Origin of the sequence: Kitasatospora sp. NPDC056273 (assembly GCF_042268845.1) — a bacterium.
GTDB lineage: Bacteria > Actinomycetota > Actinomycetes > Streptomycetales > Streptomycetaceae > Kitasatospora.
The window spans coordinates 1-53,596 of the sequence record NZ_JBHJSJ010000060.1; the positions used below are offsets into that span (position 1 = coordinate 1).

Genomic DNA, 53,596 nt, shown 5'->3' on the forward strand with positions numbered 1-53,596 from the left:
GGGGCCTGGGCGGCTGGGGGGTGGGCGTTATGGGCGGGGCGGGGGGGGGGGGGCGCCCCCCCCCCCCCCGGAACGTTTCTGCTGGCTTTGCGCCGCTCCTCCTCCCACCACCCCCCTTCTACTTTCCATGCCCCCACGTTGATTGGTGGAAGGAGGAGAGCGCGGGGGTCAGGTGGGCGGGGCCCGCGGGGCGCCCGGGGTCCGCTCCGGGTGGGCGTGGGGTGCGGGGCCGTGCCCGTCGGCCCCACCGGTTCCGCCGGCGCCGCCGGGCCCGCCGTGGGCGCGGGGGTGGCGGGCCGCGTGGGCGGGTTGGGGGTGGACGGCCGCGCCGAGGGTGGCCGGGGAGTCGCCCGTCACCGCGATGTCCCCCTCCCGGTCGGTGCGCAGAACGGTGGCGCCGAGTGCGCGCAGGTGGTCGACCGTCTTCGGGGACGGGTGGCCGTACGGGTTGCCCTCACCGCAGGAGACGAGGGCCAGCCGGGGCCGCAGCGCACCGGCCAAGTCCCAGTCCTGGTGGGCCGATCCGTGGTGCGCCACCTTCACGACGTCGACCTTCCCCAGCCGGCCCAGCAGGGCCGACTGGGCCTGCGGTTCGAGATCTCCGAGCAGTGCCATCCGTAGTCCTCCTGTCAGTGACACCATCAATGCGACGCTTGCGTTGTTCGGTCCGGGCGCCTCGGCAGCCGCACCGGGGACGGGCCACACCACGTCCCAGGCCAGCTCCGCTCCGACGGAGCGCCGTTCACCACGACCCGCTCTCAGCAACGGGAGGCCGGCCCCTGCGGCCCAGCCCGTCACCCGGGCCGCCTCGCCCGGCGGGTCGTCCAGCGTGGTGCCCTCGACGGCACCGACCCGGCGGCCCCGCAACACCCCCGGCACGCCCTCGACGTGGTCGGCATGGAAATGCGTCAGCAGGAGTAAGGGGACGGTCGTCACGCCGAGGTCGCGCAGGCATCTGTCGGCGGCGTTCGGGTCCGGCCCGGCGTCGATCACCACCGCGCTGTCCGGCTCCCCCGTCGCCAGGGCCAGCATGTCCCCCTGCCCGATGTCGCACATCACCAGTCGCCACCCCGGCGGCGGCCAGCCGGTGGCGATCCGGATGAGCTGCGGCGGGCGGAGCAGCACGGCCAGCAGGACCATCATCAGCACTGCCGTCACCAGCGCCCGCGCCCAGCGCCGCCGGGCGGGCACCGGCACCGGACTGCCCGGCTCCCGCCGTCGGGGCAGCAGGAGCGGCGCCGCCCAGCAGGCCGCCAGGACGGCCAGCGCGACCGTCGCCGTCCCGAACCACCCGCCGGGCCAGGTCAGTTGGCCACCTGGCACCTCGGCGCCGCGCCGTGCGACCAGGGCCAGCCAGCCAGCCGGCAGCCCGGCCGGTTCCGCGAGCAGGCGGGCCAGGGCCGGAAGGAGCGGCTGAAGGGCGAGCACCCCGAAGCCGAGCAGCGTCGCCGGAGCCACCGCCAGCTCGGCCAGCAGGTTGCAGGGGATGCCGACCAGGCTGATGTGCCCGGACAACACCACCGTCACCGGCGCGCACAACGCCTGGGCGGCCGCCGTCGCCGCGAACGCGCCCGCCAGGTGGTGCGGCCAGCGGCGGGCCCGCAGGGCTTCGGCCCAGTGCGGCCCGAGGACGAGCAGCCCGGCGGTGGCGAGCACGGAGAGCAGGAAGCCGAACGAGCGCGCCAGGAACGGGTCCAGCAGGACCAGCACCAGGACGGCCCCGGCGAGCGCGGGCACGGCCTTGCGGGGACGGCCGGTGGCCAGGGCCAGCATGCCGATCAGTCCCGTCCCGGCCGCCCGAAGCACGCTGGGCTCGGGCCGGCAGACGGTGACGAAGGCCAGCGTCAGAGCCGTGCCGAGCAGCGCGCCGGTGCGAAGTGACAGCCCCAGCACCGCGGCCAGCCCGCGCCGTTCCGGGGTGCCGGCCTGCCCGGGCGCTCCCAGCAGCGCACCGAGGACGATCGCCAGGTTGGCCCCGCTGACCGCCACCAGGTGGACCAGGTCGGTGGCCCGGAAGGCGTCGTCGAGGTCGTCGGGCAGTCGCGAGGTGTCGCCGACGACCAGCCCCGGGAGCAGCCCGCGCGCGTCCGCGGGCAGTCCGTCGGTGGCCGTGCGGAGGCCCTCACGGAGGCGCCCGGCGATCCGCTGCGGCAGGCTCGGCGGCGCCAGCTGCCGGGGCGCCCCGTGGACGACCAGCAGCGCGGCGGACTCGGTGTCGTGCCCCTCCCCCACCAGCCGTACCTCGGCCTCCACGGCCAGCCGCTGGGACGGGAGCAGCCGCTGCCAGGGCTCGCCCTCCGCCCCTCGGGCCATGACGGTCACCGGCGTACGCGTGCGGGTGCTCCGCCCGTCCGGGAGCGGGGTGACACGGTCGGCCACCGCGTCCACGGTGAGGAGCGTCTGCCCGCCGACGGTGCCGCCCCGGGAGGTGTGGACCTTCGGGTCCCCCGCGACGGTCAGCTCCACCTCCACCACCGGGGCGGGCTCGCCCGGCGCTCGCGGACCGGCGGCCGCGGAGGCACGGGCGAGCTCCGGCAGCGGCCCCCGGTGGAGGGCGGCGGTGTGCAGCGGGGTGGCGACCGCGGCCGCCGCCCCGGTGAGCAGGACGGCGGCCAGCGTCGCCGAGGCCCCGCGCCGGCGCAGGACCCCCGGCCGGGTGAGCAGCAGGACGGCCGCGACCGCGGCGATGCCCGCCGCGGTGAGGACGAGGGCCGCGTACCCCGGCTCCAAGCGCAGGAGTGCCGCCGTGACCGCCCAGGCCGAGACGGCGGGCAGCAGCAGCCGGAAGTCGGCGCCCGGGGAACGGGACGCAACGGCCGGACCGACCGGCGTGGTGGCGACGGACATGGCGGCACCTCCCTTCGAAGGCCGGGCATGCGGGCGGGGAAAGTGGACAGGGGGAACGGGCAGGGACCGCGGCAGGACAGGGCGTCAGAGGGTGAGCAGCGGACGGAGCTCCGCGTACGTACGGGCGCCGATGCCGCTGACCTGCCGGAGTTGGTCGAGGGAGCGGAAGGAGCCGTGCGAGGTGCGGTAGGCGAGGATGCGCTGGGCGAGGGTGGGGCCGACACCGGGAAGGCTGTCGAGCTGTTCGAGCGTCGCGCGGTTGAGGCTGACGGGCGGCCGGGGCACGGTGAGGCCCGGAGGGCCGCTCCCGCTTCCGACCGCCGGGCCGGGGGCGGGCGCCTGCTCGCCGACCAGGATCTGCTCACCGTCCGTCAGGATGCGGGCCAGGTTGAGGTTCCTGGTGTCCGTCTCCGGCAACGGACCGCCCGCCGCCCGCAGGGCGTCGGCTACCCGGGAGCCGCCGGGCAGGGTGTGCAGGCCCGGGAGGTGGACCCGGCCGCCGATGTCCACCACGACAGCCGGCCCGGTGCCGGACACGGCCTCGGCACCGGCACCGGGCCCGGCCCTGGAAGGAGCGGAGTCGGCGGGGACGGACGGCTCCGCCCCCGACGGTGCCGCGACCGCCGCGAGCGCGGGTACGGCGACCGCCTCCGGCCGGGCCAGCCAGAAGTGCTGCACGGCGTAACCGACCGCGAACAGCAGCAGGATGGCCAATCCGGCCACCGCGCGCCGATCGAGTGCCAGCACCGAGGCGAACGAGGGGATTGAGGAGGATGCGGAGAACCGCGAACGCGCCCCGGCCTCCGGCGGACCCATGTCGGCGTCGCCCGGATCCGACGCAACACCCGCATCCGGCGGGACCGGCGTCGCATCCGACAGCACCGGCACCGCCATCGCAACCGGCGACGGCGGCGGGACCGGCCCCGAGGGACCCCCTCCGACACCGCCCTCCGGCTCGTCATCCATCGGCAGCAGCGCGGCCATCCGCAGCCGCACCGTCTCGTTGATCGCATGGCGCTTCGCCGCGCCCAGGCCCATGGTCGTCATGCCGAGGACGGTAGGAGTCCTCCGGCGAACGTGCGGAAATTAACGAAACCCTGTGGATAACCCGGGGGTTGTGGATAAAAAGCGTCACTCACAAGAGTGGGTAGGACCGCCTGAGGTTGACCGAGCGGCCAGCGAACCACCCACCGGACCACCCACCCAGCGAACCGCCCAACGAACCACCCACCGGACCGCCACCCCGCCACCCCCTCAGCGCGGCGCGACCACCACCGCCAGCAGCCCCGGCCCGACGTGCGCCCCGATCACCGCCCCCACCTCGCCCACGTACAGCTCCCGCAGCCCCGGCACCCGGGCCCGCAGCCGCTCCGCGAGCGGTTCGGCCCGCTCCTCGGCCGCCAGGTGGTGCACGGTGATGTCGACGTCCAGCTCCCCCGACCGCTCGACCGCGATCTCCTCCAGCCGCGCGATCGCCCGCGACGCCGTCCGCACCTTCTCCAGCGGCTCGATCCGCCCGCCGTCCAGGTGCAGCAGCGGTTTGACCGCCAGGGCCGACCCGAGCAGCGCCCGCGCCGCCCCGATCCGTCCGCCCCGGCGCAGGTGTTCCAGGGTGTCGACGTAGAAGAACCCGCTGGTCCCGGCCGCCCGCCGGCCGGCCGCCTCGGCCGCCTCGGCCAGGCCCTGCCCGGCCGCGATCGCCTCGGCCGCCGCCAGCACCCCGTACCCGAGCGCCATCCCGACCAGTCGGCTGTCCACCACCCGCACCGGTACGGGCGCCTCGGCGGCGGCCAGCCGGGCGGCCTCGACGGTGCCGGACAGTTCGCCGGAGATGTGCACCGAGACGATGCCCTTCGCCCCGGCCTCGGCGGCCGCCCGGTAGGCGGCGGCGAAGGTCTCCGGGTTCGGCCGGGAGGTGGTCACCCGCTGCTTGCCGCGCAGCGCCTCGGCGACGTCCTTCGGGGAGATCTCGACGCCCTCGCTCAGCACCGAGTCGCCGACAGCGACGCTCAGCGGGACCACCGTGATCCCGTACCGGTCGAGGGCGTCCTGCGGCAGATAGGCCGTGGAATCGGTGACAAGTGCGAGGTCGGAGGGCATGAGCCGGAGGTTACCCCCCGTCGCTCCGGGAGGACAGCGCCCGGTCCGGGCCCCCTCGGGAGGCCCCGTGACGCGCGACCGGATCAGCCCGCCCAGGGTCCCGTGACGCCCGACCGGCTCAGCCCGCCGAGGGCCCCGTCGAGGGCTTGCGCAGCCGCTGCGCCAGCTTGGCCAGCGGATCGGCGAGCCCGAGCAGCTCCTCCGCGCTCGGCCGCCCCTTCCCGTCGGTCAGCCCGGCCCGAGCCGCACCCCCGGCCCGCGCCGCACCCCCGGTCGCCCCCGCGGAACCACCAGAGCCCGCAGCAGCACCACCGACCCCCGCGGACCCACCGGCCCCCGAAGCTCCACCCGCCCCCGCGGAACCGGCAGCCCCCGAAGCACCCCCCGCGACATCCCAGTGCCGCAGCGCCCCCGCCTCGCTCTCGCACTCCTGGCTCAGCCGGCTCAGCTCGTCGTCCGCGAACCGGTGCATCCGGTCCTGCGCCGCCCAGCGCATGGTCTCCGCCGAGTGCGTGATCCGCTCCGCCCGCTCGCGCAGCTCCGGCAGCTTGGCGGCGATCCGCGCGGTGTCCGGCTCGCGCTCCAGCATCCGCAGCTCGCCGTCGAGTTCGGCGGCGTGCGTGTCGAGCCGGTCGAGCAGGGCGAGCGACTCGCCGAGCTGGCTGTCCTGTGCGAGGCCGCCCTCCAGTACCTGCCGGGTGCCGTCGAGCGAGGTCCGCAGGCCCAGCCGGACGGTGGCGATCTGCGCGGGCGGGCCGACCCTGGTGTACGTCTTCGCCTTGAGGGTGGCGGTCTCCACGGCGCGCCGGGCGTTGGCCTCGTGCTTCTCGATCTTCGCGCCGACGGCCTTGGCGGCCTTGACCGTGCCGATCACGGCCAGGACCATCGCCGCGACCCCGAAGAGCAGGACCAGCCCGATCATCACGCCGAACACGTCCATCGCGCGCCACCTTCCGCCGTCGTTCCGGCCCCCACCGGGCCCAACGCGGGCCGCATTGCCGAGGGTTCCACGGTAGCCGCCGGAACCCGCCCGGGGGCAGCCGAGAGGGCCCCGGCGGACGGAGATCAGGGTCAGATCCGGGATCTCCCCGAGGGCCCCCGACCACCCTGGAAGCCCCCCGCAAGCGCCCCGCAAGACGCCCAGCCGGCACCGAACCCGAAAACGCCGACTCCCCGAAAGCACCGGCCCCCGAGAACGCCGACTCCCCGGAAGCGCCGACCCCCCGAGACGCCCCGAAAACGCCGGACGGGCGCCCCGAAGGACGCCCGCCCGACCGCTCACGCGACCGCTCCCGCGATCACCCCGCGGTCACTTCCGCACCAAGAACACTCAGCCGGTGACGATGTTCACCAGCTTCGGCGCCCGCGCGATCACCTTCCGCACCTCGGCCCCGCCGATCGCCGCGACGACCGCCGGCTCCGCCAGCGCCAGCGCCTCCAGCTCGGCGTCCGAGATGCCCGGCGCGACCTCCAGCCGCGCCTTGACCTTGCCCTTGATCTGGACCACGCAGGTCACCGTCTCGTCCACCACGTACGCCGGGTCGGCGACCGGGTAGTCGGTGTGCGCCAGCGACTCGCCGTGGCCCAGTCGGCGCCACAGCTCCTCGGCGACGTGCGGGGCCAGCGGCGCGACCATCAGCACCAGCTGCTCGGCCACCGCCCGCGGCGTGGAGCCGCGCTTGACCAGGTAGTTGTTCAGCTCGATGGCCTTGGCGACGGCCGTGTTGAAGCGCAGCCCGGCCATGTCCCCGCGGATGCCGTCGATGGCCTTGTGCAGGGCGCGCAGCGTCGCCTCGTCCGGCTCCTCCTCGGTGACGACCAGTTCGCCGGTGGTCTCCGAGACGACGTTGCGCCACAGGCGCTGCAGGAAGCGGTACGAGCCGACGACGGCGCGGGTGTCCCACGGGCGGGAGACGTCCAGCGGGCCCATCGACATCTCGTACAGGCGCAGCGTGTCGGCGCCGTACTCGTCGGCGATGTCGTCCGGGGCGACGGCGTTCTTCAGGGACTTGCCCATCTTCCCGGCCTCGCGCTTGACCGGCTCGCCGTCCCAGAAGTACTGGCCGTCGCGCTCCTCGACCTCGGCGGCGGGCACCGGGAAGCCGCGCTCGTCGCGGTAGACGTCGGCGGTGATCATGCCCTGGTTGAACAGCTTGTGGAACGGCTCGACGGACGAGACGTGGCCCAGGTCGTGCAGCACCTTGTGCCAGAAGCGCGCGTACAGCAGGTGCAGCACGGCGTGCTCGGCGCCGCCGACGTACAGGTCGGCGCCGCCGGCGGGCTTGGTCTCCGTCGGGCCCAGCCAGTACTTCTCGTTGGCCGGGTCGACGACCGCCTCGGAGTTGGACGGGTCGACGTAGCGCAGCTCGTACCAGCAGGAGCCGGCCCAGTTGGGCATGGTGTTGGTCTCGCGGCGGTACTTCCTGACGCCGTCGCCCAGGTCCAGTTCGACGTTGACCCAGGCCTCGTTGCGCGACAGCGGGGTCTCCGGCGAGGAGGCGGCGTCGTACGCGTCGTAGGTGCGCGGCGAGTAGTCGTCGACCTCGGGGACCTCGACCGGCAGCATCGACTCGGGCAGCGCGTGCATCACGCCGTCCTCGTCGTAGACGATCGGGAAGGGCTCGCCCCAGTACCGCTGGCGGCTGAACAGCCAGTCGCGCAGGCGGTAGTTGACGGTGCCCTCGCCGATGCCGCGCTCGGCCAGCCAGGCGGTGACGGCGGCCTTGGCCTCGACGACGCTCAGCCCGTCCAGGGACAGCGACACGTCGCCCTCGGTGCGGGCGGAGTTGACGATGACGGAGTCGTAGGTGTCGAACGCGTCGTCCCACTCGGCCGGGTCCTGGCCCCGCCCGTCGGTGGGCTCGACGACGCAGCGCATCGGCAGCGCGAAGGCGCGGGCGAAGGCGAAGTCGCGGTGGTCGTGGGCGGGGACGGCCATGATGGCGCCGGTGCCGTAGCCCATCAGCACGTAGTCGGCGATGAACACCGGGACGGACTCGCCGCTGACCGGGTTGACGGCGTGGGCGCCGGTGAAGACACCGGTCTTGACCTTGGCCTCGACCTGCCGCTCGACGTCCGACTTGGCGGCGGCCGTGGCGCGGTAGGCGGCGACGGCCTCGGCGGGGGTGGCGGCACCGCCGGTCCACTCGGCGGGCACGCCCTCGGGCCAGGCGGCGGGGACGATCGAGTCGACCAGGGCGTGCTCGGGGGCCAGCACCATGTAGGTGGCGCCGAACAGGGTGTCGGGCCGGGTGGTGAAGACGGTGATCTTCTGGTCGCCGGGGGCCGCGAAGTCGACCCGGGCGCCCTCGGAGCGCCCGATCCAGTTGCGCTGCTGCAGCTTGATGGCCTCGGGCCAGTCCAGCAGGTCCAGGTCCTCGATCAGCCGGTCCGAGTACGCGGTGATGCGCATCATCCACTGGCGCAGGTTGGACTTGAACACCGGGAAGTTGCCGCGCTCGGAGCGGCCGTCCGCGGTGACCTCCTCGTTGGCCAGGACGGTGCCCAGGCCCGGGCACCAGTTGACCGGCACCTCCTTGGCGTAGGCCAGGCGGTACTCGCCCAGCACCTCGTCGCGCTCGGCGACGGTCAGCCCGGCCCAGGCGCGCCCGTCCGGCAGCTCACGCGCGCCGGACTCGAAGTCGGCGACCAGCTCGGCGATCGGGCGGGCCTTGCGGGCGTCCGCGTCGTACCAGGAGTTGAAGATCTGCAGGAAGATCCACTGGGTCCAGCGGTAGTAGTCCGGGTCGATCGTGGAGATCGAGCGGCGCGGGTCGTGGCCCAGGCCCAGCCGGCGCAGCTGCTGGCGCATGTTGGCGATGTTGGCCTCGGTGGAGACCCGCGGGTGGGTGCCGGTCTGCACCGCGTACTGCTCGGCGGGCAGGCCGAAGGCGTCGTAGCCCAGCGTGTGCAGCACGTTGTGGCCGGTCATCCGCTGGTAGCGGGCGAAGACGTCGGTGGCGATGTAGCCCAGCGGGTGGCCGACGTGCAGGCCCGCGCCCGAGGGGTACGGGAACATGTCCATGATGAAGCTGTGCGGCTTCGCGGCGACGTCGCCGGCCGCCGGGTCGGCCAGGGCACCGGTGGGGTTGGGGGCGTGGAAGGTGCCCTCCTTCTCCCAGATGTCCTGCCAGCGGGACTCGATCTCGGCCGCCAGCGCAGCGCTGTACCGGAACGGCTCGGTCGCGGTCTCGGCCGCGCCGGACGCAGGGGTCGTCTCGCTCATGGTCCTTCAAGCTCCATCGGTGTCGGTTGGCGAACCGCGCGGGCGGCCGGCCCGTGGACCCGGCCCGGGACGGGATCGGGGGGCGGAAAACAAAAAATCCCCTCGCAGGAGGGGACGCCACGCCGACTCCGGCACCGCCCGAAGGCTCAGCCGGTCCTGGTCAGCGCGGCCGGCTAAGGAGCAGGCGCACGGTTCGCATGGGCTCAGGGTACCGCAAGCGGGTCGACGGGCTGCGGGGTATACCGCCGGGACGGCGGCACGGAGCCGCCCAGGGCCGCACGGGGCTCCGCAGGACCACGCGGAGCCGCACGAGCCCCGCAGAGCCACGCAGGACCGCAGGACCGCAGGAGGCCGTACGGCACCGACCCGGCCCCGCCCTACCGAGCCGCCACCCGCCCCGCCGCGTCGAACTCCCGCAGCGCCTTCGCCACCCGCTCGGACTGCATCCCCGCCGCGAGCGAGCGCGCCAGCGAGGCGGTGCGGGCCGCCTCCCGCTGGTCGCCGAGCCGGCGGTGGGCCTCGGCGAGGCGCACCATCAGCAGCGTCTTGGTGCGGGCCCGTCCCGGTCCGAGGCCGGCCACCGCCTCGGCGAGCAGCACCTTGGCCAGCCGGTGCTGGCCGAGCGCCAGCCGCCCCTCCCCCACCATCCCGGAGAGGGCGGCCCGGACCTCCTCGGTGCCGGGCAGGCCGTCCAGTTCGGCGAAGGCCCGGGCGGCGGCGGCCTCGGCCCGTTCGGCCTCGCCCCGGCGGCCGTACGCGCCGGCGAGCCGGCCGTACTGGCGGGCCCGGGCGACGGGGCTGAGCGCGGCGCCGTGGGTGTCCAGGGCGGTCACCAGCGCGGAGACGGCGTCCAGCCCGCGCCCGCCGGTGCCCTGGGTGGCGAGCACGACCAGCGCGCCGAGCACCGCGACGCCGAGCCGGGGGTCGCCGCTGACGTGGGCGGCGCGCAGCGCGGCGACGAAGGCCCGCTGGGCGGCGGCGTCGTGGCCGAGGTCGTACGCGGCCCAGCCGGCCAGCCGGGCGAGTCTGCTGGCCGTGCCGTAGAGCTCGCGGCCGAGCCGTTCGTCGTACGCGCCGAGTTCCAGCAGCTTGGCCAGCATGGCGAGTTCGGCCCGGACGGGGCCGAGGACGAGGCCGCCGCCGCAGGCCCGTTCGAGCTTCTGCTTGCTGCGGTAGGACAGGCCGAGTTCACCGGCCAGTCCGGGTTCGACGCGCAGCGCGCCCTCGCCGCCGCCGACGGGCGGCGGCGGGGAGTCCAGGCGGGCGGCGGCCTGGTCGAGGTCGGCGCCGCGGAACAGGTCGGTGAGGCGCACCGGGCCGGCGTCGGTGGCGGCCTCGCGCAGCGCGGTCTGGGCGGTGTCGGCGGTCCACGGGTCGGTGAGCAGCCGGGGCGAGAGGATCTTGGCGCCGCGGTGGCCGCCCATCCGGCCCCAGAGCTGTTCGTAGGTGACGGCGATGCCGAGGGTGCGGCTGAGCACCTCGCAGACCGCCTGGTCGTGCGGGCTGCGCGGGACCATGCCGCGGTCGCGCCACTTGTACGGGGCGGTGGAGCTGATGGCGAGGCCCGGCGGCAGGGCGAGGCTCACCTCGCGGGCGAGCCGTTCCGGACTCCATCCGAGCTGGTGGAGTATCCGGGCCAGTTCCTCGTTCCGCCTTCGCTCCAGATCGGCCATGGCACGACGGTAGCGGGATTCCGGCCGCCGGGACCGGCGGCGCGGGCAGAACGGCGAAGAGCCGCCCCCCGTTTCCGGGAGGCGGCTCTCGACTGCTGTGGAGCTATGGGGAATTGAACCCCAGACCTCTTGCATGCCATGCAAGCGCTCTACCAACTGAGCTATAGCCCCTTGACCTGCGTTGTCACCGTGGTTCCCGGTTGTTTCCGGCCGTTTCCCTCGGCGACATCGACTACTTTACACGCTCCGGGGCGTGCTCCTGAAATCCGTTTCCCGAGGTCCGCACCACGCGCCCCGGGAGCCCGCCTCCCGCACTCCGGGCGTACGGCGCCCCACCCCCGGCGCCCGCACCTGACGCACGCTCCCAGCGCGCACTCCCGACGCACGCGCCCCGCCAACGCCCCGCCACCGCACCACCCGCCGACCGCGCACCCACCAGGAGAACCGCGAAGCCGCACCACCCGCCGACCGCGCGCCCGCCAGGAGAACCGCGAGGCCGGGCCCGAAACGCCGGAAGGCCGCCACCCCTTGGGTGACGGCCTTCCGAACTACTGTGGAGCTATGGGGAATTGAACCCCAGACCTCTTGCATGCCATGCAAGCGCTCTACCAACTGAGCTATAGCCCCGCGACACGGGCGACCCTGGCTGACCACGACCGCCGATGCGGAGTGGAGCTATGGGGAATTGAACCCCAGACCTCTTGCATGCCATGCAAGCGCTCTACCAACTGAGCTATAGCCCCGCACTCACCGGATCTCCCGCTTCCCTTCCGGGCCGCGTTCCTTCCCTGCGAACGAGGAAGACTCTAGCTGGTCAGGGCCGGAACTGCGAAATCCGCTCCCTCCGGACCCCCGCCGAGGGCCCCGTGAGGGCCCCCGGCACCCGGTGCCGCCCGAGCCGGTACGGCTCGGCTCAGGTGTCGTCGCCGATGACCGGCTGCGGGAGGGTGCCCGCGTTGTGCTCCAGCAGGCGCCAGCCGCGCGTGCCCTGGCCGAGCACCGACCAGCAGCAGTTGGACAGTCCGCCGAAGCGCTCCCACTGGTCCGGCTCCATGTCGAGCAGCCGCCCGAGCATGGTGCGGATCGTCCCGCCGTGGCTGACCACCACCAGCGTGCCGTCCTCGGGGAGCTTGCCGACGGCGTCCAGGACCACCGGCACCGAGCGGTCGGCGACCTCGGTGGCCAGCTCGCCGTCACCGCCCCGCCGCACCGGCTCACCGGCCGCCCAGGCCTCGTACTCCTCCGGGAAGCGCTCGCGGATCTCGGCGTTGGTCAGGCCCTGCCAGGAGCCCGCGAAGGTCTCCCGCAGGCCCTCGTGGTGCTGCACGTCGAGCCCGGTGACCTCGGCCAGCTCCGCGGCGGTGCGCCGGGCCCGCTGGAGGTCCGAGGAGATCAGCAGGTCGGGACGGAGCCCGGAGAGCAGCCGGGCCGCCCGCTGGGCCTGCTGGACGCCCTGGCCGGTCAGCTCGATGTCCGTGGTGCCCTGGAAGCGCGATTCGAGGTTCCAGGAGGTCTGGCCGTGCCGCCAGAAGACGATGCGCGGGCCGCGCGGGCCCCGGCTCAGTGCAGGTCCTCGGGCTTGCCGAAGTCGTCGGCGGGGGCGACGACGTTGCCGGCCTCGTCGGTGAACGCGTCCGGACGGTTGCGCGAGGCCAGGGCGTCCTCGGGCAGCGGGAGCTCGGGGCAGTCCTTCCAGAGCCGGTCCAGCGAGTAGAAGGAGCGCTCCTCGGCGTGCTGGACGTGCACGACGATGTCCAGGTAGTCGAGCAGGATCCAGCGGCCGTCGCGCTCGCCCTCGCGGCGCACCGGCTTGATGTCCAGCTGCTCGCGCAGCTGGTCCTCGATCTCCTCGGCGATCGAGCGGACCTGGCGGTCGTTGTTCGCGGAGGCGATCAGGAAGGCGTCGGTGATCGACAGCACCTCGCTGACGTCGAAGGCGATGATGTTGTGCGCGAGCTTGTCGGCCGCCGCCTGCGCGGCGACGGTGATGAGCTGCTGGCTGTGGTCGGTAACGGTCACGGTGTTCTTCCGGCTCGGCGGCTTGGGGGGCGCCCCGGCGCTCGGCCGGGGTCGCCTTCCAGGATCTCACGCCGCCCGGGCGGGCCCGGAACCGTTTTTCCAGGCCCCCGAGACGCCGGCCCCCAGGCCAATACCGGGCCACCGCCCCCGCCCCCACCAGGCCCGGACCCCCGCCGGGCCCGGGCCACCGCCCTACTGGGCCTTCGGCGGCTGGTAGTCCTTGCCGAGCACCACCAGCAGGTCCGCGTTCTGGGTGTCGCCGGTCACCTTCTTCACCACCGTGTCCGGCAGCCCGAGGCTGGTCGCCAGCGACTTCGCCGCGCCCTGCCGGGCGTCGTCGGTGTAGCGGATCTCACTGGTGGCCTGCGGGGCGCCCTTGGCCCCGCCCGGGATGAAGGTCAGACCGGAGTTGACGATCTGGACCTGTACGGCGGCCGCCGCCGCGTCGTTGCCGCTGGAGTCCTGGACCGCGACCCGGACCGGGGCGTCGCCGGCGGCCGCGGACTTCACGGTGCCGCCCAGCACGTCCTTAACCTGCTTGCCCGCGGTCGCCTCGTCCAGGCTGCCGTCCGGCTTGACGGTCAGCGCGGTGGTGCCGAAGTGGCCGTCCTTCGCCTGCTGGGAGAGCTGGACGAGCACCCCGGCGAGGGCGTCCTCGGGCAGCGAGGGGTCGAGCACCGCGTTCATCCGGTGCACGTCGTCCTTGGCGTCCTTGAACTCGGTCGGCATGGCGCGCACCAGCGCGTCCATGACCTGCCCGAACCGGGCCAGCTGGGCGTCCCGGTTCTCGCCGGGGTTCTGCAGGGTGGCGTAGGCGACCGCGGCCTTCCCGCTGAGCATGGTGTTCTTGCCCGCCGCGGACAGCGGCTTGCCGTCCGGCTTGCCGCCCTCGTGGGTCTCGGCGTTGGTGTCCACCCGGACGCCGCCGAGCTGGGAGACCAGCAGTTCCAGGTACGGGGTGTCCAGCCGCCAGGTGCCGGCCACCGGGGCGCCGAGCACGGTGGACAGGCCGTCGCGGGTCGCCGAGGCGCCGATGCCGTCCATGGACTGGCCGACCGTGGTGACCGGTGGGTCCCCCGGGCCGGGCAGCCGCAGGGTGTCGGGCAGCAGCAGCACCGTGCCCTTCTTCCCGGAGGCGTCGTTGACCAGCAGCGCGCTGGACACCTTGCCCTGGAGGTCGCGCAGGTGGACGACGTTGACCTGGCGCCCGCCGGCGGCGGCGGCCGCGGTCGGCTTGCCGCCGGTGAGGAAGAGGTACCCGCCGACGCCGGCGGCGGCCAGCGCCACCACCGCACCGAGGCCGATCAGCCGGTTGCGCAGCTTGCGGCGGCGCTCGGCGCGCACCTCGCTGCGGGACTCGGCGAACTTCAGCCAGTCGATGACGTCCTCGGTCTCCTCCGCCTCCTCGTCGACGAAGGTGAACTCCCCCGTGGTGTAGCTGTCGTCGGGCGCCTTGCCGCCGCCCTTCCCGCCCTTCCCGGCCTTCCCCGCCTTCCCGGCCCGCGCCCCGGCGACCTGCTCGGACGGCGGCTCGGCCTTGGCCGGCACCGGCTCGGCGGCCGGCCGGGGCACCCGCGGACGCGCCGGTGCGACCGCCGCGGCCGCGGCCGGCTCGGCCTGCACCGGTTCCTGCGCCTGCGACGGCGCCTGCGGTTCGGTCACGACCGGGGCGGCCGCCTGGTACGGCTGCTCCTGGTACCCCTGGTAGCCCTGCTGCTGGTAGACGTACGTGCCCTGCCCGTACACCGGCTGCCCGTACTGGTCGTACTGCTGGTCGTACTGCTGCTGCTCGTACGGCTGTTGCTGCGGGAACTGCCCGCCCTGCTGGTACCCGTCGTACCCCTGGTAGCCCTGCTGCTGGTAGACGTACGCGCCCTGCCCGTACACCGGCTGCCCGTACTGGTCGTACTGCTGCTCGTACTGCTGCTGCTCGTACGACTGCGCCTGCGGCTGCTGTTGCGGCTGCTGCGGTTCCTGCGGCTGCTGGTAGCCCTGGTACGGCTGCTGGTACTGCCCGGTGGACCAGTCCTCCGGCCGCCGGCCGTCGCTGCGATCAGTCATGCACCGCTCCCGGATCAGTCCCCGCGCGGCGCGTACAGCGCCCGCTTGTCGATGTAGCGGACCACGCCGTCCGGGACGAGGTACCAGACCGGTTCGCCCTTGGCGACCCGGTTGCGGCAGTCCGTGGAGGAGATGGCCAGCGCCGGGACCTCCACCAGGGAGACCCCGCCCACCGGAAGCCCGGCGTCCGACAGAGTGTGCCCCGGGCGGGTGCATCCGATGAAGTGGGCCAGCGAGAAGAGCTCGTCGGAGTCGCGCCAGGACAGGATCTGGGCGAGCGCGTCGGCGCCGGTGATGAAGAAGAGGTCGGCGTCCGGGTGCAGGGCGTGCAGGTCGCGCAGGGTGTCGACGGTGTACGTCGGGCCCTCGCGGTCGATGTCGATCCGGCTGACCGAGAACTGCGGGTTCTCGGCGGTGGCGATGACCGTCATCAGGTAGCGGTCCTCGGCCGGGGTGACGTGCCGGTCGCTCTTCTGCCACGGCTGCCCGGTCGGCACGAAGATCACTTCGTCCAGGTGGAACGCGCTCGCGACCTCACTGGCGGCGACGAGGTGGCCGTGGTGGATCGGGTCGAAGGTGCCGCCCATCACGCCGAGGCGCTTCTTCACCGGTTCCGGTCCGCCGGGATTCCCGGCCTGCTCTCCCATGCCGCCACACCTTACGCGACACGCGTTACGGTGCGGGAACGGCCGGGTGGGGGTTCTCCGCAGACGCGTGAGGGAGCGTCCGGCCGGTGGCCGGACGCTCCCCGAGCGGCCCCAGGCCCCGGCTCAGCGGTCCCGGTTGAAGCGGGTGGTGATGAAGAGCAGGACCAGCAGGATGACCAGTGCGGCGCCACCGGTCAGGGCCGGGTTCAGACTGTCGTGGTTGCCCCCCTCGCCCTCGGCGAGCAGGTTCAGAACGGGGAGTGCGGCAGCAGTGCTCATGGTCGGCGGGACCTTCTCGGCTCGGTGAACGGACCTGGGGGTTGTTCCGGGCCGGGTGAGGGCCCACCCGTCATCGTACGGGGGGTTACACGGCAACCGCTCGGCGGCCCACCGCCGCTGACCGGGCGTGAGCGCGGGCCGAGGGACCGACCGGCGAACGGGCCCGGGCCCCGGCGAACGGACCGGAACGGCCCCGGCGAACGGACCGGGGACGGCCCCCGGGAACGGACCTGGGACGGCCCCGGGGAACGACCGGCCCTAGTTGTTCTTGAAGGCGCGGGCCATGATCCAGATCAGCAGGCCGATGCCCACGAAGGACGCGACCACGATGATCCGCAGGAACAGGCCGGGGCCGGACTCGTCGGAGATGGGCGCGGCCAGGCTGACAAGCGTGTCGGTGGACATCTGCGGGGGCTCCTCGTACTGCTCGGTACCGCGGCCGGGTCCGGTCTCGGTCGTCCAGGCCTCAGGGTAAACCGGCCTCACACCGGCGGAGCCCCCCGGCCCCGCAGACGCGCGCCGCAGACGCGCGCCACCGGCCCCGCAGGCGCCCCGGCGGCCCGCCGAGCCGCCCACGGCCCCGGCGCCCACCGCGCGGACCGCGCGTACGCTGACCCCGGGGACGAGTACGCAACCGCGCACGTTGCACAGACAGTCGTTGCAGGCGAAGACCAGCGGGGGGCGGGCCAGCGGGCCGCGGCCGCCGTCGACCAGGAGGTACTCACACCATGACCGACACGACCTCGAAGACGCCGAGCCGCCGCCGCGAGCGCTTCCCCGGGATCTCCACCCGGGCCTGGGAGCACCCGGCGGACCGCTCGGCGCTGGTCGCGCTGCGCAGGCTGACCGGCTTCGACGACATCCTGAAGAAGCTCGCCGGACTGGTCTCCGAGCGGGCGATCCGGCTGATGTTCCTGGCCACCGCGGTGAAGACCTCCGAGCGCCAGTTCCCGGAGCTGCACGACATGGTGCGCGACGCCGCCTACGTGCTCGACCTGGAGCAGGTCCCCGACCTGTACGTCTCCCAGGACCCGACGGTCAACGCGTACTGCATCGGCATCGACACCCCGGTCATCGTGATCACCAGCGGCCTGGTCGAGCTGCTGGACGAGGAGGAGCTGCGCTCCGTCATCGGCCACGAGGTCGGCCACGCGATGTCCGGCCACGCCGTCTACCGGACGATGCTGATGATCCTCACCAACATCGCCACCCGGATCGCGTGGGTGCCGCTCGGCAACCTGGCGATCACCGCGATCATCACCGCGCTCAAGGAGTGGTTCCGCAAGGCGGAGCTGTCCAGCGACCGGGCCGGCCTGCTCGCCGGGCAGGACCTCCAGGCGTCCATGCGGGCCCTGATGAAGCTGGCCGGCGGCCACAACCTGGCCGAGATGAACGTCGACGCCTTCCTGGAGCAGGCCGAGGAGTACGAGAAGGCCGGCGACCTGCGCGACGGCGTGCTCAAGGTGCTCCAGCTGCTGCCGCAGACCCACCCCTTCGCGGTGGTCCGGGTCGCCCAGCTGAAGAAGTGGGCGGAGAGCGACGACTACCGCTCGATCATGGCAGGCGCCTACCCGCGCCGCTCGGACGACCCGGACACCTCGGTCACCGAGCAGTGGAAGGCCGCCGCCGAGCACTACACGACCTCGGTCAAGGAGAGCAAGGACCCGCTGATGGGCCTGCTGCGGGACGTGGCCGGCGGCGCCGCGACGGTCGGCGGCAAGCTCCGCGACACCTTCACCGGAGGCGGCGGCAGCAGCAGCAACGGCAACGGCAGCCGCGGCGGCTCCGCGGACCGCGACGGCAGCTGACCCACCGCGACCGACCACCACCGCGAGCCGCGACGGCGGCCGGCGTCCCGCCCGGGGCACCGGCCGCCGTCGCGTTCCACGGCCCGGGCGCCTCAGCCGCCCGCCAGCACCTCGCACACCTGCCAGCCCGGCCGGGCGTGGTTGCCGGGGTCGACCGGCGCCGGCGGCGTGACCGCCGTGCCCTGCGCGGTGGCCAGCACCGGCTGCAGGAAGCCCGCCATCGAGGCGCCGCAGGGCTCCGGCCCGGCCTGCACCACCGAGTCCACCAGCCGCAGCTGCCCCGAGGCCGGGTCCACCCGGTCGAACTCGAAGGTCAGCTGCCGCCGCACGGTCTCCAGGGTGACCGGCGCCCCGGCCGGGGCGCCGGCCGGCTTGAGCGCGTAGACGAAGGTGTGGTCGGTGGTGATCTGCAGCGTCCCGCTGTCCGCCTCGTCGATCCGCATCGCGCCGACCACCTTCACGGTGTTCGAGGCCAGCGCGACCTGTGCCGGGTCGAAGCGGACCATCCAGCCGGTCACCGCGTGGTGGCGGTCGTCCACCGGCTGCGCCACGCTCGCGTCGAACTCCGCCTGCTCACCGGGCGTGACGAAGACCCGTACGTCGGCGGTGGCGCCCTGGACCAGCGTCGCCGGGGAGAGCGAGGAGGCGACCAGGTAGCGCTGGACGGTGTCGAGCGCCTTGGCCACCTCGACCCGGCCGAAGTTCCCGGTGGCGGCGCCGGTCGGGGTGTTCAGCCCGATCGTGCCGTCCCCGTACCCGAGCGGCAGCGCGGCGAACGGGTCCGCCGGGTCGGCGACCGGGTGGACGGCCGACGCCGGGCTCAACGCGACCAGGCTGACGGTCAGTTGGCTGCCCTCGGGCCGCACCGCGGTGCCCTTCGGCGAGCTCACCCCGAAGTACACCGCGGCCCCGAAGGCGAGCAGGATGAGCAGCAGCAGGATGAGTGCCTGGCGCGGGACGGTGCCCAGCGGGCCGAACCGCACCCGCGACCGGGTGGCCTTGCCGAAGGAGCCCGCCAGCCGCTCCCGGGCGGAGAGTTCCTGGATGCGGGCAGCCCGCACGAACGATTCGTCGAACACGACGGACCGGAATTCGTCCTCGTTGCCGGAACCGCCCTCGGGCGTCCCCTCAGGAGGCTCTCGCGGGTCACCCACACCACCAGGGTAGGCGGACACCAGCGCCGCCACGAGGGTCCGGGCGCACATTCCCGGGAACGCTCCGTGACCACCGCCCCGGGGCGTGCGCCCCCGGGCGCTCGGACTAGCCCGCAGGCGCCGTGACCACCAGCGGGGGCTCCGCCGGGGCCTGCCCGGGGGCCACCCCGGTGCTGCTGCTGCCGGACTGGGGGCGCCGGGGCGTGCCCGCGGGGCCGCCCACCCCCTGGTAGATCGCCGCGACGGCGACCGCCACCAGGCTCACCCCCATGATCACGGCGAGCACCCAGGCCACCGGCCGGTGCCACCGCTGCTGGGCCACGTACCGCCCGGGGACGCGCACCGGGTCGTCACCGCGCCGCCACCGCCGGACCCGGCGGTCGGCCGCCCGGCCCGGCCCCGACCAGGGGTCGGGGTAGAGGTGGTCCGCGTCGAGTCCGCTCGGGTACGGGCGCAGCTCCAGCGGCAGCCCGTCCCCGGCCGGAACGTCACGGCCCCAGCCCGGCCCCGCGGCGTCCGGCTCGAACCGGGCCTCGGCGGCGGCGAGTTGCCGCTCCTTGGCGGTCGGCTCGTGCACGGCGGCGGACCGGACGAAGGCCTCGTCGAAGACCACGGTGGCGAACTCGTCGTCCGCACCACCGTGGTCGGAGCCGTCGGGGTACGGGAAGCCCCCCACATCCTCAGCCACGGATTCAGCGTATTACCGGCCGGACGATTTGTCTGTGGCTCCCGGCAGTTGGTCCGTCGCACGTGTGACGGACGCCCCGCGCGCGCCGCTCGGCGGCCGTCCGCGCCCCCGCCCGCGGCCTGCGGCCTGCGCGCCTACTCGGCCCCGCCGCCCACGGTCTGCGCGGCCTCGCCCCGCACGTGCCCGTCACCAGTGACGATGTACTTGGTGCTGGTCAGCTCGGGCAGGCCCATCGGGCCGCGGGCGTGCAGCTTCTGGGTGGAGATGCCGATCTCCGCGCCGAAGCCGAACTCGCCGCCGTCGGTGAAGCGGGTGGAGGCGTTGACGGCCACCGTGGTGGAGTCCACCAACCGGGTGAAGCGGCGGGCGGCGGCCTGCGAGGTGGTGACGATCGCCTCGGTGTGGCCGGAGGACCAGCGGCGGATGTGCTCGACGGCGGCGTCCAGCGAGGGCACCACGGCGGCGGCCAGGTCCAGCGAGAGGTACTCGGTGCCCCAGTCCTCGTCGGTGGCCGGCACCACGGTGGCCGGTCCGCCCTCGGCGGCCTTCAGCACCGCCTCGTCGCCGTGCACGGTGACCCCGGCCCCGGCGAGCGCCGCCAGCGCGAGCGGCAGGAAGGCGTCCGCGACGTCCTGGTGGACCAGCAGCGTCTCGGCGGAGTTGCAGACGCTGACCCGCTGCGCCTTGGAGTTCAGCAGGATGCCGACGGCCATCGCCAGGTCGGTCTCGGCGTCCACGTAGACGTGGCAGTTGCCGGTGCCGGTCTCGATCACCGGGACGGTGGAGCCCTCGACCACGGTGCGGATCAGCGAGGCGCCGCCGCGCGGGATCAGCACGTCCACGTAGCCGCGGGCGCGCATCAGCTCCCGCACCGACTCCCGGCTCTCCCCCGGCACCAGCTGGACCGCGTCGGCGGGCAGCCCGGCCGCGGCGACGGCGTCGCGCACCACGGCGACCAGCGCGCTGTTGGAGCGGTAGGCCGAGGCGGAGCCGCGCAGCAGCACCGCGTTGCCGGACTTGAGGCAGAGCGCGGCGGCGTCCGCGGTGACGTTCGGGCGGGCCTCGTAGATGATGCCGACCACGCCGAGCGGCACCCGGACCTGCCGCACGTCCAGGCCGTTGGGCAGGGTGTAGCCGCGCACCACCTCGCCGACCGGGTCGGGCAGGCCGGCCACGTCGCGCACGTCGGAGGCGATCGCGGCGATCCGCTCGTCGGTCAGGGTCAGCCGGTCGATCACCGACTCGGCCGTGCCGGCCGCCCGGGCCCGCTCCACGTCCTCGGCATTGGCCGCGACGATCTCCGCGCTGCGGGCCACCAGCGCGTCCGCGACCGCCAGCAGCGCGGCGTCCTTCGCGCCGCGCGGCAGCGGGGCGAGCGCGGCGGCGGCCTCCCGGGCTCGGCGCGCTACGGCGAGGACGGGGCTGTCGGCGGTGGCGAGATCGCTGGTCATGCCGCCAAGGGTAGCGACTGCGCCCGCCCCGCCCGGGCGGCATTTCGCCCGGTGAGACAGCTCGGTACGGCGTTCGGTCCGGCGTTCGGTCCGGCGTTCGGTCCGGGCGCTCAGTACGGGTGCACGCCGCCCAGGTGCGGCGGCGGCTCGCCGAAGCCCTCCGCCACCCGCTTGTGGTACGTCGCCCGGTCGACCACCTCCAGCCCGACGATCTCCCAGGGCGGCAGGTTCGAGGTGACCTTGTGCTCGCCCCACAGCCGCAGCGCGATGGCCGCCGCGTCGTGCAGGTCCCGGGCCTGCTCCCAGTAGCGGATCTCGGCATGGTCGGCCGCGTAGCGGGCGGTCAGGAAGAACGAGTGGTCGTGCGCCAGCTGCTCCAGCGAGGCGCGCAACGCGGACAGCGGGGTGACCTGCCCGGCCACGCTCAGCACCACGTGCCACAGCCGCGCCTGCTCGGGCACGGTGGGCGGCTGGGCCGCCCGGTCGAGTTCGGGCCGCATCCCGCGCATCCCGCCGGGCCGCTGCGTCGGCGGACCGGCCGGCTCGGCGGGGCCGTCCCCGCGTCCGCCGTCGATGCTGGTCAGCCGCCGGCCCGCGGTCCCTGCGGTCAGCGCTGCCTCGCGCCTGCGTTCCACCGGCGGCCTCCTGTTCGGCGATGTCGTGTCGTCCCCACCGGCCCCGTCGGCCCTCGGCCGACCGGTACGGCTGCGCCCCTCCTCGCCCGCGGCCGGGCCGCTCCCGGTACGGAGCGGCCCGCCGTCCGCGCGGCGCCGATCGGCCGGGCGGCCGGTGCCGGGGCAGGCCCCGGCACGGTCGACCGGGCCGGTCAGCCGCGCAGAACGACCAGGTCGTCGCGGTGGACGACCTCGCGCTCGTACGCGGCGCCGAACTCCTGGGCCAGGTCGCGGGTGGACCGGCCGAGCAGGCGGGGCAACTCCCTCGCATCAAAGTTGACCAGTCCGCGAGCCACGATGTGGCCGTTTTCGGCAAGAAGGTCCACCGGATCACCCGCGGCGAACTCCCCGTCGACCTTGGTGACCCCGGCGGGCAGCAGCGAGGCGCCGCCGGAGACGACCGCCCGGACGGCGCCCTCGTCCAGGTGCAGCGCCCCGCGCGGGCTGCTCGCGTGGGCCAGCCAGAGCATCCGGTCGGAGGTGCGGCTGCCGGTGCGCAGGAAGAGCGTGCCGGTGGGCCGGCCGGCCAGCGCGTCGGCGGCCTGGCTGGCGGCGGTGAGCACGACCGGGATGCCGGCGCCGGTGGCGATCCGGGCCGCCTCGACCTTGGTGACCATGCCGCCGGTGCCGACGCCGGCCTTGCCGGCGCTGCCGATCTCGATGCCGTCGAGGTCCTGCGGGCCGCGCACCTCGGCGATCCGGCTGGTGCCGGGGCGGGACGGGTCGCCGTCGTACAGGCCGTCCACGTCGGAGAGCAGTACGAGCAGGTCGGCGCGGACCAGGTGGGCGACCAGGGCGGCCAGCCGGTCGTTGTCGCCGAACTTGATTTCGGCGGTGGCGACGGTGTCGTTCTCGTTGACGATCGGCATCGCGCCCATCGCCAGCAGCTGGTCCAGGGTGCGGTACGCGTTGCGGTAGTGGGCGCGCCGGCTGGCGTCCTCGGCGGTGAGCAGCACCTGGCCGACCCGGATGCCGTACCGGGCGAAGGAGGCGGTGTAGCGGGCGACCAGCAGGCCCTGGCCGACGCTGGCGGCGGCCTGCTGGCGGGCCAGGTCCTTGGGCCGGCGGTCCAGGCCGAGCGGGGCGAGCCCGGCGGCGATCGCACCGGAGGAGACGAGCACCACCTCCGGGGCCTCGGGGCGGCCGCGCAGCTTGGCGAGCGCGTCCACCAGGGCGTCGACGCGGTCGGCGTCCAGGCCGCCGGTCGCCGTGGTCAGGGACGAGGAGCCGACCTTGACGACGATCCGCCGTGCGGTCAGCACCTCCTCCCGCAGAGGGTCCTCGCTCATCTCGCTGTACGCCCTTCCGGTGTGGTGCGGGTACGGCGGGGCCCGGGCCCGGCCGTCACCCCCGAAATCTACGCGATCCCCGCAGGTCACCGGCGGGGTGTTTCACCGGATGGACCGGATCCGGTACGGGCCGCCACGGGCCGCCCGCCAAGCCGGATGGCTGGTATGGTCCCTGACCGCAAGCCAGATCGGGGGACGGCTTCTTGCCCGCTGTACCCATGTCGTCATCGACCCTTCCTGTCACGACGGGCGGCGCCGCACTGGGCAAAGGCCGGCAACGGTCGCGGCCGTGCGCCCAGGAGAAATGCGCACCATGCGTTCGTACACCACCAAGCTGACCGTCGCCGCGCTCGCGGCGGCCACCGCCCTCTCGCTCGCGGCCTGCGGGCCGGACAACCCGGACACCCCGGCCGGTACCGGCGGCGCCACCGGCGCGGCCCCGGCCCAGACCGGCGCGACCCAGACCGGCGCGACCCCGGGTGCCACCGCCGGGGGCGCGGCCGGCGGTTCGGCCGCGGCCCCCTCGGGCGCGGCCCCCTCCGGTGCGGCGGGCGGGGCCGGCACGGCCGGCGCGGCGGGCGGCGGGGCCGGCGCCGGAGCCGTCCCGGCGGCCGCCACCAGCGTGAAGGTCGGCCAGAGCGCCACCGTGGACTTCGCCGACAAGACCTCCAAGGTCGCCACCAAGCTGGAGATCACCGTCACCGGCGTCGAGGCCGGTTCGGCGCAGGACTTCACCGCCGCCAAGATCAGCATCGTCGGCCTGGAAGGCCGCACCCCGATGTACGTCAGCTACACCATCAAGAACCTCGGGGACGCCAGCCTCTCCTTCACCGCCCCGGACTCGAAGCTCGTGCTCTTCGACACCACGGGCAAGAAGGGCGTCAACGTCCTGACCGCCGCGACCCCGCTGCCCAAGTGCACCGGCGCGAAGTTCCAGGGCGTGGCCAAGGGCGCCGAGGTCAAGGGCTGCACCATCATCTCCACCCCCGGCAACACCCCGGCCGCCGTCGGCTACACCGACCTGGCCGACCCGCTGAAGCTCCAGGCCTCCTGGACCAAGTGACGCCCCGTCACCGCCGGACACGCGGACGGCCCCTGCCGCCTCGACAGGTGGCAGGGGCCGTCCGGACCGGACCGGTCAGCGGTCCTCAGTCCTCAATCCTCAGTCCTCGTCATCGTCGCCCTCGATGGCGGCCTGGCGGCCGCTGGAGAGCGCCTCGAAGGCGAGGAACTCGGACTCGGCCGCGTCCCGGCCCTTCTGCTTCTCGCGACGGCGGTCGACCGCCGGGCGCGGGGTCTCGAAGCGGTGGTCCTCACCACGGCGGCCGAGCATCTCGGCACCGGCGGCCATGGTCGGCTCCCAGTCGAAGACGACGGCGTTCTCCTCGGGGCCGATGATGACGGTGTCGCCCTCGTGCGCCCCGATCTTCCACAGCTCCTGCTCGATCCCGAGGCGGGCCAGCCGGTCGGCGAGGTAGCCGACGGCCTCGTCGTTGCTGAAGTCGGTCTGGCGGACCCAGCGCTCCGGCTTGACGCCGCGGATGCGGTACGCGCCGTCCTCCTCGGTGATGGTGAAGCCGGCGTCGTCGACGGCCTTGGGCCGCAGCACGATCCGGGTCGACTCCTCGGCCGGCTTGGCGGCGCGCGCCTCTGCGACGATCCCGGCCACGGCGAAGCTCAGCTCGCGCAGGCCCTTGCGGGAGGCGGCGGAGACCTCGAACACCCGGTAGCCGCGCTCCTCCAGGGAGGCGCGGGTCAGGTCGGCGATGTCCTGGCCGTCCGGGACGTCCACCTTGTTGAGCGCGACCAGGCGCGGACGGTCTTCCAGACCGCCGTACTCGGCGAGCTCGGCCTCGATGGTCTCCAGGTCGGTCAGCGGGTCGCGGCCGGGCTCCAGGGTGGCGCAGTCCAGCACGTGCACCAGCACCGAACAGCGCTCGACGTGGCGCAGGAACTCCAGGCCCAGGCCGCGGCCCTGGCTGGCGCCCGGGATCAGGCCGGGCACGTCGGCGATGGTGTAGACGGTGTCGCCCGCGGTGACCACGCCCAGGTTGGGGATCAGGGTGGTGAACGGGTAGTCCGCGATCTTCGGCTTGGCGGCCGAGAGCACCGAGATCAGCGAGGACTTGCCGGCGCTCGGGTAGCCGACCAGGGCCACGTCGGCGACGGACTTGAGCTCCATGACGATGTCACGGGCCTCGCCGGGCTCGCCGAGCAGCGCGAAGCCGGGCGCCTTGCGGCGGGCCGAGGCCAGCGCGGCGTTGCCGAGGCCGCCGCGGCCGCCCTGGGCCGCGACGAAGCTGGTGCCGTGGCCGACCAGGTCGGCCAGCACGTTGCCCTTGCGGTCCAGCACCACGGTGCCGTCCGGCACCAGCAGGACGAGGTCCTCGCCGTCCGCGCCGGTGCGGTGGCCGCCCGCGCCGGGCTTGCCGTTGGTGGCCTTGCGCTTGGGCGAGTGGTGGTACTCCAGCAGGGTGGTGACCTGCGAGTCCACGGTGAGGATGACGCTGCCGCCCTCCCCGCCGTTGCCGCCGTCCGGGCCGCCGAGCGGCTTGAACTTCTCGCGGTGCACGGAGGCGCAGCCGTGGCCCCCGTTACCCGCGGCGACGTGAAGTTCGACGCGGTCCACGAAGGTGGTCATGGGTGTGCCTCCAGTGCGCGAGAGTCTGCTTGCTACCTGCGTAAAGCGTGAAGGGTGGACCGGAGAATTCCGGCCCACCCTTCACTGTGAGTCTTGTCCCGACCCGGTGGGTCTTCTCAGACTCGGGAGTCCGCGGGGACTCAGGCCTCGACGGCCACGATGTTGACGACCTTGCGGCCACGACGGGTGCCGAACTGCACCGCACCGGCGGTCAGCGCGAACAGGGTGTCGTCGCCACCGCGGCCGACACCGGCACCCGGGTGGAAGTGGGTGCCGCGCTGGCGGACGAGGATCTCGCCGGCGGAGACGACCTGGCCACCGAAGCGCTTCACGCCGAGGCGCTGGGCGTTCGAGTCACGGCCGTTACGAGTAGAGCTTGCGCCCTTCTTGTGTGCCATTTTTCGCTATCCCCTTACTTGCTGACCGAGTCGATGCTGGTGATGCGCACCGCGGTGTGCTGCTGACGGTGACCCTGACGGCGGCGGTAGCCGGTCTTGTTCTTGTAACGCAGGATGACGATCTTGTCACCCTTGGTCTGGTCGACCACCTCGGCGTGAGCCTTCACGCCGGCCAGGACCCACGGGTCGGAGGTGACAGCGTCACCGTCGACGACGAGGATGGTCGAGAGCTCGACCGAGTCACCCGGCTTGGCCTCGATACGGTCGATCTCCAGCACGTCGCCGACGGCGACCTTGTGCTGGCGGCCGCCTGCGCGAACGATCGCGTACATGCGGTACCTGCTTTCCTTGCTCGGTCGGAACCCCCGACGCCAGCCACCTGGGTACGGACACAGGAGCCTCTCCCCGGCCCTCCGCGCGAACGCGGTGACCTCGGGAAGGTGATGTGCTCGGGAGCAATGGCGTAGACACGCCGATGGTCAAGAATACGGACCGGCCGCCCGGGGGGCAAACCGGCCCGTACGGCCCGGGGCGGGATCACTCCCGCCCCGGGGCGTGGGCACTACTCGGACGCCGTATCACCCTCGGCGGCCGCGGCCTTCTTGGCCGCCGCGCTCGTCCGCTTGGTGGCGGTCTTGCGGGCGGTGGTCTTCTTGGCCGCCGTGGTGGTCTTCTTGGCGGCGGTCTTCTTCGCGGCGGTCTTGCGGGCGGCCCGCTTCTTCGGCGCCGGCGCCTCCTCGGCCGCAGCCTCGGCGGCGGCCTCGACGGCCTCGACGGTCTCCGGTGCCTCGACGGCCTCCGGAGCCTCGGCGACGACCGCGGCCTCCGCGGCCACGACCGGCTCACCCGTCGCCTCGGCGACGGCCTCGGCCGCGGCTTCCACGACCGCCGGGGCGGCGGCCTCCAGGGCCGCCTCCAGCGCCGCCTCGGCCTTGGCCTGGAGCACCACGATCTCGGCGGTGCCCGGGGAGCCCGCCGGAGCGGTCGCCTTGCGCACCGCGCGGCGGCGCGGACGGCCCGCCGGAGCGGCGGCCGGGGCCTCCGCCACGGGAGCCTCGACGACCGGGGCCGGGACGGCGGGAGCCGCCTCGGCCGGGGCCTCGACGCCCGGGACCTCCAGGGCCAGCTGGCCCTCGATCTCCTCGCGCACCGGCTCGGCCGACTCGGCGAAGGCCTCCACCGCGACCGGCTCGGCCACCGCGGCCACCGCGGCCTCGACGGCCTGCGGCTCCTCGTGGCCCGCGCCGCCCTTGCCCCGGCGACGGCGCTTGCCGCTGCCCGCACCGGCCTCGCCCGCCACCACGGGGGCGTGGACGTGGGCGCTCGGCTGCTCCATGTGGACGATCACGCCGCGGCCGTTGCAGTGCACGCACGGCTCGGAGAAGGACTCCAGCAGACCCTGGCCGACCCGCTTGCGGGTCATCTGGACCAGGCCCAGCGAGGTGACCTCGGCCACCTGGTGCTTGGTCCGGTCCCGGCCCAGGCACTCCAGCAGGCGGCGCAGCACCAGGTCGCGGTTGGACTCCAGCACCATGTCGATGAAGTCGATCACGATGATGCCGCCGAGGTCGCGCAGCCGCAGCTGGCGCACGATCTCCTCGGCCGCCTCGATGTTGTTCCGGGTGACCGTCTCCTCCAGGTTGCCGCCCTGGCCGACGAACTTCCCGGTGTTGACGTCGATGACGACCATCGCCTCGGTGCGGTCGATCACCAGCGAACCGCCGCTGGGCAGCCAGACCTTGCGGTCCAGCGCCTTCATCAGCTGCTCGTCGATCCGGTAGGTGGCGAACACGTCCACCTCGGAGGTCCACCGCTGGAGCCGCTCGGCGAGGTCCGGGGCCACGTTGGAGACGTACTCGTGGATGGTCTTCCACGCCTCGTCGCCGGAGACGATGACCTTGGTGAAGTCCTCGTTGAAGATGTCGCGGACGACCCGGACGGTCATGTCCGGCTCGCCGTACAGCAGCGCCGGGGCGTTGCCGGTCGCGGCCTTCTTCTGGATGTCCTCCCACTGCTGCTGGAGGCGCTGGACGTCGCGGGTCAGCTCCTCCTCGGAGGCGCCCTCGGCGGCGGTGCGCACGATGACGCCCGCGTCGTCCGGGACGATCTTCTTGAGGATCTGCTTCAGCCGGGCGCGCTCGTTCTCCGGGAGCTTGCGCGAGATGCCGGTCATCGAGCCCTCGGGCACGTACACCAGGTAGCGGCCGGGCAGCGAGATCTGGCTGGTCAGGCGGGCGCCCTTGTGGCCGATCGGGTCCTTGGAGACCTGCACCAGCACGGACTGGCCGGACTTCAGCACCGACTCGATCCGGCGCGGGCCGCCGTGGCCCAGCGCGCCGAAGTTGACCTCGCCGGCGTACAGCACCGCGTTGCGGCCCTTGCCGATGTCGACGAAGGCGGCCTCCATCGACGGCAGCACGTTCTGGACCTTGCCCAGGTAGACGTTGCCGACGTACGAGGTGGCCTGCTCCTTGTTGACGTAGTGCTCGACCAGCACGCCGTCCTCGAGGACGCCGATCTGGGTCCGCTGGCCGCTCTGGCGCACCACCATGACGCGCTCGACCGACTCGCGGCGGGCCAGGAACTCGGCCTCGGTGATGATCGGCACCCGGCGGCGGCCCAGCTCGCGGCCCTCGCGGCGGCGCTGCTTCTTGGCCTCCAGACGGGTCGAGCCCTTGATGGACTGCACCTCGTCCGGGTCGAACGACGGCTCGGTGGAACGGCGGCGCGGCTCGCGCACCTTCACCACCGTACGGACGCCGTCCTCGGTGGTCTCGGCGGTCTCGACGGCGCCGGCCTCACCGCTGCGGCGGCGACGGCGACGGCGGCGGCGCGACGAGGACAGGCCGGCGGCCAGGTCGTCGTCCTCCTCGCCCTCCTCCTCGGCGACGGCCTCGGCCGACTCCTCGACGGACTGCTCGGTCTCGACGGCCTCGAACTCCTCGGCCTCACCGCGGCGACGGCGGCGACCGCCCCGGCGGCGACGGCGCGACGGACGGCCGTCCTCCCACTCGTCCTCGGTCTCCGGACCGGCGGCGGGGGCCTCGACGGCGGGCGCCTCGACGACCGGGACCTCGACGACGGGCGCCGCGACCGGCGCCTTCGCCGCGGCCTTGGCGGCCTTCGCGGCGGCCTTCACCGGAGCCTGGGCGCCCGACTTGCGACGGGTCGGCTCGACCCGGGTGCGGACCCGGCGGCGACGGCCGACACCGCTGTACTCGAACTCGTCGTCCTCCTCCTCGCGCCCGGCCTGCACCGGGGCCGCGGCCGGAGCCTCGGCCTTCGCCGGGGCGGCGGCGGGCTGCTGCGGAGCGGCCTGCGCCACCGGAGCGGACGGCGCGGCCGGTGCCGCCGGAGCGGACGGCGCGACGAAGGAGGCGGGCTCCTGGAACACCGGCGCCTGGAAGACGGCGGTGGCCGGGCGGACCGCACGGCGGCGCACCCGGTGGGGCGGCTCGGCCTCGGCGGCCGGGGCGGCAGCGGCGGGCCGGGCGGCCGGCGCGGCGGCGGGGGCCTCGACGGCCTCCTCCTCGGGCTCCTCCGCGACGGCGGGCTCCTCGGCCTGCGGCTCCTCGGCGGCGGGCTCCGCCACCGGGGCCTCGACGACCGGCGCGGCCTCGACCACGCGACGGCGGCGGGGGCGGCGGGCCGGAGCGGCCGGGGCCTCCTCGGCCACCGGCTCGGCGGCGGGGGCCTCCACGGCGGGGGTCTCGACGGCCGGCGCCTCGACGACGGGGGCCGCGGCCTCGGCCACGGGGGCACCGGCGGGCGCCTCGGCGCGCTTGCGGGTACGGCGGGCCCGGACGGGCTTCTCGGCGGCCGGCTCGGCCGTCGGCTCGGCGGTCTCCGCCTTCGCGGCCTTGGCGGCCCTGGTGGTCTTCGAGGCCTTCGCGGCCTTCACGGGGGCCTCGGCCACCGGGGCCTCGACGGCCTCCGGCGCGGTCACCACGATCGGGGTGGCCTCCGGCGCCCCGGCCGGGGCCTCGGCGCGCTTACGGGTACGGCGGGCCCGGACGGGCTTCTCGGCGGCCGGCTCGGCCGTCGGCTCCACGGCCGGAGCCGGGGCGGCCGCGGGGGCCTCGGCCGGCACGACCGTCTCGGCCGCGTCGGCGGCCGCACCCTGCGGGGTACCCGCCGGGCGGGACACCGCGCGGCGGCGACGGCGCGGCGGCGCGGCGGACGCGCCCTCACCACCGGTCGCGGCGGTTTCGTTCTGTTCCGTGGCCGCAGTCTGCTGCGGATCGGTGTTATCGAGCATGCGGGTGGATCTCCCGTCAGGCCCCCGGGCTCCGCATCCGGGCACGGCACGGCACCGCTGGGCGGCCGGCATCACGACGATGCCTGGACCGGACCCTTGGAACGGTGCCGCCGCGCGGACGCGAGGCCGCACAGGGGCTCGTAGTCTCGCTCGGCGCCCCGCACACGGCGGGGTGTCGAAAGTCTTCTGGTCTGACCAGTCTTCTGAGGTTTTCCCAAGCTGCGCCGTCCCCCAACCCCGGGTGGCTCCCGGACGGGGTCCCGGACCGGCCGACCTTCCTGGTCGGCAGGCCCCGGTTGGCAGGCCTGCGCTGCGACGACGCTCGCTCCCCTGGGGAGCCGCGGGAACCCTGGAGGACCGTCGGGCCCAGTGAGGCACTGGGCCCGGCCTCCCCCCGCTAGGCGGACGCGGTAGCGTGCGGCCCTGCTGCCGGCTCCGAGCCGACCGGGGCCGCTGCGCGGTCGAGCGCCAGCGGGTCGGTCACCGTGCCGGACTCCTCGTCGAGCGGCCCCTGCGCCAGCCTGGTCACCTCTGCGGGGACCGGCGGCGCCAGGTCGGCCGTCACACGGAGACCGGACAATACGTCGTCGGGTCGTACGGCTGGTGTGGCGTGTCGTACTACCAGGCGCAGTATCGCACAGGGACGGCCGGTCCGAACATCGCGGTCGGTTCCGGCCCCGGCGTCCGCACCGGCCTCGACCTGGGCCGGGACGGCTTCCAGCGCCGCCACCGCGCCCCGCGCGTCGAAGACCCGCAGGCCGTTCTTGGTGCGGCGCTCGACCTCGACCCGCTCGGCGGCGAGGAAGCGCGCGACCGCGTCGGCGGCCGCGTCGGGCTCGACACCGTCCAGCCGGAGCAGCCACTCGGAGGCCTCCAGGCGCTCCACGAAGTTCGGCGTCCGCACCTCGACCGCGTCGATCACGTCCAGGCCCGTCGGCAGCGACTCGTCCAGCTGCGCCCGCAGCTGCTCGGGGTCGCGGACAGCGGCCAGGCCGATCTCCAGGTACTCCGCCTCGCTCGCCACCCCGGTCGGGGCCGCGTTCGCGTAGGAGACCTTCGGGTGCGGGGTGAAGCCGGCCGAATAGGCCATCGGAACGGCGGACCGGCGCAGGGCGCGCTCGAAGGCGCGCTGGAAGTCGCGGTGGCTGGTGAAGCGGAGCCGGCCGCGCTTGGTGTAGCGGAGACGAATCCGCTGCACCGTCGGCGCGGGCGGCGGACCGTCGGGCGTACGGCGTGCCAGGGTCGCTCAGTCCTTAGTCAGTTGTCCCCGTCCGGCGTGGCGTCTTCCCGCCACTGTCCGGACTCTGTCACCTCAAAGGGTACGCGCCCCGCCACCCCCCTCGCTCCGCCCCTGGTCAGCCGCCGCTCCCCGGCACGCCGCGACCCCCGGCCGAATCGGTCCGGCCGGGGGTCGCGGGTGTGACGTGCGCTACTTGTTGACGACCGTCAGGGGGAGCATCTTCTTGCCGGTGGGGCCGATCTGGATCTGGGTGTCCATCTGCGGGCACACGCCGCAGTCGAAGCACGGGGTCCAGCGGCAGTCGTCGACCTCGACCTCCTCCAGGGCGTCCTGCCAGTCCTCCCAGAGCCAGTCCTTGTCGAGGCCGCTGTCCAGGTGGTCCCAGGGCAGCACCTCCTCGTAGGTGCGCTCGCGGGTGGTGTACCAGTCGACGTCGACGCCGGTGCCGGCCAGGCCCTTCTCGGCGCAGGCCATCCAGCGGTCGTAGGAGAAGTACTCGCGCCAGCCGTCGAAGCGGCCGCCGTCCTCGTAGACCTCGCGGATGATCGCGCCGACCCGGCGGTCGCCGCGGGAGAGCAGGCCCTCGACGATGCCCGGCTTGCCGTCGTGGTAGCGGTAGCCGATGTTCTTGCCGTACTTGCGGTCGCCGCGGATGGAGTCGCGCAGCTTGGCCAGGCGGGCGTCGGTGGCCTCGGCGGACAGCTGCGGGGCCCACTGGAACGGGGTGTGCGGCTTGGGCACGAACCCGCCGATGGAGACAGTGCAGCGGATGTCGTTCTGGCCGGTGACCTCGCGGCCCTTCTGGATGACGTTCTTCGCCATCTCGCCGATCTGGAGCACGTCCTCGTCGGTCTCGGTGGGCAGGCCGCACATGAAGTACAGCTTCACCTGGCGCCAGCCGTTGCCGTACGCGGTGGCGACGGTGCGGATCAGGTCCTCCTCCGACACCATCTTGTTGATGACCTTGCGCATGCGCTCGCTGCCGCCCTCGGGGGCGAAGGTGAGGCCCGAGCGGCGCCCGTTGCGGGACAGCTCGTTGGCGAGGTCGATGTTGAAGGCGTCGACGCGGGTGGACGGCAGCGACAGGCCGATCTTGTCCTCGGTGTAGCGGTCCGCCAGGCCCTTGGCGATGTCGCCGATCTCGGTGTGGTCGGCGCTGGACAGCGACAGCAGGCCGACCTCCTCGAAGCCGGTCGCCTTCAGCCCGCGCTCCACCATCTCGCCGATGCCGGTGATGCTTCGCTCCCGCACGGGGCGCGTGATCATGCCGGCCTGGCAGAAGCGGCAGCCGCGGGTGCAGCCGCGGAAGATCTCCACGGACATCCGCTCGTGCACCGTCTCGGCGAGCGGGACCAGCGGCTGCTTCGGGTACGGCCACTCGTCGAGGTCCATCACGGTGTGCTTGGACACCCGCCACGGCACGCCGGGGGCGTTCGGCACGACGCGGCCGATCCGGCCGTCGGCCAGGTACTCCACGTCGTAGAACTTGGGGACGTAGACCCCGCCGGTGCGGGCCAGGCGCAGCAGCAGCTCGTCCCGGCCGCCCGGGCGGCCCTCGGCCTTCCAGGCGCGGATGATCTCCGTGATGTCGAGGACGGCCTGCTCGCCGTCGCCGACCACGGCGCAGTCGATGAAGTCCGCGATCGGCTCCGGGTTGAAGGCCGCGTGGCCGCCGGCCAGGACGATCGGGTCGTCGATGGTGCGGTCCTTGGCCTCCAGCGGGATGCCGGCCAGGTCGAGCGCGGTCAGCATGTTCGTGTAGCCGAGCTCGGTGGAGAACGACAGGCCGAACACGTCGAAGGCCTTCACCGGGCGGTGGGCGTCCACGGTGAACTGCGGGACGTCGTGCTCGCGCATCAGCGCCTCGAGGTCCGGCCAGACGCTGTAGGTGCGCTCGGCGAGCACACCCTCACGCTCGTTCAGCACCTCGTAGAGGATCATGACGCCCTGGTTGGGCAGCCCGACCTCGTAGGCGTCGGGGTACATCAGCGCCCAGCGGACGTCGCAGGCGTCCCAGTCCTTGACGGTCGAGTTCAGCTCGCCGCCGACGTACTGGATCGGCTTCTGGACGTGCGGGAGGAGGGCCTCCAGGCGTGGGAAGACCGATTCGACAGTCATGTACTAGGAACCCTTACGACGTGATTCGGTGCCGCGAGTCGGCACGGGAGGGGTGACCCTCAAGGGTAGCCCAATCCGGGGAACGGGCCGTCTGCCCCGGTTCACGGGCCCTCCGCGCTCCGGCGCGACCCCGGACGGCCGGTCTCCGCCCGCACCCGCCGGTGGCCACCGGTGCCCACCGGTGGCCTCCCGCGCCCGCTGGTGCCCGCCCCGGCACGCGCGGTGGGCGCCCGCCGGCCGGTCCCGTCCGCCGTTGACACGCCCGGACGGCCCGTGCGGTACTGACAGGGCTCCGCCAAAGACATCTGCACCCCTTCCGGACAAGGAAGTTGAGTCGTACGCTCGGCCCTCGTCGGTTTTCCGGCCGGCACGCCTCTCCCTCCCCACGGGCCGCCCCCGGACGGCCCCGTCCGTCCCCGCACGGCCGCCGTTCCCGGCCCGCGGTGCCACGCCCAGCCCCGTCCCCCTCCCCCGTCCCCCCCGCCCGCACGCCGTGCCCGGCGGCGCACCCGCACGCCCGCGCCCCGGCGGCCGTACGACCGGCGCAAGGAGAACCATGACCGACACCGGTCGGCGGATCCGCCCGCTCCGGACCCTCGACACCCGGCCGGCCCGCTACCCGACGCCGGCCCAGGCCGAGTCCGCCGCGCGGCGGCTCGCCCTGCGGCACCCGGACCGCTGCCGGCTGCGCGAGGTGGGCCGCTCCCGGGCCGGCCGCCCGCTGCTGCTGCTCTCCGTGGACCGCGGCCCGCGGGCCGTCCTGGTGGTCGGCGGCCCGCACCCCAACGAACCGATCGGCACCGCCGGGACCGTCCGGCTCGCCGAGGTGCTGCTCGACCGCCCCGCCCGCCCCGGACTCTCCTGGCACCTGCTGCTCTGCCTCGACCCCGACGGCGCCGCGCTCAACGCCGGCTGGCTGGACGGCCCGCTCACCATGCGGCGCCACTACGAGCACTTCTTCCGCCCCTCCTTCGAGGAGCAGCCCGAACTGCTGCCCGCCCCCGGCTCCGGCCGCCCGCCGATGCCGGAGAGCCTGGCGCTGACCGGACTGATCGACGAACTGCGCCCGTTCCTCCAGTGCTCGCTGCACGGGGTGGACTTCGGCGGCGCGTTCGCCCAGCTCACCCGCCCCGTCCCGGGCCTGGCCGGGCGCTTCGCCCGCTCCGCGCAGCGGGCCGGCGTGCCGCTCGACGTGGACTCCTACGACGCGATCGGCTGGGCCAGCCCGGACCCGGGCACCTACCTGATGCCGTCTCCGGGCACCGGCGGCTCCCGGGCCCTGCCGGACGAGCCCGAGCTGTCCACCTGGTCGTACGCGGCCCGGTACGGCGCGGTCTCCGCGGTGCTGGAGGTCCCGATGTGGGCCGTCGACGCGGTCGGCGACGCCCACCGCCACCCGGCCGGCCCGCAGGCCCTCGCGGCCGCCGCCCGCGACCTCACCGCACGTGCCGCGGACCTCACCGCCCTGCTCCCGGCCGTCCGCGCGCACCGGCCCGGGGCGCCCGGCCACGAGGCGTACGGCCCGCTGCTGCGCACCGCCGAGTCCAGCCTGGCGGTCGCCCCGCGGGTGGCCGAGGAGTGGCTGGAGCGCTGGGGCGCCGAACCGCTCACCGCCTCCCGGGTGACCACCGCCGGACTGGTCGCCGCCCGCGTACCGCTGCGGGTCGCGTCGATCCTGCTGCGGCTGCTCGCCGACGCCCGCGGCCCCGGCGTCGAGGCCGCCCGCGACCGCGCCCGCACCGTCGTCGCCGACAGCCTCGACCGGCTGCGCCACCGCTTCGGCACCCGCTGGGTGCCCGTCCAGGAGCAACTCGCCCACCAGACCCGCGCCGTCCTCACCACCGCCGACTGCCTCCTCTGAACCCGCCCCGGCCCCGGACACGACAGCGGGGCCGGCCCGGGAAGTCCCGGACCGGCCCCGCCGCCGCACGGCGCGGCGCGCTCAGGCCGCTATCGGCCGCTGGCTCCGCACCGCCTGGAGCAGCCCGATGGCGATCCAGTTGGCGAACATCGACGAGCCGCCGTACGAGACGAACGGCAGCGGGATGCCCGCGACCGGCATGATGCCCAGGCACATCCCTATGTTCTCGAAGGCCTGGAAGGCCATCCAGGCGATGACCCCGGCCGCCACGATCGTCCCGTACAGGTCGGTCGCCTGCCGGGCGATCCGGCAGGCCCGCCAGAGGATCACGCCGACCAGCGCGATGATCGCCAGCGCCCCGACGAAGCCCAGCTCCTCGCCGGCCACGGTGAACACGAAGTCGGTCTGCTGCTCCGGCACGAACTGCCCGACGGTCTGGGTGCCGTGGAACAGCCCCTTGCCGGTCAGTCCGCCCGAGCCGATCGCGATCCGGGCCTGCGCGGTGTTGTAGCCGACGCCGTTCGGGTCCAGCTGCGGGTTGGCGAAGGCGGCGAAGCGGTCGATCTGGTACTGGCTCAGCAGCCCGAACTTCCAGATCGCCACGCATCCGGCGGTGCCCGCCACCAGCAGGCCGAGCACCCAGCGGTTCGCCGCGCCGGAGCCGAGCAGGATGCCCAGCACGATGGCGGCCATCACCATCACCGAGCCGGCGTCCGGCATCAACAGCACTATGCACATCGGCACCCCGGCCCAGAGCAGGCCCCGGAACACCGCCCGGTGCGAGGGGAACTCCCGCTCCCCCGCGTCCACCTGGTCCGACAGCACGACGGCCATCGCCAGCACGATCGCGAGCTTCGCGAACTCGGCCGGCTGGATCGAGAAGCCGCCGCCGAGCTGGATCCACGAGTGCGCGCCGTTGATGGTCGAGCCGAGCGGGCTGAGCGTCGCCAGCAGCAGGACGAGCACGCCGACGTACAGGAACGGCACGATCGTGCGAAAGCGCCGGCTCCCTATCGCTATCACCACGGAGCACAGCACCAGCCCGACCACGAAGTTGGTCAGGTGCCGGTACAGGAAGTACTGCGGGTCCCCGTGGGTCAGCGAGTCGCGCCCGCGGGTGGCCGACCAGACCAGCAGCGAGCTGCCGGCTGAGAGGGCGAGGGCGGCCACCAGCAGTATCCAGTCCAGCCGCCAGAGCGGGGAGTCCTTGGACAGCGCCTTGGAGACCCCGCGGCGCTGCGGGGCCAGCCGCAGCTGCCGGTACGAGCCGTAGGAGGTCATGCCCGTCCCCTTCCCGGTCCGCGCGTGGGTTCGAGCGCGGCGTCGGCCGCGGTGTACGACGCCGGACGGTCGGCCGGCGGTGTCCGGTCGAGGAAGGCCGTCGCCGGGGCCGGCTGCGCCGTGGCCGTGTCGAGCAGCGCCGGAGCGGCGACGGCCTGGGCCTGGAGGCCCGGGGCCTGGGCGCCCTGCGCCGCGTCGGCGCCGTACGAGACCGGCTTGATGATCGCGGTGCCGTCCGGGTTGAACTTCGGCAGCTCGGCCTGCGGCGTGGGCAGCAGCGCCTTGCCGCTGTCGATGCCGCCCTTGTCGTCCACGCCGTACAGCGCCTGGTAGATCCGGCGGATGGCGTCGCCGGAACCGCCGGAGCCGGTGCCGCCCTGGCTTATCGTCATGACGACCGCGTAGTCCTTGCTGTACGTGGTCAGCCAGGAGGTGGTCTGCTTGCCCTCGACCTCGGCGGTGCCGGTCTTGGCGTGCAGCGTGATCTTGTCCTGCGGCCAGCCGTTGAACTTCCAGGCGGCGGTACCGCTCTTGATGACGCTCTCGGTGGCCTGGTTGATGTAGCTGAGCAGCTTCTCGTCGCCGGGGAACTTGGCGTCCTCGTGCGGGGCGATCTCGCGGACGAGGTCCCCGCCCGGGCTTATCACGGCCTTGGCGATGGTCGGCCGGTAGAAGGTGCCGCCGTTGGCGAGCGCCGAGTAGATCCGGGCCATCTGGACCGGGGTGACGAGGGTGTCGCCCTGGCCGATCGCGAAGTTGACGGCGTCACCGGCGCGCATCTGGTAGCCGTCGACGCAGTTCTCCCGGGCGATCTGGTCGGAGTAGCTGTTGCCGCCCTTCTGCCCCTGGGCGCACCAGGCGTCCTTGTTGTTGTCGTAGAAGGACTGCTTCCACTGCCGGTCCGGCACCCGGCCGGTGACCTCGGACGGCAGGTCGATGCCGGTCTTGGCACCGAGGCCGAACTCGTGGGCGGTCTTGAAGAACCAGTCGCCCGGGTCCTTCTTCGGCTTGATGCCGCCGTCCTTCATCCACTGGTCGTACGCCAGGCCGTAGAAGACGGTGTCGCAGGAGACCTCCAGCGCCTTCTCCAGGGAGATCTGGCCGAAGTTCTCGCTCTCGAAGTTCTTGAACTCGCGGCCGCCGATGGTCATGCTCTTCGGGCAGTCGTAGCGGCCGTCCAGCGAGTAGCCGGCCTGCACGGCGGCGGTGGTGGAGATGACCTTGAAGGTCGAGCCGGGGGCGGACTGACCCTGTATGGCCCGGTTCAGCAGCGGGAAGTTGGAGTCCTTGCTGGTCAGCGACTGGTAGTCCTTGCCGCTGATGCCGCCCACCCAGAGGTTCGGGTCGTAGGTCGGGGCGCTCGCCATCGCGACGATCCGCCCGGTGTGCACGTCCATCACCACGGCGGCGCCGGAGTCGGCCTCGTAGTTGCGGTTGGTGATCTTGTCGAAGGTGTTCCGGGCGTCGTTCATGGCCTGCGCCAGGTTGTCCTCGACCACCTTCTGCACCCGGGCGTCGATGCTGGTGACCAGGTTGTCGCCGGTCTGCGGGGCGACGGTGCCGGCGTTGCCGATCACCCGGCCGAGGTTGTCGACCTCCAGCTTGGTGATGCCCGCGGTGCCGCGCAGGTCGCGGTCGTACACCGACTCCAGGCCGGCCCGCCCGATCTGGTCGGCCGGCAGGTAGCGGTCCAGGCCGCTCTTGCCGGCGGTCTTGCTGACCTCCTCGTCGGTGACCGGCGAGAGGTAGCCGAGCACCTGGGCCATGTTGGCGCCCTCGGCGCCGGTGTAGCGGCGTACGGCGGTGGGCTGCGCGGTGATCCCGGGGAAGTCCTCGCGGCGCTCCATTATCTGCATCGCCTGCTGGGTGGTCGCCTCCTTGGTGACCGGGATCGGCTGGTACGGCGAACCGTTCCAGCAGGGCTGCGGGGTCTTGGCGTCGCAGAGCCGGACCTTCTCCTGCACGTCCTTGGCCGGCATCCCCAGCACCTCGGCCAGCCGGGACAGCACCGCCTTGCCGCCGTCCTTCTGCTGGAGCAGCGAGGTGCGGCTGACCGAGACCACCAGCCGGGTCTCGTTGCCGGCCAGCACCCGCCCGGAGGCGTCCAGGATCTCGCCGCGGACGGCCGGCTCGACCACCTCGCGGATGTGGTTGCCGGTCGCCTTGGCGGTGTACTCCTTGGCGTTGCGGATCTGCAGGTACCACAGCCGTCCGCCGAGGGTGGCGAGCAGCGACAGCACCAGGATCTGCAGCACCACCAGACGGATCGTCACCCGTCGGGTGCGGCCGGTCTCGGGGATGTTGCTCACGTCTCGTGCGCTCCAGGATGCGGGGAGGTCGGGTGGTCGGGGCCGGAGGGCCGGGGCCGGGCGGCCGGTCCGGTTACGGGCGGCGGGCGAAGCCCGGCACGCGCCGCTTCTTGTACGACGGGCCCGTCGAGGTGTCGCGGGTGGTGCGGTAGCGGGCCAGCGTGCCCAGGCCGGAGCCGCCCTCGTCGTCGTCCGCGGCGGCCACCGGGTCGCGGCCGAAGCGGCGGCCCAGGTACATCACCAGCGGCACCACGAAGGGGGCCAGCAGCAGGTCGTAGAGCAGGGCGCTGATGACCAGTCCGCCGAGGCCGACGTGCCGGGCCGCGGTGTCGCCGACCAGGGCGCCGACCATCGCGTAGAGCAGGGTGGAGGCGACCGCCGCGGCGCCGACCACGACCAGCGAGCCGGCCACGGACCGCTGGCGGCCGTGGTCCGGGCGCAGCAGCCCGGCGGCGTAGCCCATCAGGCAGAGCACCAGCGCGTAGCGGCCGATGGCGTGGTCGGAGGGCGGCGCGAGGTCGGCCAGCAGGCCCCCCGCGAAGCCGACCAGGCAGCCGCCGGTGGGCCCGTAGACCATGGCCAGGCCGACCACGACGAGCAGCAGTATGTCCGGGGTGGCTCCCGGGAGCTGGAGCCGGCCGAACACGCTGACCTGGAGGATCAGGCCGAACAGGACGAGGCCGGCGGAGACGGGGATGCGGGCGAGGCGCATGGCTCAGTTCCCCCCAGTGGGCTTGGCGGGCGGGGCGGCGGGCGCGGAGGCCGGGACCTGGCCGGGCACGGAGGCCGGGACCTGGCCCGGCGCGGCGGCCGGGACCTGGCCCGGCGCGGCGGCCGGCTGGCCCGCGGCGGGCGCCGGCGGCAGGACGGCGTCGCGCGGGTCGGCGCGCGGCGGCACGACCACCACGCCGACCAGGTCCAGCCGGGTGAACTGGACGAAGGGCTCGACCAGGACGGTCTTGGTCAGCTGGCCGGCGTTGGCCTGGACCTCGACGACCTTGCCGACCGGGACGCCGGGGACGAACGGGCGGCCGCTCTGCGAGCCGAAGGTGACCAGCCGGTCGCCGGCCTTGACCTGGGCCTTGCCGTTGAGCAGGGAGACCTTCATCGGGCTGTCGCCGCCGCCGGAGGCGAAGCCGATCTCGCCGGTGCCCTCCAGCCGGGTGCCGGCCGAGAAGCCGGGGTCGGAGGCGAGCAGCACGGTGGCGGTGGTGGGCGCGACGGTGGTGATCCGGCCGACCAGGCCCTGACCGTTGATCACCGTCATGTCGCGGGTGAGGCCGTCGTCGCTGCCGGCGTCGATGGTGATGGTCCAGGAGAAGCCCTGGGCCGGGCCGATCGCGATGACCTGGGCGGCCTTGACGGTGTAGCCGCCGGCGCCGGCGGTGCGCAGCAGGTCGTCCAGCTGCTTGGTGCGCCCGGTGGCCATGTCTGAGGAGGCGAGCTTCTGCCGGAGTTCGGTGTTCTCGCGGGCGAGCTGGTCGGTGCGGCCGCTGTCGGTGGCCGCGTCGCGGAAGGCGCGGACGGTGTCGGCGACCGGGTCGACGACGGTGGCGGCTCCGCGCTCGACCGGTCCGAGGACGCTGGCGGCGGCGTGCCGGGCGGGCCCGAGCGGGGAGTCCTCACCGCCCTTGATGTCCACGGTGATCAGCGCGAAGGCGACGGCCACCAGCAGGATCAGCAGCAGCCGGCTCTCTCGTGTGTCCCTCACGGTGCTGGTACTGCCCCTTCGTACCTGGCCGCCGCCCGGGGCTGTGGGGCCCGGGCGGCGGCCCGTTCAGTCGAGTGTCTGATGTGACGTGTGGTGCCGGTGGTGCGGCGACCTGTCAACGACGCGGCGAAGCGTCGAGTACCTGCTGGAGCGCCTCGAACTCCTCGACGCACTTGCCGGAGCCGAGTGCGACGGAGTCGAGCGGGTTCTCCGCGATGTGGATCGGCATGCCGGTCTCGCGGCGCAGCCGCTCGTCCAGGCCGCGCAGCAGGGCGCCGCCGCCGGTGAGCACGATGCCCCGGTCCATGACGTCGCCGGCCAGCTCGGGCGGGCACTGGTCGAGGGTGGTCTTGACCGCGTCGATGATCGCGTTGACGGGCTCGTCGATGGCCTCGCGGACCTCGGCGGCGGAGATGACCACGGTCTTGGGCAGACCGCTGACCAGGTCGCGGCCGCGGATCTCGGCGTGCTCGTCCTTCTCGCCCTCCAGGCCGAAGGCGCTGCCGATGCTCATCTTGATCTGCTCGGCACTGCGCTCGCCGAGGAGCAGCGAGTACTCCTTCTTGATGTGCTGGACGATCGCGTTGTCCAGCTCGTCGCCGGCGACCCGGATGGACTGGGCGGTGACGATGCCGCCGAGGGAGATCACGGCGACCTCGGTGGTGCCGCCGCCGATGTCGACGACCATGTTGCCGGTGGCCTCGTGGACGGGCAGGCCGGCGCCGATCGCGGCGGCCATCGGCTCCTCGATGATGTGCACCTGGCGGGCGCCGGCCTGCGAGGAGGCCTCGATGACGGCGCGGCGCTCGACTCCGGTGATGCCGGAGGGCACGCAGACCACGACGCGGGGGCGGGCGAGGTAGCGGCGGCGGTGGATCTTGAGGATGAAGTACCGCAGCATCCGCTCGGTGATCTCGAAGTCGGCGATCACGCCGTCCTTGAGCGGGCGGATGGCGACGATGTTGCCCGGGGTGCGGCCGATCATCTTCTTGGCCTCGGCGCCGACGGCGAGGATGCCGCCGGTGTTGGTGTTCACCGCGACGACGGACGGCTCGTTCAGAACGATGCCCTTGCCCCTGACGTACACCAGCGTATTGGCTGTTCCGAGGTCGATCGCCAAGTCGCGGCCGATGAACGACAGGTTGCTCGCCATGGGGTGTGGGTGCCTTCCCGGGCTCGGAGTTCATGGGGGGGTGGACGAATGCGCGCGTCCACGCGTGGGCGGAGAACAGCTGAGCTGTCTTACCGGGCCCTTGAGTCGCGTCCATCGTAGCCACGCCACTCGGTACGGACGTCGGCGTGGGGCATACCGTCCATTGTCCGGGGCGTGATCGCATCTCCGAGGATTGGGACGCCGTGTCGGCGCCGCCAGTTCCCTATTTCACGATAAGAATGCCCCGGCCGGGCCAATGGTCCCGACCGGGGCGGTACGAACGTCCCCCCGGGCGTGTCGCCCGGGTCCCGCTCGCCGGATCAGGCGTGCGCGGGGAAGAAGATCTTGATCTCGCGCTCGGCGGACTCCGGGGAGTCGGAGGCGTGGATCAGGTTCTCGCGGGTGATCGTCGCGTAGTCGCCGCGGATGGTGCCGGCCCCGGCCTCCAGCGGGTTGGTGGCGCCGGCCAGCATGCGGATGCCCTTGACGACCTCCTCGCCCTCGACGATCAGCGCGATCGACGGGCCGGTGGTCATGAACTCCAGCAGCGGCTCGTAGAACGGGCGGCCCACGTGCTCCGCGTAGTGCTGCTCCAGCGTCGCCCGGTCGAAGGTGCGCAGCTCGATGGCGGCGAACCGCCAGCCGGCCTTGCGCTCGATGCGGCTGATGATCTCGCCGGCCAGGCCGCGGCGGACGGCGTCGGGCTTGAGCAGGACGAGAGTGCGCTGGGACACGGTGCGTCTCCTGGGGATTCGGTTCGGCAGACAGTCGGGTCGACAGGCGGCGCCGACAGGGCAGAGATTACCTTGCGTACACGGCGTGTCGGTCCGCTGGTCCGGGCCTCAGGCCTGTACGGCGGCGGCCTCCGCGGCGGCCCTGGCGGCCTTGAACGCGTCCACCTTGCGGCCGTAGTGCACCGAGCACCACCACAGGCCGGCGAAGACCACGCCGAGCCCGAACATGGTCGGCAGCACGAAGCCGCTGGCGATCAGCCCGATCTGCAGCGCCCAGCCGATCTGCACCGCGCCGGGGCGGTCGATCATGCCGCAGAGCAGGACGCACAGCGCCATCGCGATGCCGCTGACCGTCCAGATCTCCGCGTTGGAGACGTCGGTGAGCCGCATCGCGACCAGCGCCGCGAACAGGACCAGCAGCACTTCGCCGATCAGAGTCGAGGAGCAGAGCGTCCTCATGTCACTTCCTCCCGAGCAGCAGGCGGGCCTCGCCCACCGTGATGACCGAACCGGTGACCAGCACCCCGGCGCCGCCGAGGTCGCCCTCCTCCTCGGCGAGGCTGACGGCGGCGGCGATGGCGTCGTCGAGCCGGGGCTCGACCTGCACGCGGTCCTCGCCGAAGATCTCGACGGCGAGGGCGGCGAGCGCGTCGACGTCCATCGCGCGGTGGGTGGAGTTCTGGGTGATGACGACCTCGGCCAGGATCGGCTCGAAGGCCTCCAGCACGCCGGCCACGTCCTTGTCCCCGGAGGTGCCGATCACGCCGACGAGCCGGGTGAAGCCGAAGGACTCGGTGAGCGCGGCCACGGTGGCGCGGGCGCCGTGCGGGTTGTGCGCGGCGTCCAGGACGATCGTGGGGCTGCGGCGGACGACCTCCAGGCGGCCCGGCGAGGAGACGCCGGAGAAGCCCTGGCGGACCTTGTCCACGTCCAGCTGCCCGCCGCGCGCGCCGCCGACGCCGAAGAAGGCCTCGACCGCGGCCAGGGCGAGGGCCGCGTTGTGCGCCTGGTACTCGCCGTGCAGCGGGATGAAGACGTCCTCGTACTCCTCGCCGCCGAGTCCGCGCAGCGTCACCAGCTGGCCGCCGACGGCGAGTTCGCGGCGGATCACGCCGAACTCCATGCCCTCGCGGGCGACCGTGGCGTCCACCTCGACGGCGCGGCGCAGGATGTTCTGGGCGGCGTCCAGCTGCTGCTGGGCGACGACGGCGACGGCGCCGGACTTGATGATCCCGGACTTCTCGACCGCGATCTCGCCGGTGGTCTCACCGAGCTTGTCGGTGTGGTCCAGCCCGATCGGGGTGATCACGGCGACGGCGGAGTCGATGACGTTGGTGGCGTCCCAGGAGCCGCCCATGCCGACCTCGACCACGCCGACGTCCACCGGGGCGTCGGCGAAGGCCGCGTAGGCCATGCCGGTCAGCACCTCGAAGAAGGACATCGGCACCGGCTGCGCCGCGTCGACCATCTGCACGTAGGGCTCGATGTCGCGGTAGACCTCGACGAAGCGCTCGGGGGTGATCGGGGCGCCGTCCAGGGTGATCCGCTCGGTGACGGACTCCACGTGCGGGCTGGTGTAGCGGCCGGTGCGCAGCTCGAAGGTGTTGAGCAGCTGCTCGATCATCCGGGCGGTGGAGGTCTTGCCGTTGGTGCCGGTGATGTGGATGGAGGGGAAGGACCGCTGGGGCTGGCCCAGGATGTCCATCAGCGCCTCGATCCGGTCGAGCGAGGGCTCCAGTTTGTTCTCCGGCCAGCGCTTGGAGAGCTCCACCTCGACGTCGCGCAGGGCGTCGCCGGTGCCGCCGTCGGCGGGGCGGATGGTGTACGGGTTCGGGTCGGCCTTGTCGCTCACGTCCACAGTCTACGGAGCGCTGGCGGGTCCTCCTCACGGGGTGAGAACGACCACTTTGCCCGTTCTTTCCCATGATCAGCTAGTTTCCTCCCCTTACTATTGATTTAGCGATTTGAACCGCAATGAAGCATCGATTCGCAACCGATAGGAGCCTTCAGCCTTTGATCACTGGGAGCGCTGCGCCATGCCCGACGCCCTGCACGAATGGATCGTGCTTCGCCAGGACGCCGTCGTCTGGGTCGCCGGACTGATCTCCCTGGCGCTCGTCGGCTACATGGCCCTCGTCTTCGGACGCTTCCTCGTGTACTGGGCGGGCTCCCGCCACGCCTTCCGGCACGGCCGCCCCGCCGAGCCCGGCGACCCCGCCGCCTTCCGGTGGCACCTGGTGATCCCCTGCCGCGACGAGGAGGCCGTGGTCACCCAGACCCTGGACGGCCTGCGGACCAGCGCGCCCGAGGCCCACCTGTGGGTGATCGACGACGACAGCGAGGACGCCACCCGCGAGCTGGTCCTCGCCGCCGCGGCCCGCGACCCGCGGATCCACCTGGTCCAGCGCCGCCGCCCGCACGCCCGGATCGGCAAGGGCGCCGCCCTCAACGCCGCCTACCGGGAGATCTCCGCCCGGCTGCCCGAGGGCACCGACCGCTCCCGGGTGGTGATCGGCGTGGTCGACGCCGACGGGCAGCTCGACCCCGGCACCCTCGCCCGGGTCTGCAACCCCAAGGCCCTCGGCCGGCCCGACACCGGCGCCGTCCAGATCGGCGTCCGGATGCGCAACGCCGACGACGAGCTCCCGCTGCCCGGCCGCGGCCGGATCGCCAACGCCCTGGCCCGCGCGCTGGTGCGGATGCAGGACGTCGAGTTCCAGGCCACCAACACCGGCATGCAGCTGCTGCGCCGCCGCACCGGCAGCGTCGGCCTCGGCGGCAACGGCCAGTTCGTCCGGCTCACCGCCCTCGACTCGCTCACCGCCGAGGAGGGCCGGGCCGGCCGCCCCTGGCCGGAGCGCGCCCTGCTGGAGGACTACGAGTCCGGCCTCGACCTGCGCCTGGCCGGCTGGCGGCTCACCCACGTCACCGAGGCCCGGGTCTCCCAGGAGGGCCTGATCTCGCCGCGCCGCTTCCTCACCCAGCGCACCCGCTGGGCCCAGGGCAACATGCAGTGCCTGCGCTACACCGGCCGGGTGCTGCGCTCGCCGCACTACACCGCGACCGGCAAGGCCGAGGTGCTGTACACCTTCCTCCAGCCGGTGGTCTGCGTGCTGCTGGTGCTGCTCTTCCCCGTCTCGCTCGGGATCACCGGCGCCGGGCTGGTGCTCTTCCCGGAGGAGACCGCCGAGTTCCAGCTCCGGTTCGGCCCGTGGATGCTGCTCGCCTTCGTGCTCGCCACGCTGCCGATGGTGTTCTGGGGCTTCGCCTACCGCCGGGCCGTCCACCCCGACCGCGGCCGGCTCACCGGGCTGCTCTGGGGCGTCCTGGTCTGGCTCTACGCCTACCACCTGTTCGTGGTCGCCACCCGGGCCGCGGTCCGGATGCTGCTCGGCCGCAACGGCTGGGCCAAGACCCGCCGCAACGCCGAGAAGACCGCCCTCGGCGCCCCCACCGCGCTCGAATCCTGAGCCCGCCCCTCTCCCTTCGCGCCGCCCCTCCCCCACGCCACCGGAGCCCCGCATGAGCATGTGCCTGCCCCCGTCCAGCGTCGCCGTCGTCCTCGGCACCCGCCCCGAGCTGGTCAAGCTCGCCCCGCTGATCCACGAACTCGGCGACGCCACCCGGCTGGTGCACACCGGCCAGCACTGGGACGAGGCGATGTCCGGCCGCTTCCTGCGCGACCTGGACCTGCCCCGGCCGGAGCTGCTCACCGGGGTCGGCGGCCGCCCCCGGGCCGGTCAGATCGCCCAGTCCCTCGGCCAGTTGGACGCCGCCTTCGCCGAGGACCGCCCCGCCGCCGTGGTCGTCCAGGGCGACACCAACGCCACCCTGGCCGGGGCGCTGGCCGCCAACGCCCGGGAGATCCCGCTGGTCCACGTCGAGGCCGGGCTGCGCAGCTTCGACCGGGCGATGCCCGAGGAGCACAACCGGGTGATGGTCGACCACGTCTCCGACCTGCTCTGCGCCGCCACCGGGGAGAACGTCGCCAACCTGCGCGCCGAGTCGCTGGCCGAGGACCGGATCGAGCTCACCGGCAACACCGTCGTCGAGGTGGTCCGCCGTCAGCTGCCGGACGGGGCCACCCGCGCCGCGCTGCTCGCCGCGCACGGCCTGCGCCCGGACGCGTACGTGCTGGCCACCGTGCACCGCCCGGAGAACACCGACACCGCCGAGGCGCTCGGCGCGGTGCTCGCCGAGCTGGACCGGATCGCCCGGGCCGGCACCCCCGTGCTGTTCCCGATGCACCCGCGCACCCGGGCCGCCGTCGAACGCTTCGGCCTGGACGGCCTGCTGGAGCGCCTCGCCGTCACCGGCCCGGTCGGCTACGGCGACTTCCTGGGCCTGGCGTGCCACGCGGCGCTGCTGGTCTCCGACTCCGGCGGCGTGCAGGAGGAGTGCACCGTGCTCGGCCGCCCGCTGCTGGTGGTGCGCCGCTCCACCGAACGTCCGGAGGCGGTGGCGGCCGGCTTCGCCGCGCTGGTGCGGCCCGGCGAGGAACTGGGCACCCTGGCCCGCGCCTGGCTCTCCGACACCCCCGAGCGGCTCGCCCGGCTGGCGGCCACCCCGAGCCCGTACGGCGACGGCCTGGCCTCGGCCCGGATCGCCGCGCTGACCGCGGCACTCGCCGACCCGGCCGGCCGGCAGGCCTTGCCTTCAGCCGCCTAGGTCCTCTTGACAGCAGAATTGGTCTACTCCACCTTGTGAGGCAAGTCTCCGTTCCCGACCGGGACTTGAGTTGTCGGTAGCTCCCGCACGCGCACCATCGACACCCCGGACGGCGCTCCTCCCCCACGAGGCGCCCGCCGGGCCTCCCCCACTGGAGACGGAGTCATGCCACCTGCCCGACACCGGCGCCCGCGCGCCGTCCACTCCCTGCTCGCCGGAGCGAGCGCCCTGGTCATCGGCCTGGGCGGACTCGTCCTGGCCGGCGGCACCGGCGCCCACGCCGCCGACACCGACCTGATCGTCAACGGCGGCTTCGAGACCGGGAACCTGTCCGGCTGGACCTGTTCGAGCGGTACGGTCCAGCGCACCACCGTCCACTCCGGCACGTACGCCCTGCAGTCCACCCCGGCCGGGAGTGACACCGGCGAGTGCACCCAGACCGTCCAGGTGAAGCCCTCCTCCGCGTACACCCTGAGCTCCTGGGTGCAGGGCTCGTACGTCTACCTGGGCGCCCGCGGCACCGGCGGCACCGATCCGAGCACCTGGACCCCCGGCGCCGGCGGCTGGACCCAGCTGACCACGAGCTTCACCACCGGCCCGAACACCACCAGCGTCACCGTCTACCTGCACGGCTGGTACGGGCAGCCGGCCTTCGCCGCCGACGACGTCTCGCTGCTCGGCCCCGGCGGACCGCAGCCGTCGCCGAGCCCGACGGCCACCGCCACCTCCACCGCCTCGCCGAGTCCGACGGCCACCCCCACGGACAGCGGCACGCCCACCCCCACCTCCACCGGCAAGCCGCCGGACCTGCCCAAGCACATCCTCACCGGCTACTGGCAGAACTTCGACAACGGCGCCACCGTCCAGCGGATCAGCGACGTCCCGGCCGCCTACGACATCATCGCGGTCTCCTTCGCGGACGCCACCGCCACCCGCGGCGGCCTGAGCTTCACCCTCGACCCGGCGCTCTCCTCCCGCCTCGGCGGCTACACCGACGCCCAGTTCAAGGCCGACATCGCGGCCAAGCGGGCGGCCGGGAAGCGGGTGGTGCTCTCCATCGGCGGCCAGAACGGCACGGTCTGGGTGGGCGATTCCGCCTCCGCCGCGACCTTCACCAGCACCGCCTGGGCGCTGATGCAGAGCTACGGCTTCGACGGGATCGACATCGACCTGGAGAACGGCATCAGTTCCACCTACATGGGCCAGGCGCTGCACGCCCTGGCCGCGAAGGCGGGGAGCGGATTCATCCTCACCATGGCGCCGCAGACGATCGACATGCAGTCGACCGGCATGGAGTACTTCAAGCTGGCGCTGAACGTGAAGGACATCCTCACCATCGTCAACATGCAGTACTACAACTCCGGCGCGATGAACGGCTGCGACGGGAACGTCTACTCCCAGGGCACCGAGAACTTCCTCACCGCACTGGCCTGCATCCAGCTCAAGGGCGGGCTGCGGCCCGACCAGGTGGGCCTCGGGGTGCCGGCCTCCACCAGCGCCGCGGGCGGCGGGTACCTCGCCGCCGGCACCGTCAACAACGCGCTGGACTGCCTGGCCTCCGGCACCAACTGCGGCAGCTACAAGCCGGACACCGCCTGGCCGGGCATCGGCGGCGCGATGACCTGGTCGACCAACTGGGACGCCAAGGCGGGCAACCCGGTGGCCGGCACCATCGGCTCGCACCTGCACGCCATGCCGTAACCGGCCCGGCCGGTCTGCCGGAGGCCCGGGTTCAGACCCCGGCCCGGGCCTCCGGGACGTGCGCGGCGCCGCCGTGCCGACGGCGCAACTCGGCCGTGATCTCGGCCAGTTCACCGTCGGGCAGCAGCGGCAGCATCATCGCGACGCCCTGCAGCAGACCGCCGAGCAGGAAGGTGGTGTCGGGTGTCGCGGCCACCAGGCCGCGGACCTCGGCCACCTCGCCGGCCGCCACCGCCTCGATCAGCTGGGCCGCGCTCGCGGTCTCCTCGTCCACCGCGACCCCGCCGGTGTCCTCCGGGGCGCGCCGGGCCATCGCCCGCAGCACCCGGTCGCCGACCTCGGGGGCGTACGCCTTGCGGACGGCCTCGGCGGCGATCCAGGCGAGCAGGGTGGTCACCTCGCGCTCGGCGTGCTCGGCGAACAGCAGGTCCAGCTCGTGGTCGAACGCGATCTGGTTGCCGTGCCGGAACGCGAGCAGCAGGGTCGCCGCCCTGGCCTTGGCCTCCTCGACCGCCTCCAGAGGCAGTTCGTCGGCCAACTCCTCGGTCACCACCACGCCATGCCCTCCCGTCCGTCGCTCAGCAGGAACGCTCAGCGGAAACGCCCATTCGGAAACTCCGTGCACACGGTACACAGCGGACCTGCAAACTTCCGCGAACCCGCGCGGGCAAGACCGGAATCAATTCGCTCGGAATAGGACCTCACCCGGTCGCAGGATGATAATTCGCCGGAAGGGAGCAATGTTCCTGGGCTATTTGGTGTAAGGAAAGCGGCCGGGGAAGCCGAACCGGAACCGGAACCCGGAAAACGCCGAGGGGCCGCACCCCGCGCGTCGCGGAGTACGGCCCCTTCGGCGGGGACGGGCGGTCAGCCCTGCGGCAGCGCCGCGAGCTGGGCGGTGATCCGGGCGATGTCGGCCTCGGCGGCCTCCTGGCGGCCCCGGATCTTGGCGACCACCTCGTCCGGCGCCTTGGCGAGGAACGCCTCGTTGCCGAGCTTGGCGGTGGTCTGGGCCTTCTCCTTCTCGGCGGCCGCGAGGTCCTTGGCCAGGCGCTTGCGCTCGGCCGCGACGTCGATGGTGCCGGAGAGGTCCAGCGACACGGTGGCACCGGCCACCGGCAGCGAGGCGGTGGCCGCGAAGCCCTCCTCGGGCGCGGTCAGCCGCAGCAGCGAGCGGATCGCGTCCTCGTGGACGGCCAGCACGGTGCCGGCCAGCTCCAGCCGGGCCGGGACGCGCTGCGCGGGCTGCAGGCCCTGGTCCGAACGGAACCGGCGGACCTCGGTGACCACCTGCTGCAGCGTGGCGATCTCCGACTCGGCGGCCGCGTCACGGTAGCCGCTGTCCTTCGGCCACTCGGTCACGACCAGCGACTCGGCGCCGGTGAGCGCCGTCCACAGCGCCTCGGTGACGAACGGGACGACCGGGTGCAGCAGCCGCAGGGTGACGTCCAGGACCTCGCCCAGCACCCGGCGCGAGGCGTCCGCCTGCGGACCGCCCTTGGCCAGGGTGGTCTTGGAGAGCTCGACGTACCAGTCGAAGACCTCGTCCCAGGCGAAGTGGTACAGCGCGTCCGTGGCCTTGGCGAACTGGTAGTCCTCGTACAGCCCGTCCACCTCGGCGACGGTGGCGTTCAGCCGCGACAGGATCCAGCGGTCGACCGCGGTCAGCTCCTCCGGCGCGGGCAGCGGGCCCTCGACGGTGGCGCCGTTCATCAGCGCGAAGCGGGTCGCGTTCCAGATCTTGTTGCAGAAGTTGCGCGAGCCCTTGACCCAGTCCTCGCCGATCGGCACGTCGGCGCCCGGGTTGGCGCCGCGGGCCAGGGTGAAGCGGACGGCGTCGGCGCCGTAGGCGTCCATCCAGTCCAGCGGGTCGACCGCGGTGCCGGAGGACTTCGACATCTTCTTGCCGAACTCGTCGCGCACCAGACCGGTCAGGGCGACGGTCTTGAACGGCGCCTCGCCGTCCATCGCGTACAGGCCGAACATCATCATCCGGGCGACCCAGAAGAAGATGATGTCGTGGCCCGTCACCAGGACGTCGGTCGGGTAGAACTTCTCCAGGTCGGCGGTCTTCTCCGGCCAGCCGAGCGTGGAGAACGGCCACAGGCCGGAGGAGAACCAGGTGTCCAGGACGTCCGGGTCCTGGTGCCAGCCCTCGCCGGTCGGCGGCTGCTCGTCCGGTCCGACGCAGACGACCTCGCCGTCGGGGCCGTACCAGACCGGGATCCGGTGGCCCCACCACAGCTGGCGCGAGATGCACCAGTCGTACATGTTGTCGACCCAGTCGAAGTAGCGGCGCTCCAGCTCCTTCGGGTGGATCTCCACCTTGCCGTCGCGGACGGCGTCGCCGGCGGCCTTGGCCAGCGGCTCGACCTTGACCCACCACTGCAGCGACAGCCGCGGCTCGACCACGGTGTGGCAGCGCGAGCAGTGGCCGACCGCGTGCATGTACGGACGCTTCTCGGCGACGATCCGGCCCTGCTCGCGCAGCGCGCCGACGACGGCCGAGCGGGCCTCCAGCCGGTCCATGCCGAGGAAGGGGCCGTGCACGGTGATCGCACCGCACTCGTCCATGACGGACAGGTTGGGCAGGTCGTGGCGCTGGCCGATGGCGAAGTCGTTCGGGTCGTGCGCGGGCGTCACCTTGACGGCGCCGGTGCCGAACTCCGGGTCGACGTGCTCGTCGGCGACGACCGGGATCTCACGGTCGGTCAGCGGCAGCTTGATGGTCCGGCCGACGAGGTGCTTGTAGCGCTCGTCCTCCGGGTGGACGGCCACCGCGGTGTCGCCCAGCATCGTCTCGGCCCGGGTGGTGGCCACGACGATCGAGTCCTCGCCCTCGCCGTAGCGGATCGAGACCAGCTCGCCCGGGGTGTCCTCGTGCTCCACCTCGATGTCGGACAGCGCGGTGAGGCAGCGCGGGCACCAGTTGATGATGCGCTCGGCGCGGTAGATCAGGCCGTCGTCGAAGAGCCGCTTGAAGATGGTCTGGACGGCCTGGGACAGGCCCTCGTCCATGGTGAACCGCTCGCGCGACCAGTCCACGCCGTCGCCGAGCCGGCGCATCTGGCCGAGGATGCGGCCGCCGTAGCTCTTCTTCCACTCCCAGACCTTCTCGACGAAGGCCTCGCGGCCCAGGTCGTGCCGGGACAGGCCCTCCTCGGCGAGCTGCTGCTCGACCTTGTTCTGGGTGGCGATGCCGGCGTGGTCCATGCCGGGCAGCCAGAGCGTCTCGAAGCCCTGCATGCGCTTGCGGCGGGTCAGCGCGTCCATCAGCGTGTGCTGGAAGGCGTGGCCCAGGTGCAGGACGCCGGTGACGTTCGGCGGGGGGATGACGATGGTGTACGCGGGCTTGTCGCTCTTCGCGTCCGCGGTGAAGTAGCCACGGTCTACCCAGCGCTCGTACAGCTCGCCCTCTACGTCCGCGGGGGTGTAGGTCGTCGGGAGGGTCGCTGCTTCGTCCCCGGCAAAGGTGCTCACGGGGCGCTGGTTCGTCGTGTCGGTCACGACGCACAGTTTACGTAACCGGGGGGTGGGTCACGAACCGCTTTCCGGTCCGCGGGCCGGGCGCGGACCGGACGGGTCCCGGCCCGGCGCCGTGCGGTAGCGTGCCCGGGCACTCGTCCGGTGGACCGGACGGGCACGGACGACCGGACAGACGACAGGCCGCGGGTGCGGCGGGGGAGCACGGACGCAGATGTACGGCCAGGGACAGCAGTACCCGCAGGGACAGCCGCAGCCGTACGGGGGTCAGCCGCCGTACGGCCCGCCGCCGCAGCAGCCGTACGGCGCGCCCCCGCCCCCGCCCGCGTACGGCCAGCCCCCGTACGGCCAGCCGCAGCCGCAGCCCCCGTACGGCCAACCGCAGTACGGCCAGCCCCCGCAGCAGCCGTACGGCGTGCCTCCGCAGGCCCCGTACGGCCAGCCGGGCTACCCGCAGCAGCCGCAGCAGCGCAAGGGCAAGGGCGGCCTGGTGATCGGGCTGGTGGTCGGCGCCCTGGTGCTGGGCGGCGGCGGCTTCGCCGCCTGGAAGTTCCTCGGCGGGAACGACCAGGGCGGCCGGTACCGGATGTCCGCCCCGGACACCATCCCGGACGGCTACTCCCAGAAGTCGGCCGAGGACAAGGCCGTCGACCCGAACAAGCCGGAGGCGGCGGACTTCGGCAAGGACCTCCACGTGATCGCGGCCAGCTACAGCCGGGGCACCGACCTCGACACCTTCTCGGTGCTCGGCGTCTACGGGAAGCTCAACGACCCCGGGAAGATCATCGCGGACGCCAAGAAGAGCACCGGCGACGACGACGTCACCTGGACCACCCCGCTGACCGACTTCCCGGCCCGCGACTCCAGGAACTCCTCCGCGAAGCTCTCCTGCGGCGTGGCCGGGATCGCGGGCAAGCCCGGTCCGACGGTCTGCGTGTGGGCGGACCGGTCCACCACCGGCCGGGTCACCTTCAGCAAGATGAACGTGAACAGCCACGGCCAGCTCACCGGCGGCCAGGAGACCACCCTGACCCAGGCGGCCGACCAGACCAGGGCGATCCGCGACGCCATGGTCGTCGCCAAGTAGCGCGCACGCCACGAGGAGGGGCCCCGCACCGGATCCGG

40 protein-coding genes and 3 tRNA genes are annotated in these 53,596 nt (G+C 73.5%); 7 read left to right on the plus strand and 36 right to left on the minus strand.

The annotated features are described in order from the left end of the window. Window positions 1-168: 168 nt before the first annotated feature. The 15 genes from ACFCY1_RS34760 to ACFCY1_RS34830 all read right to left on the minus strand — a co-directional run bounded on the left by ACFCY1_RS34760 (window position 169) and on the right by ACFCY1_RS34830 (window position 16,256). Window positions 169-2,847 (minus strand): ComEC/Rec2 family competence protein, encoded by a 2,679-nt coding sequence (locus tag ACFCY1_RS34760; protein ID WP_375877170.1) that lies wholly within the window; start codon window positions 2,845-2,847, stop codon window positions 169-171. Window positions 2,848-2,931: 84 nt separating this feature from the next. Then, window positions 2,932-3,894 carry a helix-hairpin-helix domain-containing protein gene (locus ACFCY1_RS34765; protein ID WP_375877171.1) on the minus strand — a complete coding sequence of 321 codons (963 nt, stop codon included), beginning with the start codon at window positions 3,892-3,894 and terminating at the stop codon, window positions 2,932-2,934. 207 nt (window positions 3,895-4,101) lie between these two features. After that, window positions 4,102-4,947: a DegV family protein gene (locus tag ACFCY1_RS34770; protein WP_049657405.1), complete on the minus strand. Its 846-nt coding sequence runs from the start codon at window positions 4,945-4,947 to the stop codon at window positions 4,102-4,104. 118 nt (window positions 4,948-5,065) lie between these two features. Beyond that, complete coding sequence (locus tag ACFCY1_RS34775; RefSeq protein WP_375877172.1) at window positions 5,066-5,887, minus strand: hypothetical protein; 822 nt, start codon at window positions 5,885-5,887, stop codon at window positions 5,066-5,068. 390 nt (window positions 5,888-6,277) lie between these two features. After that, a complete protein-coding gene (leuS, locus tag ACFCY1_RS34780) occupies window positions 6,278-9,172 on the minus strand; it encodes a leucine--tRNA ligase (RefSeq protein ID WP_375877173.1) in 2,895 nt (964 codons plus the stop codon). 377 nt (window positions 9,173-9,549) lie between these two features. Next, window positions 9,550-10,845, minus strand: a complete 1,296-nt coding sequence (locus ACFCY1_RS34785; protein ID WP_074000712.1) for a hypothetical protein — start codon at window positions 10,843-10,845, stop codon at window positions 9,550-9,552. Between the two features lie 98 nt (window positions 10,846-10,943). Beyond that, window positions 10,944-11,016: transfer RNA gene (locus tag ACFCY1_RS34790), tRNA-Ala, on the minus strand. Window positions 11,017-11,399: 383 nt separating this feature from the next. Continuing rightward, window positions 11,400-11,472, minus strand: a tRNA-Ala gene (locus ACFCY1_RS34795). 43 nt (window positions 11,473-11,515) lie between these two features. After that, a tRNA-Ala gene (locus tag ACFCY1_RS34800) sits at window positions 11,516-11,588 on the minus strand. 170 nt (window positions 11,589-11,758) lie between these two features. Continuing rightward, entirely contained in the window at window positions 11,759-12,409 is a 651-nt protein-coding gene (locus ACFCY1_RS34805; RefSeq protein ID WP_074001141.1) for a histidine phosphatase family protein, read from the minus strand. Further along, complete coding sequence (rsfS, locus tag ACFCY1_RS34810; protein ID WP_049658573.1) at window positions 12,406-12,864, minus strand: ribosome silencing factor; 459 nt, start codon at window positions 12,862-12,864, stop codon at window positions 12,406-12,408. The genes ACFCY1_RS34805 and rsfS overlap by 4 nt, the downstream gene beginning before the upstream one ends. A gap of 192 nt (window positions 12,865-13,056) precedes the next feature. After that, window positions 13,057-14,925 carry a LytR C-terminal domain-containing protein gene (locus ACFCY1_RS34815; protein WP_375877174.1) on the minus strand — a complete coding sequence of 623 codons (1,869 nt, stop codon included), beginning with the start codon at window positions 14,923-14,925 and terminating at the stop codon, window positions 13,057-13,059. A 14-nt stretch (window positions 14,926-14,939) separates the two neighbouring features. Next, window positions 14,940-15,572, minus strand: a complete 633-nt coding sequence (gene nadD / locus ACFCY1_RS34820) for a nicotinate-nucleotide adenylyltransferase (RefSeq protein ID WP_049658574.1) — start codon at window positions 15,570-15,572, stop codon at window positions 14,940-14,942. 123 nt (window positions 15,573-15,695) lie between these two features. Then, window positions 15,696-15,851, minus strand: a complete 156-nt coding sequence (locus tag ACFCY1_RS34825; RefSeq protein ID WP_181970583.1) for a hypothetical protein — start codon at window positions 15,849-15,851, stop codon at window positions 15,696-15,698. A 258-nt stretch (window positions 15,852-16,109) separates the two neighbouring features. Next, complete coding sequence (locus tag ACFCY1_RS34830; RefSeq protein WP_158077652.1) at window positions 16,110-16,256, minus strand: hypothetical protein; 147 nt, start codon at window positions 16,254-16,256, stop codon at window positions 16,110-16,112. Window positions 16,257-16,579: 323 nt separating this feature from the next. Between ACFCY1_RS34830 and ACFCY1_RS34835 the strand changes: the two genes are divergently transcribed. Then, complete coding sequence (locus ACFCY1_RS34835) at window positions 16,580-17,659, plus strand: M48 family metallopeptidase (protein WP_375877175.1); 1,080 nt, start codon at window positions 16,580-16,582, stop codon at window positions 17,657-17,659. Between the two features lie 92 nt (window positions 17,660-17,751). Here ACFCY1_RS34835 and ACFCY1_RS34840 read toward each other — a convergent pair whose 3' ends face one another. The 5 genes from ACFCY1_RS34840 to proB all read right to left on the minus strand — a co-directional run bounded on the left by ACFCY1_RS34840 (window position 17,752) and on the right by proB (window position 22,915). Beyond that, the gene (locus ACFCY1_RS34840) at window positions 17,752-18,813 is read right to left on the minus strand and encodes a hypothetical protein (RefSeq protein WP_375877176.1); all 1,062 of its coding nucleotides are present in this window, start codon (window positions 18,811-18,813) and stop codon (window positions 17,752-17,754) included. A gap of 106 nt (window positions 18,814-18,919) precedes the next feature. Beyond that, window positions 18,920-19,501 (minus strand): hypothetical protein, encoded by a 582-nt coding sequence (locus tag ACFCY1_RS34845; protein ID WP_375877177.1) that lies wholly within the window; start codon window positions 19,499-19,501, stop codon window positions 18,920-18,922. Window positions 19,502-19,635: 134 nt separating this feature from the next. After that, a complete protein-coding gene (locus ACFCY1_RS34850; protein ID WP_375877178.1) occupies window positions 19,636-20,952 on the minus strand; it encodes a glutamate-5-semialdehyde dehydrogenase in 1,317 nt (438 codons plus the stop codon). A gap of 110 nt (window positions 20,953-21,062) precedes the next feature. Continuing rightward, window positions 21,063-21,587: a hypothetical protein gene (locus ACFCY1_RS34855; protein WP_074000707.1), complete on the minus strand. Its 525-nt coding sequence runs from the start codon at window positions 21,585-21,587 to the stop codon at window positions 21,063-21,065. A 191-nt stretch (window positions 21,588-21,778) separates the two neighbouring features. Then, window positions 21,779-22,915 (minus strand): glutamate 5-kinase, encoded by a 1,137-nt coding sequence (proB, locus tag ACFCY1_RS34860; protein WP_049660991.1) that lies wholly within the window; start codon window positions 22,913-22,915, stop codon window positions 21,779-21,781. Between the two features lie 304 nt (window positions 22,916-23,219). Here proB and ACFCY1_RS34865 point away from each other — a divergent pair, with 304 nt between their 5' ends. Then, complete coding sequence (locus ACFCY1_RS34865) at window positions 23,220-23,978, plus strand: hypothetical protein (RefSeq protein ID WP_375877179.1); 759 nt, start codon at window positions 23,220-23,222, stop codon at window positions 23,976-23,978. Window positions 23,979-24,077: 99 nt separating this feature from the next. Here the strand turns inward: ACFCY1_RS34865 and obgE are convergent, their stop codons facing one another. From obgE to ACFCY1_RS34895, 6 genes are all read right to left on the minus strand, one after another. Further along, window positions 24,078-25,556: a GTPase ObgE gene (obgE, locus tag ACFCY1_RS34870; protein WP_049659936.1), complete on the minus strand. Its 1,479-nt coding sequence runs from the start codon at window positions 25,554-25,556 to the stop codon at window positions 24,078-24,080. A gap of 140 nt (window positions 25,557-25,696) precedes the next feature. Then, on the minus strand, window positions 25,697-25,954 hold the full coding sequence (gene rpmA, locus ACFCY1_RS34875; protein ID WP_030309712.1) for a 50S ribosomal protein L27: 258 nt from the start codon (window positions 25,952-25,954) through the stop codon (window positions 25,697-25,699). Window positions 25,955-25,968: 14 nt separating this feature from the next. Then, on the minus strand, window positions 25,969-26,286 hold the full coding sequence (rplU, locus tag ACFCY1_RS34880; RefSeq protein WP_045696828.1) for a 50S ribosomal protein L21: 318 nt from the start codon (window positions 26,284-26,286) through the stop codon (window positions 25,969-25,971). 230 nt (window positions 26,287-26,516) lie between these two features. Further along, a complete protein-coding gene (locus ACFCY1_RS34885; RefSeq protein ID WP_375877180.1) occupies window positions 26,517-30,212 on the minus strand; it encodes a ribonuclease E/G in 3,696 nt (1,231 codons plus the stop codon). A 397-nt stretch (window positions 30,213-30,609) separates the two neighbouring features. Next, on the minus strand, window positions 30,610-31,410 hold the full coding sequence (locus tag ACFCY1_RS34890) for a TIGR03936 family radical SAM-associated protein (RefSeq protein ID WP_049659422.1): 801 nt from the start codon (window positions 31,408-31,410) through the stop codon (window positions 30,610-30,612). Between the two features lie 231 nt (window positions 31,411-31,641). Further along, a complete protein-coding gene (locus ACFCY1_RS34895) occupies window positions 31,642-33,570 on the minus strand; it encodes a TIGR03960 family B12-binding radical SAM protein (protein WP_375877181.1) in 1,929 nt (642 codons plus the stop codon). Between the two features lie 556 nt (window positions 33,571-34,126). Here ACFCY1_RS34895 and ACFCY1_RS34900 point away from each other — a divergent pair. Then, window positions 34,127-35,431, plus strand: a complete 1,305-nt coding sequence (locus ACFCY1_RS34900; RefSeq protein WP_375877182.1) for a M14 family zinc carboxypeptidase — start codon at window positions 34,127-34,129, stop codon at window positions 35,429-35,431. Between the two features lie 81 nt (window positions 35,432-35,512). Here ACFCY1_RS34900 and rodA read toward each other — a convergent pair whose 3' ends face one another. The 8 genes from rodA to ACFCY1_RS34940 form a co-directional block, all read right to left on the minus strand. Next, a complete protein-coding gene (rodA, locus tag ACFCY1_RS34905; protein WP_049658703.1) occupies window positions 35,513-36,712 on the minus strand; it encodes a rod shape-determining protein RodA in 1,200 nt (399 codons plus the stop codon). After that, window positions 36,709-39,021 (minus strand): penicillin-binding protein 2, encoded by a 2,313-nt coding sequence (gene mrdA, locus ACFCY1_RS34910; protein WP_375877183.1) that lies wholly within the window; start codon window positions 39,019-39,021, stop codon window positions 36,709-36,711. The genes rodA and mrdA overlap by 4 nt, the downstream gene beginning before the upstream one ends. Before the next feature lie 73 nt (window positions 39,022-39,094). Further along, on the minus strand, window positions 39,095-39,733 hold the full coding sequence (mreD, locus tag ACFCY1_RS34915) for a rod shape-determining protein MreD (RefSeq protein WP_049658707.1): 639 nt from the start codon (window positions 39,731-39,733) through the stop codon (window positions 39,095-39,097). Between the two features lie 3 nt (window positions 39,734-39,736). Beyond that, a complete protein-coding gene (mreC, locus tag ACFCY1_RS34920; protein WP_375877184.1) occupies window positions 39,737-40,732 on the minus strand; it encodes a rod shape-determining protein MreC in 996 nt (331 codons plus the stop codon). Window positions 40,733-40,847: 115 nt separating this feature from the next. After that, window positions 40,848-41,873, minus strand: a complete 1,026-nt coding sequence (locus ACFCY1_RS34925; RefSeq protein WP_049648984.1) for a rod shape-determining protein — start codon at window positions 41,871-41,873, stop codon at window positions 40,848-40,850. 332 nt (window positions 41,874-42,205) lie between these two features. Then, on the minus strand, window positions 42,206-42,619 hold the full coding sequence (gene ndk, locus ACFCY1_RS34930) for a nucleoside-diphosphate kinase (protein WP_049648947.1): 414 nt from the start codon (window positions 42,617-42,619) through the stop codon (window positions 42,206-42,208). A 108-nt stretch (window positions 42,620-42,727) separates the two neighbouring features. Then, window positions 42,728-43,078 carry a DUF4233 domain-containing protein gene (locus tag ACFCY1_RS34935; RefSeq protein WP_049648948.1) on the minus strand — a complete coding sequence of 117 codons (351 nt, stop codon included), beginning with the start codon at window positions 43,076-43,078 and terminating at the stop codon, window positions 42,728-42,730. A gap of 1 nt (window position 43,079) precedes the next feature. Then, window positions 43,080-44,471 (minus strand): folylpolyglutamate synthase/dihydrofolate synthase family protein, encoded by a 1,392-nt coding sequence (locus tag ACFCY1_RS34940; protein WP_079271806.1) that lies wholly within the window; start codon window positions 44,469-44,471, stop codon window positions 43,080-43,082. A gap of 184 nt (window positions 44,472-44,655) precedes the next feature. On the opposite strand from ACFCY1_RS34940, the gene ACFCY1_RS34945 reads away from it, so the two are divergent. The 3 genes from ACFCY1_RS34945 to ACFCY1_RS34955 all read left to right on the plus strand — a co-directional run bounded on the left by ACFCY1_RS34945 (window position 44,656) and on the right by ACFCY1_RS34955 (window position 48,988). After that, entirely contained in the window at window positions 44,656-46,089 is a 1,434-nt protein-coding gene (locus ACFCY1_RS34945) for a glycosyltransferase family 2 protein (protein ID WP_375877185.1), read from the plus strand. Window positions 46,090-46,141: 52 nt separating this feature from the next. Continuing rightward, on the plus strand, window positions 46,142-47,287 hold the full coding sequence (gene wecB, locus ACFCY1_RS34950) for a non-hydrolyzing UDP-N-acetylglucosamine 2-epimerase (RefSeq protein WP_375877186.1): 1,146 nt from the start codon (window positions 46,142-46,144) through the stop codon (window positions 47,285-47,287). 165 nt (window positions 47,288-47,452) lie between these two features. Beyond that, entirely contained in the window at window positions 47,453-48,988 is a 1,536-nt protein-coding gene (locus ACFCY1_RS34955) for a chitinase (RefSeq protein WP_375877187.1), read from the plus strand. 31 nt (window positions 48,989-49,019) lie between these two features. Here the strand turns inward: ACFCY1_RS34955 and ACFCY1_RS34960 are convergent, their stop codons facing one another. Both ACFCY1_RS34960 and ACFCY1_RS34965 read right to left on the minus strand, forming a co-directional pair. Further along, complete coding sequence (locus ACFCY1_RS34960) at window positions 49,020-49,544, minus strand: hypothetical protein (RefSeq protein ID WP_074000687.1); 525 nt, start codon at window positions 49,542-49,544, stop codon at window positions 49,020-49,022. 311 nt (window positions 49,545-49,855) lie between these two features. Further along, the gene (locus tag ACFCY1_RS34965) at window positions 49,856-52,495 is read right to left on the minus strand and encodes a valine--tRNA ligase (protein ID WP_375877188.1); all 2,640 of its coding nucleotides are present in this window, start codon (window positions 52,493-52,495) and stop codon (window positions 49,856-49,858) included. A gap of 190 nt (window positions 52,496-52,685) precedes the next feature. Here ACFCY1_RS34965 and ACFCY1_RS34970 point away from each other — a divergent pair, with 190 nt between their 5' ends. Then, on the plus strand, window positions 52,686-53,558 hold the full coding sequence (locus ACFCY1_RS34970; RefSeq protein WP_375877189.1) for a hypothetical protein: 873 nt from the start codon (window positions 52,686-52,688) through the stop codon (window positions 53,556-53,558). Window positions 53,559-53,596: the final 38 nt, after the last annotated feature.

What these genes read in the sequence shown, in the direction of transcription:
- ACFCY1_RS34760 (WP_375877170.1), bottom strand. Translation starts at nt 2,847, where the DNA reads ATGTCCGTCGCCACCACGCCGGTCGGTCCGGCCGTTGCGTCCCGTTCC.
- ACFCY1_RS34765 (WP_375877171.1), bottom strand. Translation starts at nt 3,894, where the DNA reads ATGACGACCATGGGCCTGGGCGCGGCGAAGCGCCATGCGATCAACGAG.
- ACFCY1_RS34770 (WP_049657405.1), bottom strand. Translation starts at nt 4,947, where the DNA reads ATGCCCTCCGACCTCGCACTTGTCACCGATTCCACGGCCTATCTGCCG.
- ACFCY1_RS34775 (WP_375877172.1), bottom strand. Translation starts at nt 5,887, where the DNA reads ATGGACGTGTTCGGCGTGATGATCGGGCTGGTCCTGCTCTTCGGGGTC.
- leuS (WP_375877173.1), bottom strand. Translation starts at nt 9,172, where the DNA reads ATGAGCGAGACGACCCCTGCGTCCGGCGCGGCCGAGACCGCGACCGAG.
- ACFCY1_RS34785 (WP_074000712.1), bottom strand. Translation starts at nt 10,845, where the DNA reads ATGGCCGATCTGGAGCGAAGGCGGAACGAGGAACTGGCCCGGATACTC.
- ACFCY1_RS34815 (WP_375877174.1), bottom strand. Translation starts at nt 14,925, where the DNA reads ATGACTGATCGCAGCGACGGCCGGCGGCCGGAGGACTGGTCCACCGGG.
- nadD (WP_049658574.1), bottom strand. Translation starts at nt 15,572, where the DNA reads ATGGGAGAGCAGGCCGGGAATCCCGGCGGACCGGAACCGGTGAAGAAG.
- ACFCY1_RS34825 (WP_181970583.1), bottom strand. Translation starts at nt 15,851, where the DNA reads ATGAGCACTGCTGCCGCACTCCCCGTTCTGAACCTGCTCGCCGAGGGC.
- ACFCY1_RS34830 (WP_158077652.1), bottom strand. Translation starts at nt 16,256, where the DNA reads ATGTCCACCGACACGCTTGTCAGCCTGGCCGCGCCCATCTCCGACGAG.
- ACFCY1_RS34835 (WP_375877175.1), top strand. Translation starts at nt 16,580, where the DNA reads ATGACCGACACGACCTCGAAGACGCCGAGCCGCCGCCGCGAGCGCTTC.
- ACFCY1_RS34850 (WP_375877178.1), bottom strand. Translation starts at nt 20,952, where the DNA reads ATGACCAGCGATCTCGCCACCGCCGACAGCCCCGTCCTCGCCGTAGCG.
- proB (WP_049660991.1), bottom strand. Translation starts at nt 22,915, where the DNA reads ATGAGCGAGGACCCTCTGCGGGAGGAGGTGCTGACCGCACGGCGGATC.
- ACFCY1_RS34865 (WP_375877179.1), top strand. Translation starts at nt 23,220, where the DNA reads ATGCGCACCATGCGTTCGTACACCACCAAGCTGACCGTCGCCGCGCTC.
- obgE (WP_049659936.1), bottom strand. Translation starts at nt 25,556, where the DNA reads ATGACCACCTTCGTGGACCGCGTCGAACTTCACGTCGCCGCGGGTAAC.
- rpmA (WP_030309712.1), bottom strand. Translation starts at nt 25,954, where the DNA reads ATGGCACACAAGAAGGGCGCAAGCTCTACTCGTAACGGCCGTGACTCG.
- rplU (WP_045696828.1), bottom strand. Translation starts at nt 26,286, where the DNA reads ATGTACGCGATCGTTCGCGCAGGCGGCCGCCAGCACAAGGTCGCCGTC.
- ACFCY1_RS34885 (WP_375877180.1), bottom strand. Translation starts at nt 30,212, where the DNA reads ATGCTCGATAACACCGATCCGCAGCAGACTGCGGCCACGGAACAGAAC.
- ACFCY1_RS34895 (WP_375877181.1), bottom strand. Translation starts at nt 33,570, where the DNA reads ATGACTGTCGAATCGGTCTTCCCACGCCTGGAGGCCCTCCTCCCGCAC.
- ACFCY1_RS34900 (WP_375877182.1), top strand. Translation starts at nt 34,127, where the DNA reads ATGACCGACACCGGTCGGCGGATCCGCCCGCTCCGGACCCTCGACACC.
- rodA (WP_049658703.1), bottom strand. Translation starts at nt 36,712, where the DNA reads ATGACCTCCTACGGCTCGTACCGGCAGCTGCGGCTGGCCCCGCAGCGC.
- mreD (WP_049658707.1), bottom strand. Translation starts at nt 39,733, where the DNA reads ATGCGCCTCGCCCGCATCCCCGTCTCCGCCGGCCTCGTCCTGTTCGGC.
- ACFCY1_RS34935 (WP_049648948.1), bottom strand. Translation starts at nt 43,078, where the DNA reads ATGAGGACGCTCTGCTCCTCGACTCTGATCGGCGAAGTGCTGCTGGTC.
- ACFCY1_RS34945 (WP_375877185.1), top strand. Translation starts at nt 44,656, where the DNA reads ATGCCCGACGCCCTGCACGAATGGATCGTGCTTCGCCAGGACGCCGTC.
- wecB (WP_375877186.1), top strand. Translation starts at nt 46,142, where the DNA reads ATGAGCATGTGCCTGCCCCCGTCCAGCGTCGCCGTCGTCCTCGGCACC.
- ACFCY1_RS34955 (WP_375877187.1), top strand. Translation starts at nt 47,453, where the DNA reads ATGCCACCTGCCCGACACCGGCGCCCGCGCGCCGTCCACTCCCTGCTC.
- ACFCY1_RS34970 (WP_375877189.1), top strand. Translation starts at nt 52,686, where the DNA reads ATGTACGGCCAGGGACAGCAGTACCCGCAGGGACAGCCGCAGCCGTAC.